Annotated in this window: 55 protein-coding genes (1 of these 55 only partly in view); 42 read left to right on the top strand and 13 right to left on the bottom strand. The window is 74.2% G+C overall.

Features of this window, described 5'->3' with window-relative positions; genetic code table 11:
• The 5 genes from NFX44_RS00275 to NFX44_RS00255 form a co-directional block, all read left to right on the top strand.
• Positions 1-653 carry the 3' portion of an ABC transporter permease gene (locus NFX44_RS00275; protein ID WP_262281422.1) on the top strand. It extends 169 nt beyond the left edge of the window, so only the last 653 of its 822 coding nucleotides appear in the window; the start codon falls outside the window, past its left edge; it ends in the stop codon at positions 651-653.
• A 20-nt stretch (positions 654-673) separates the two neighbouring features.
• Positions 674-1,798: a sensor histidine kinase gene (locus NFX44_RS00270; protein ID WP_262281421.1), complete on the top strand. Its 1,125-nt coding sequence runs from the start codon at positions 674-676 to the stop codon at positions 1,796-1,798.
• Entirely contained in the window at positions 1,795-2,451 is a 657-nt protein-coding gene (locus tag NFX44_RS00265; RefSeq protein WP_262281420.1) for a response regulator transcription factor, read from the top strand. The genes NFX44_RS00270 and NFX44_RS00265 overlap by 4 nt, the downstream gene beginning before the upstream one ends.
• 593 nt (positions 2,452-3,044) lie before the next feature.
• Positions 3,045-4,598, top strand: coding sequence for a signal recognition particle protein (gene ffh / locus NFX44_RS00260; RefSeq protein ID WP_262281419.1), 1,554 nt, complete (start codon positions 3,045-3,047; stop codon positions 4,596-4,598).
• 103 nt (positions 4,599-4,701) lie between these two features.
• Positions 4,702-5,790, top strand: a complete 1,089-nt coding sequence (locus tag NFX44_RS00255) for an amidohydrolase family protein (RefSeq protein WP_262281418.1) — start codon at positions 4,702-4,704, stop codon at positions 5,788-5,790.
• 44 nt (positions 5,791-5,834) lie between these two features.
• Here the strand turns inward: NFX44_RS00255 and NFX44_RS00250 are convergent, their stop codons facing one another.
• Complete coding sequence (locus NFX44_RS00250; RefSeq protein ID WP_262281980.1) at positions 5,835-6,407, bottom strand: TetR/AcrR family transcriptional regulator; 573 nt, start codon at positions 6,405-6,407, stop codon at positions 5,835-5,837.
• Positions 6,408-6,625: 218 nt separating this feature from the next.
• Here NFX44_RS00250 and proS point away from each other — a divergent pair, with 218 nt between their 5' ends.
• The 12 genes from proS (at position 6,626) to NFX44_RS00190 (ending at position 14,934) form a co-directional block, all read left to right on the top strand.
• Positions 6,626-8,032 carry a proline--tRNA ligase gene (proS, locus tag NFX44_RS00245; RefSeq protein ID WP_262281417.1) on the top strand — a complete coding sequence of 469 codons (1,407 nt, stop codon included), beginning with the start codon at positions 6,626-6,628 and terminating at the stop codon, positions 8,030-8,032.
• 49 nt (positions 8,033-8,081) lie between these two features.
• Positions 8,082-8,702, top strand: coding sequence for a DUF402 domain-containing protein (locus NFX44_RS00240; RefSeq protein ID WP_262281416.1), 621 nt, complete (start codon positions 8,082-8,084; stop codon positions 8,700-8,702).
• 242 nt (positions 8,703-8,944) lie between these two features.
• On the top strand, positions 8,945-9,418 hold the full coding sequence (gene rpsP / locus NFX44_RS00235; protein ID WP_262281415.1) for a 30S ribosomal protein S16: 474 nt from the start codon (positions 8,945-8,947) through the stop codon (positions 9,416-9,418).
• Positions 9,393-9,653, top strand: a complete 261-nt coding sequence (locus NFX44_RS00230; protein ID WP_030500803.1) for an RNA-binding protein — start codon at positions 9,393-9,395, stop codon at positions 9,651-9,653. Before rpsP ends, NFX44_RS00230 begins: the two co-directional genes overlap by 26 nt.
• A complete protein-coding gene (gene rimM / locus NFX44_RS00225; protein ID WP_262281414.1) occupies positions 9,653-10,195 on the top strand; it encodes a ribosome maturation factor RimM in 543 nt (180 codons plus the stop codon). The genes NFX44_RS00230 and rimM overlap by 1 nt, the downstream gene beginning before the upstream one ends.
• A gap of 16 nt (positions 10,196-10,211) precedes the next feature.
• Positions 10,212-11,000 carry a tRNA (guanosine(37)-N1)-methyltransferase TrmD gene (gene trmD / locus NFX44_RS00220; protein ID WP_262281413.1) on the top strand — a complete coding sequence of 263 codons (789 nt, stop codon included), beginning with the start codon at positions 10,212-10,214 and terminating at the stop codon, positions 10,998-11,000.
• 143 nt (positions 11,001-11,143) lie between these two features.
• Positions 11,144-11,503 carry a 50S ribosomal protein L19 gene (gene rplS, locus NFX44_RS00215; RefSeq protein WP_262281412.1) on the top strand — a complete coding sequence of 120 codons (360 nt, stop codon included), beginning with the start codon at positions 11,144-11,146 and terminating at the stop codon, positions 11,501-11,503.
• A 193-nt stretch (positions 11,504-11,696) separates the two neighbouring features.
• Positions 11,697-12,575 (top strand): signal peptidase I, encoded by an 879-nt coding sequence (gene lepB / locus NFX44_RS00210; protein WP_262281411.1) that lies wholly within the window; start codon positions 11,697-11,699, stop codon positions 12,573-12,575.
• The gene (gene lepB, locus NFX44_RS00205) at positions 12,572-13,204 is read left to right on the top strand and encodes a signal peptidase I (protein ID WP_262281410.1); all 633 of its coding nucleotides are present in this window, start codon (positions 12,572-12,574) and stop codon (positions 13,202-13,204) included. The genes lepB (NFX44_RS00210) and lepB (NFX44_RS00205) overlap by 4 nt, the downstream gene beginning before the upstream one ends.
• A gap of 88 nt (positions 13,205-13,292) precedes the next feature.
• A complete protein-coding gene (locus NFX44_RS00200) occupies positions 13,293-13,760 on the top strand; it encodes an NUDIX hydrolase (protein WP_262281409.1) in 468 nt (155 codons plus the stop codon).
• Entirely contained in the window at positions 13,754-14,614 is an 861-nt protein-coding gene (locus tag NFX44_RS00195; protein WP_262281408.1) for a ribonuclease HII, read from the top strand. Before NFX44_RS00200 ends, NFX44_RS00195 begins: the two co-directional genes overlap by 7 nt.
• On the top strand, positions 14,611-14,934 hold the full coding sequence (locus tag NFX44_RS00190) for a DUF2469 domain-containing protein (protein ID WP_007075222.1): 324 nt from the start codon (positions 14,611-14,613) through the stop codon (positions 14,932-14,934). The genes NFX44_RS00195 and NFX44_RS00190 overlap by 4 nt, the downstream gene beginning before the upstream one ends.
• 57 nt (positions 14,935-14,991) lie before the next feature.
• Here NFX44_RS00190 and NFX44_RS00185 read toward each other — a convergent pair whose 3' ends face one another.
• Positions 14,992-16,098: a sulfite oxidase gene (locus tag NFX44_RS00185; protein WP_262281407.1), complete on the bottom strand. Its 1,107-nt coding sequence runs from the start codon at positions 16,096-16,098 to the stop codon at positions 14,992-14,994.
• Positions 16,099-16,118: 20 nt separating this feature from the next.
• Complete coding sequence (locus NFX44_RS00180; RefSeq protein ID WP_262281406.1) at positions 16,119-16,769, bottom strand: methyltransferase domain-containing protein; 651 nt, start codon at positions 16,767-16,769, stop codon at positions 16,119-16,121.
• Between the two features lie 196 nt (positions 16,770-16,965).
• On the opposite strand from NFX44_RS00180, the gene NFX44_RS00175 reads away from it, so the two are divergent.
• A complete protein-coding gene (locus NFX44_RS00175) occupies positions 16,966-17,691 on the top strand; it encodes a M23 family metallopeptidase (RefSeq protein WP_262281979.1) in 726 nt (241 codons plus the stop codon).
• On the opposite strand, the gene NFX44_RS00170 is transcribed toward NFX44_RS00175, so the two are convergent.
• Both NFX44_RS00170 and NFX44_RS00165 read right to left on the bottom strand, forming a co-directional pair.
• Positions 17,625-18,803 carry an aminotransferase class V-fold PLP-dependent enzyme gene (locus tag NFX44_RS00170; RefSeq protein ID WP_262281405.1) on the bottom strand — a complete coding sequence of 393 codons (1,179 nt, stop codon included), beginning with the start codon at positions 18,801-18,803 and terminating at the stop codon, positions 17,625-17,627. The two genes, NFX44_RS00175 and NFX44_RS00170, sit on opposite strands and share 67 nt — an antisense overlap.
• 97 nt (positions 18,804-18,900) lie before the next feature.
• On the bottom strand, positions 18,901-19,956 hold the full coding sequence (locus NFX44_RS00165; RefSeq protein WP_262281404.1) for a tyrosine recombinase XerC: 1,056 nt from the start codon (positions 19,954-19,956) through the stop codon (positions 18,901-18,903).
• A 495-nt stretch (positions 19,957-20,451) separates the two neighbouring features.
• On the opposite strand from NFX44_RS00165, the gene NFX44_RS00160 reads away from it, so the two are divergent.
• Complete coding sequence (locus NFX44_RS00160) at positions 20,452-20,793, top strand: hypothetical protein (RefSeq protein ID WP_262281403.1); 342 nt, start codon at positions 20,452-20,454, stop codon at positions 20,791-20,793.
• Positions 20,794-20,817: 24 nt separating this feature from the next.
• On the opposite strand, the gene NFX44_RS00155 is transcribed toward NFX44_RS00160, so the two are convergent.
• From NFX44_RS00155 to NFX44_RS00145, 3 genes are read right to left on the bottom strand one after another with little or no spacing between them, the layout of a single operon-like run.
• Positions 20,818-22,056 (bottom strand): DNA-processing protein DprA, encoded by a 1,239-nt coding sequence (locus NFX44_RS00155; RefSeq protein ID WP_262281402.1) that lies wholly within the window; start codon positions 22,054-22,056, stop codon positions 20,818-20,820.
• On the bottom strand, positions 22,053-23,573 hold the full coding sequence (locus tag NFX44_RS00150; RefSeq protein ID WP_262281401.1) for a YifB family Mg chelatase-like AAA ATPase: 1,521 nt from the start codon (positions 23,571-23,573) through the stop codon (positions 22,053-22,055). Before NFX44_RS00150 ends, NFX44_RS00155 begins: the two co-directional genes overlap by 4 nt.
• Before the next feature lie 2 nt (positions 23,574-23,575).
• Positions 23,576-23,935, bottom strand: a complete 360-nt coding sequence (locus NFX44_RS00145; RefSeq protein WP_262281400.1) for a YraN family protein — start codon at positions 23,933-23,935, stop codon at positions 23,576-23,578.
• Positions 23,936-24,165: 230 nt separating this feature from the next.
• Here NFX44_RS00145 and NFX44_RS00140 point away from each other — a divergent pair, with 230 nt between their 5' ends.
• From NFX44_RS00140 to NFX44_RS00105, 8 genes are all read left to right on the top strand, one after another.
• Positions 24,166-25,179 carry a hypothetical protein gene (locus tag NFX44_RS00140; protein WP_262281399.1) on the top strand — a complete coding sequence of 338 codons (1,014 nt, stop codon included), beginning with the start codon at positions 24,166-24,168 and terminating at the stop codon, positions 25,177-25,179.
• 334 nt (positions 25,180-25,513) lie between these two features.
• On the top strand, positions 25,514-26,398 hold the full coding sequence (gene rpsB, locus NFX44_RS00135; protein WP_262281398.1) for a 30S ribosomal protein S2: 885 nt from the start codon (positions 25,514-25,516) through the stop codon (positions 26,396-26,398).
• A 134-nt stretch (positions 26,399-26,532) separates the two neighbouring features.
• Positions 26,533-27,360, top strand: coding sequence for a translation elongation factor Ts (tsf, locus tag NFX44_RS00130; RefSeq protein WP_107079213.1), 828 nt, complete (start codon positions 26,533-26,535; stop codon positions 27,358-27,360).
• A gap of 164 nt (positions 27,361-27,524) precedes the next feature.
• Positions 27,525-28,292, top strand: a complete 768-nt coding sequence (gene pyrH, locus NFX44_RS00125; protein ID WP_091268664.1) for a UMP kinase — start codon at positions 27,525-27,527, stop codon at positions 28,290-28,292.
• An 87-nt stretch (positions 28,293-28,379) separates the two neighbouring features.
• Positions 28,380-28,937 carry a ribosome recycling factor gene (frr, locus tag NFX44_RS00120; protein ID WP_262281397.1) on the top strand — a complete coding sequence of 186 codons (558 nt, stop codon included), beginning with the start codon at positions 28,380-28,382 and terminating at the stop codon, positions 28,935-28,937.
• Between the two features lie 255 nt (positions 28,938-29,192).
• Positions 29,193-30,596 (top strand): phosphatidate cytidylyltransferase, encoded by a 1,404-nt coding sequence (locus NFX44_RS00115; RefSeq protein WP_262281396.1) that lies wholly within the window; start codon positions 29,193-29,195, stop codon positions 30,594-30,596.
• A gap of 104 nt (positions 30,597-30,700) precedes the next feature.
• Complete coding sequence (rlmN, locus tag NFX44_RS00110) at positions 30,701-31,846, top strand: 23S rRNA (adenine(2503)-C(2))-methyltransferase RlmN (protein WP_262281395.1); 1,146 nt, start codon at positions 30,701-30,703, stop codon at positions 31,844-31,846.
• A 29-nt stretch (positions 31,847-31,875) separates the two neighbouring features.
• Positions 31,876-32,991 carry a DivIVA domain-containing protein gene (locus tag NFX44_RS00105; protein ID WP_262281394.1) on the top strand — a complete coding sequence of 372 codons (1,116 nt, stop codon included), beginning with the start codon at positions 31,876-31,878 and terminating at the stop codon, positions 32,989-32,991.
• 75 nt (positions 32,992-33,066) lie between these two features.
• Here the strand turns inward: NFX44_RS00105 and NFX44_RS00100 are convergent, their stop codons facing one another.
• On the bottom strand, positions 33,067-33,291 hold the full coding sequence (locus tag NFX44_RS00100; RefSeq protein ID WP_262281393.1) for a DUF2631 domain-containing protein: 225 nt from the start codon (positions 33,289-33,291) through the stop codon (positions 33,067-33,069).
• An 89-nt stretch (positions 33,292-33,380) separates the two neighbouring features.
• On the opposite strand from NFX44_RS00100, the gene NFX44_RS00095 reads away from it, so the two are divergent.
• From NFX44_RS00095 to NFX44_RS00085, 3 genes are all read left to right on the top strand, one after another.
• The gene (locus NFX44_RS00095) at positions 33,381-34,238 is read left to right on the top strand and encodes a tetratricopeptide repeat protein (protein ID WP_262281392.1); all 858 of its coding nucleotides are present in this window, start codon (positions 33,381-33,383) and stop codon (positions 34,236-34,238) included.
• Between the two features lie 126 nt (positions 34,239-34,364).
• Positions 34,365-35,945: a Rieske 2Fe-2S domain-containing protein gene (locus NFX44_RS00090; RefSeq protein ID WP_262281391.1), complete on the top strand. Its 1,581-nt coding sequence runs from the start codon at positions 34,365-34,367 to the stop codon at positions 35,943-35,945.
• A gap of 106 nt (positions 35,946-36,051) precedes the next feature.
• Positions 36,052-36,705 carry a TMEM175 family protein gene (locus NFX44_RS00085; RefSeq protein WP_262281978.1) on the top strand — a complete coding sequence of 218 codons (654 nt, stop codon included), beginning with the start codon at positions 36,052-36,054 and terminating at the stop codon, positions 36,703-36,705.
• Here the strand turns inward: NFX44_RS00085 and NFX44_RS00080 are convergent.
• The gene (locus NFX44_RS00080; protein WP_262281390.1) at positions 36,686-38,287 is read right to left on the bottom strand and encodes an NAD(P)/FAD-dependent oxidoreductase; all 1,602 of its coding nucleotides are present in this window, start codon (positions 38,285-38,287) and stop codon (positions 36,686-36,688) included. The genes NFX44_RS00085 and NFX44_RS00080 overlap by 20 nt on opposite strands.
• A 75-nt stretch (positions 38,288-38,362) precedes the next feature.
• Complete coding sequence (locus tag NFX44_RS00075; protein WP_262281389.1) at positions 38,363-39,205, bottom strand: YihY/virulence factor BrkB family protein; 843 nt, start codon at positions 39,203-39,205, stop codon at positions 38,363-38,365.
• A gap of 50 nt (positions 39,206-39,255) precedes the next feature.
• On the opposite strand from NFX44_RS00075, the gene NFX44_RS00070 reads away from it, so the two are divergent.
• The 5 genes from NFX44_RS00070 (at position 39,256) to ispG (ending at position 44,065) form a co-directional block, all read left to right on the top strand.
• Positions 39,256-39,798 (top strand): GNAT family N-acetyltransferase, encoded by a 543-nt coding sequence (locus NFX44_RS00070; RefSeq protein ID WP_262281388.1) that lies wholly within the window; start codon positions 39,256-39,258, stop codon positions 39,796-39,798.
• Positions 39,799-39,833: 35 nt separating this feature from the next.
• Positions 39,834-40,346, top strand: a complete 513-nt coding sequence (locus tag NFX44_RS00065) for a YcxB family protein (RefSeq protein WP_262281387.1) — start codon at positions 39,834-39,836, stop codon at positions 40,344-40,346.
• A 78-nt stretch (positions 40,347-40,424) separates the two neighbouring features.
• Complete coding sequence (gene dxr / locus NFX44_RS00060) at positions 40,425-41,636, top strand: 1-deoxy-D-xylulose-5-phosphate reductoisomerase (RefSeq protein ID WP_262281386.1); 1,212 nt, start codon at positions 40,425-40,427, stop codon at positions 41,634-41,636.
• Positions 41,636-42,883: an RIP metalloprotease gene (locus NFX44_RS00055; RefSeq protein WP_262281385.1), complete on the top strand. Its 1,248-nt coding sequence runs from the start codon at positions 41,636-41,638 to the stop codon at positions 42,881-42,883. Before dxr ends, NFX44_RS00055 begins: the two co-directional genes overlap by 1 nt.
• A 9-nt stretch (positions 42,884-42,892) precedes the next feature.
• Positions 42,893-44,065 carry a flavodoxin-dependent (E)-4-hydroxy-3-methylbut-2-enyl-diphosphate synthase gene (gene ispG, locus NFX44_RS00050; protein ID WP_262281384.1) on the top strand — a complete coding sequence of 391 codons (1,173 nt, stop codon included), beginning with the start codon at positions 42,893-42,895 and terminating at the stop codon, positions 44,063-44,065.
• A gap of 74 nt (positions 44,066-44,139) precedes the next feature.
• Here the strand turns inward: ispG and NFX44_RS00045 are convergent, their stop codons facing one another.
• Positions 44,140-44,823 carry a helix-turn-helix domain-containing protein gene (locus NFX44_RS00045; RefSeq protein ID WP_262281383.1) on the bottom strand — a complete coding sequence of 228 codons (684 nt, stop codon included), beginning with the start codon at positions 44,821-44,823 and terminating at the stop codon, positions 44,140-44,142.
• 127 nt (positions 44,824-44,950) lie between these two features.
• Here NFX44_RS00045 and NFX44_RS00040 point away from each other — a divergent pair, with 127 nt between their 5' ends.
• A complete protein-coding gene (locus NFX44_RS00040; protein ID WP_262281382.1) occupies positions 44,951-45,772 on the top strand; it encodes a class I SAM-dependent methyltransferase in 822 nt (273 codons plus the stop codon).
• 63 nt (positions 45,773-45,835) lie between these two features.
• Here NFX44_RS00040 and NFX44_RS00035 read toward each other — a convergent pair whose 3' ends face one another.
• Positions 45,836-46,420, bottom strand: coding sequence for a PadR family transcriptional regulator (locus NFX44_RS00035; RefSeq protein ID WP_262281381.1), 585 nt, complete (start codon positions 46,418-46,420; stop codon positions 45,836-45,838).
• A gap of 121 nt (positions 46,421-46,541) precedes the next feature.
• On the opposite strand from NFX44_RS00035, the gene NFX44_RS00030 reads away from it, so the two are divergent.
• From NFX44_RS00030 to NFX44_RS00005, 6 genes are all read left to right on the top strand, one after another.
• Positions 46,542-47,768, top strand: coding sequence for an MFS transporter (locus tag NFX44_RS00030; protein ID WP_262281380.1), 1,227 nt, complete (start codon positions 46,542-46,544; stop codon positions 47,766-47,768).
• Between the two features lie 78 nt (positions 47,769-47,846).
• A complete protein-coding gene (locus NFX44_RS00025) occupies positions 47,847-48,686 on the top strand; it encodes a DUF4081 domain-containing GNAT family N-acetyltransferase (protein ID WP_262281379.1) in 840 nt (279 codons plus the stop codon).
• A 121-nt stretch (positions 48,687-48,807) separates the two neighbouring features.
• Positions 48,808-49,500, top strand: a complete 693-nt coding sequence (locus NFX44_RS00020) for an ATP-binding cassette domain-containing protein (RefSeq protein ID WP_262281378.1) — start codon at positions 48,808-48,810, stop codon at positions 49,498-49,500.
• Positions 49,497-51,647, top strand: coding sequence for a YhgE/Pip family protein (locus NFX44_RS00015; RefSeq protein ID WP_262281377.1), 2,151 nt, complete (start codon positions 49,497-49,499; stop codon positions 51,645-51,647). The genes NFX44_RS00020 and NFX44_RS00015 overlap by 4 nt, the downstream gene beginning before the upstream one ends.
• A gap of 10 nt (positions 51,648-51,657) precedes the next feature.
• On the top strand, positions 51,658-52,251 hold the full coding sequence (locus NFX44_RS00010) for a TetR/AcrR family transcriptional regulator (RefSeq protein WP_154225200.1): 594 nt from the start codon (positions 51,658-51,660) through the stop codon (positions 52,249-52,251).
• Between the two features lie 89 nt (positions 52,252-52,340).
• Complete coding sequence (locus NFX44_RS00005) at positions 52,341-55,835, top strand: ABC transporter ATP-binding protein (RefSeq protein WP_262281376.1); 3,495 nt, start codon at positions 52,341-52,343, stop codon at positions 55,833-55,835.
• The last annotated feature ends 166 nt before the right edge of the window (positions 55,836-56,001 follow it).

Here is a 56,001-nt window from a genome sequence, read left to right as displayed (position 1 = left end):
TGCTCCCCGACCAGCTGGTCGGCAACTCCCTCGGCGGCCTCCCCGTCTTCCTCGGCTCGATCCTGCTGATCCTCGGCGTGCTCACGGTCGGCGGCGAGTACGGCTGGGGCACCTGGAAGACGGTGCTGACCCAGGGCCCGACCCGGCTGGAGGTGTACGCGGGCAAGCTGCTCGCCCTCGCCGCCGCCGCGCTGGCCGTGGTGCTGGCCGTCTTCGCGGTCGGCGCGGTCGCCAGCCTGCTCATCGCGTCCGCCGAGGCGCAGCCGGTGACCTGGCCGTCGGTCGGCGACCTGCTCACCGGGATCGGGGCGGGGTGGCTCATCGCGACGATGTGGGCCATGCTCGGTGCCGTGCTGGCCGTCGCGCTGCGCGCCGTGGCGCTGCCGGTCGGGCTGGGCCTGGTGTGGATGCTCGCCGTGCAGAACCTGCTCGCCGCGATCGCCGCGCCACTTGTCGACTGGGTGGCGAAGGCGCAGGAGGGACTGCCCGGGCCGAACGCCGGGTCGCTGGCCGCCGCGCTCGGCGCGCCGGGGGACACGCCCGGAGTGGCGGCCGCCGTCGGCGGCGGGCAGGCGGCCGTGGTGGTGGCCGCGTACCTGGTCGGGTTCGCGGCCGTCGGCGCGGTGCTGCTGCGCCGACGGGACATCGGCTGAGGCGGGGCGGGGGAGGGGACGTGGACCGCGAGCGTGGCGACCGGGGCCGCCGGCTCCTGGACGGCCTCGTCGCCCTGGCCCTGCTGGTGATCGGGCTGGCCGGCACCGCGCCGGCGGGCCACAACCAGGGCATTGAAGCCGGGCCGGGTGCCTACCCACTGGTCGTGGTGGCCGCGCTCGCGGTGGCCGTCCGCCGGATCTGGCCGCTGGCCACCCTGGCGGTGGTCACCGCGGCGAGCACCGCCTACCTGGCCCTCGGCTACCCGTACGGGCCGATCCTGCTGTCGTTCTTCGTGGCGGTCTACACGGTGGCCGCGTACCGGCCGATCCGGCTCGCGGCGGTGGCCAACGGTGTGGCGCTGCTCGTGCTGCTCACGCACGTCTTCGTCGGGGTGCGCCCGCCCGGCGTGGTCGGGCTGATGCCGGCCGCCGCCTGGATCGTGGTGCCGTTCGCGGTGGGCGTCACCGTGCGGCTCGGCCGGGAGAACGCGGCGCGCAGCCGCACCGACGAGGCACGCCGGCTGGCCGACGCCGAGCGGCTGCGGGTGGCCCGGGAGGTGCACGACGTGGTCGGCCACGGGCTCGCCGCGATCCACCTCCAGGCCGAGATCGCCCTGCACCTGCTCGCCCGCAAGCCCGAGCAGGCCGAGGCGGCGCTCACCGCGATCAGCCGCACCAGCAAGGAGGCGCTCGACGAGCTGCGGGTCACGCTGACCGTGGTCCGCCGCGACGAGGCCGCCGACGAGCGCGCCCCCACGCCCGGGCTGGCCCAGCTCCCGCAGTTGCGCGAGCGGCTGGCCGGCGCGGGGCTCCCGGTCACCGTCGAGGTGGACGGTGCGCCGCGCCCGCTCCCGGTCGCGGTGGACCTGGCCGCGTACCGGGTGGTGCAGGAGGCGCTGACCAACGTGCTGCGGCACGCCGGACCGGCCACGGCCACCGTCCGGATCCGGTACGCGCCGACCGAGGTCGCCGTGGAGGTCACCGACACGGGCCGCGGCGCGGCCACCCCGGCGAACGGGCCCGGCTACGGGCTGGCCGGCATGCGGGAGCGGGTCACCGCCCTGGGCGGCGTGTTCGCCGCCGGCCCCGCCTCCGCCGGTGGCTTCCGGGTGTCCGCCACACTGCCCGTGGAGGAGGTCACATGATCCGTGTGCTGCTCGCCGACGACCAGGACCTGGTCCGGATCGGCCTGCGTGCCCTGGTGGAGAGCGAGGACGACCTCACCGTGGTCGGGGAGGCCGCCGACGGGCTCGCCGCCGTCGCGGCGGCCCGCCGGGAACGCCCCGACGTGGTGCTGATGGACGTCCGGATGCCCGGCGTCGACGGCATCGAGGCGACCCGCCGGATCGTCGCCGACCCCGCGCTGGCCGGCACCCGGGTGGTCGTGCTGACCACCTTCGAGCTGGACGAGTACGTCTTCGACGCGCTCCGGCACGGCGCCAGCGGCTTCCTCACCAAGGACACCCGCCCGGCCGAGCTGCTGCGGGCCATCCGGCTGGTCGCCGAGGGGGAGGCGCTGCTCTCCCCGTCGGTGACCCGGCGGGTGGTCCGGGAGTTCGCCACCCGGCCGGCCCGGGTGCCCCGCCCGCACCCCCGGCTCGACGCTCTCACCGACCGGGAACGCGAGGTGGTGGGCCTGGTCGGCGAGGGGCTGAGTAACGTCGAGATCGCCGAGCGGCTGGTCGTCAGCCCGGCGACCGCGCGGACCCACGTCAGCCGCGCCATGGTCAAGCTGGGCGCCCGGGACCGGGCCCAGCTGGTGGTCTTCGCGTACCAGTCGGGCCTGGTCGCCTCCTGACCCACCGGCGCTCGGCCCCGGAGGGAGCGCGGGGGTTCTGGATGTTCCTGTCCGTCGCTACGAACGTGATGTCGTGAACGATTCAGCCCGAGGCGGTGCGGATCGGGCGGCGCCGATCCGGCCCCGCGGGTCGGCCGGCACGAGGCGGACGCCTCCGTGGTGAGTCATCCACGTCATCACGTTCCTAGCGGCGAAGACTGCGGCGACCTCGGCCACCCGGGGCCGCCGTCGCCAGCCGCGACCGACCGTAGAACCGGCACGCCGCCCGATTCCCGCCTCTTCCTGCTGTCGCCTTCCCACTGCTCAAGACCATGGGTCCGGACATTGAGACTCCGGAAGATCTTGGTACGAAATGGCCCTCTGAGGGGCCATTTCGTACCAAGATCTCCGGGCGGGCCGGGCGGTCCGGGCGGGCCGGGTGGCTGCCCGTCGGTGGCGGGCGGTGGGGCGGTTAGGGGCGGCGATTAGGGGCGGCGCGGAGCGGGGCGGGCCGGCGGGAGGCAGTGCGTGGGCAGGACCGTTACCCTTGCGGGTAGCCGGACGTGTTCGTGCCGGCCGACTGTGCTCGCCACACCGACAAACGGGATGTTTGCGTGTTTGACACCTTGAGTGACCGCCTGTCCGGGATCTTCACCAAGCTCCGCGGCAAGGGTCGGCTCACCGACGCCGACATCGACGCCACCGCGCGCGAGATCCGCATGGCGCTGCTGGAGGCCGACGTCGCCCTGCCGGTGGTCAAGGGTTTCATCGCGGCCGTCAAGGAGCGGGCGCGCAGCGCCGAGGTCTCTCAGGCGCTCAACCCGGCCCAGCAGATCATCAAGATCGTCAACGAGGAGCTGATCAACGTCCTCGGCGGCGAGGGGCGGCGGCTCCAGTTCGCCAAGCACCCGCCGACCGTGATCATGCTGGCCGGTCTCCAGGGTTCCGGCAAGACCACCCTCGCCGGCAAGCTGGCCCGCTGGCTCAAGGCGCAGGGCCACCAGCCGCTGCTGGTCGCCGCCGACCTCCAGCGCCCCAACGCCGTCGGGCAGCTCCAGGTGCTCGGTGGCCGGGCCGGCGTCGAGGTGTACGCCCCGGAGCCCGGCAACGGCGTCGGCAACCCGGTGCAGGTCGCGCGCGACTCGATCGAGCACGCCCGGCGGGCCGCCCGGGACATCGTCATCGTCGACACGGCCGGCCGCCTCGGCATCGACGCCGAGATGATGCAGCAGGCCGCCGACATCCGCGACGCGGTCCAGCCCGACGAGGTCATCTTCGTCATCGACGCCATGGTCGGTCAGGACGCGGTCCGCACGGCCGAGGCGTTCCGCGACGGCGTCGGCATCACCGGCGTGGTCCTCTCCAAGCTTGACGGTGACGCCCGCGGTGGCGCCGCCCTGTCGGTCCGGGAGGTCACCGGGCAGCCGATCCTGTTCGCCTCCACCGGCGAGAAGCTGGAGGACTTCGACGTCTTCCACCCCGACCGGATGGCCAGCCGGATCCTCGGCATGGGCGACGTCCTCACTCTGATCGAGCAGGCCGAGGCGGCCTTCGACTCCGATCAGAAGGAGAAGATGACCGCCAAGCTGATGGGCGGCGAGCAGTTCACCCTGGAGGACTTCCTCGACCAGCTCATCGCGGTCCGGCGGATGGGCCCGATCGCCAACGTGCTGGCCATGATGCCCGGCATGGGGCAGATGAAGGACCAGCTCGCCGAGCTGGACGACAAGCACTTCGACCGGGTCACCGCGATCATCCGGTCGATGACGCCGGCCGAGCGCACCACCCCGAAGATCATCAACGGCTCCCGCCGGGCCCGCATCGCCAGCGGCTCCGGCGTCACCGTGATGGACGTCAACCAGCTGCTCAACCGCTTCGCCGAAGCGCAGAAGATGATGAAGCAGATGGGCGGCATGATGGGCCTGCCCGGCGGCGGCCGGCGCAAGGCGACCAAGTCGCCGAAGAACAAGCGCAAGGGCACCAAGGGCGGCGGGCGGCCGCGCACCGGCGCCGGGGTGCCGGGCGGCTTCCCGGGCGGCATGCCGCAGCTCCCGCCGGGCCTCGACCCGGGCGACCTGGCCGGCGGCCAGGGCCTGCCGCCGGGCTTCAAGCTGCCGAAGATCGACTTCAACAAGCTCGGCAAGGGCGGTGACAAGGGCCCGCGTTGACGCGTGTCGGTGACGGCCCCGTCCCCTCCCGGGGGCGGGGCCGTCGGCGTACCGCGGCGGGCTCGTGACGCGCCCGCGGGAGTGATCGGGTAGGACTGTGCACATGGCTCTGCATGTGCGCGGTGTGCTCCTGCCGGACGACGAGGTCCGGGACGTCTGGCTGGTCGGCGACCGGGTCACCTTCGAACCGGTGCCCGGCGCCGAGACGGTCGTCGACGGCGGCTTCGTGCTGCCCGGCCTGACCGACGCCCACTGCCACATCGGCATCGCCCGCGGCGGCGCCCCGATCACCTCCCTCGACCAGGCCCGCGAGTTGGCCCGAACCGACCGGGACGCCGGCGTGCTGGCCATCCGCGACGCCGGCTCGCCGTACCCGTACCCGGAACTCGACGACGAGGCGGACCTGCCGCGCCTGGCCCGCGCCGGCCGGCACGTCGCGCCGCCGAAGCGCTACCTGCGCGACATCGGCGTGGAGGTCGGCGCAGCCGAGGTGGCCGCGACGGTGGCCGCGCAGGCCGCCGCCGGCAACGGCTGGGTCAAGCTGGTCGGCGACTGGATCGACCGCGGGGTCGGTGACCTGGCGCCGGCCTGGGACGCCGACACGATGACCGCCGCGGTCGCCGCGGCGCACGCCGCCGGTGCGCGCGCGGCCGTGCACACCTTCTCCGAGTCGGCCGTGGAGATCATGGTGCGGGCCGGGGTGGACTCGGTGGAGCACGGCACCGGGCTGAGCCTCGACCTCGTCGACCTGATGGCCCGGCAGGGCACCGCGCTGGTGCCCACGATGATCAACATCCGCACCTTCGGTCACATCGCCGAGCAGGCCCGCGCGAAGTTCCCCGGGTACGCCGACCACATGCTCGCCCTGCGTGACCGGTTCCCCGAGGTGGTCCGCGCCGCGCACGAGGCCGGGGTGCCGATCTACGTGGGCACCGACGCGGGCGGCGGCATCGACCACGGGCTGGCCGCCGAGGAGATGCTGCTCCTGCACGAGCAGGCCGGGATGTCCGCCGAGGACGTGCTCGCCGCCGCCTCCTGGCGGGCCCGCGAGTGGCTCGGCTTCCCCGGCCTGGTCGAGGGCGGCCTGGCCGACCTGACCGTCTACCCCGAGGACCCCCGCCGCGACCTGCGGGTGGTCCGCGCCCCGTCGCGCATCATCCTCCGTGGCCGCGTCCTTCCCATCCCTCGCTGATCAGGAGGTCCGGGTCGGCGGCCGGGCCGTCGCGACCGTCCTGATCAACCCGCCGGCCGGGTGGCGGCCGTGTGGAAGAGGTGCAGGGCCAGGGTCGCCAGCTGGTCGGCGGTCTCGTCGACCGGCGACCGGGGGAGCACGATGTGGCTGACCACCAGGCGGACGATCGTGTCGGCGGCGAAGGCCCGGGCCGCGCGGTCGCCCTCCGGCAGGTGCCGGTCGGCCCACTCCAGCAGGGCCGCGGACGACTCGGCCAGCACCAGCTCGGACCGGGTGGTCAGGTAGGGCAGCAGCTCGTCGGAGCCGCCCCGGGCGCTGGTGAGGATCGCCTTGACCAGCGGGTTGTCCGCGGCGGCGGCGAGGGTGTGGCGGATGGCCGCGTACGCCGCGGCCCGCACGTCGGCGCCGTGCGCGTCGAGGGCGGCGCGGACCTCCCCGACGAAGCGGTCCACCTCGCGCCGGGCGAGCGCCTCGGCCAGGCCGGCCTTGCTGCCGAACTCGTTGTAGACGGTCTGCCGGCTCACCCCGGCGGCCTGCGCCACCCCGCCCATGCGGACGCCGTCCCAGCCCGCGGCGATCGTCTGCGCGCGGGCGGCGTCCACGATCGTGTCCCGCAGCCGCGGCGTCGACACCTCCGGCTCGGCGCGTCCCGCGCCGCGCCGTGACCCGTCGCGCGACACCTCCGGCTCGGCGCGTTTCGCGTGGCGCGGCGGCCGGGCGCCGGCATCTGGAAGCTCACCCATCGTCGTCGAAGTCTACGGTCGGTCGGCGCGACACGACGCGCGCCGACTCCCGGGCGCAGCGGCCGCCCGCCCGGCGCATAGGATGTGCGGTCATGGCACGCGTGCTCACTCCCCGTGCGGAGGACTTTCCCCGCTGGTACCAGGACCTGATCGCCAAGGCGAAGCTCGCCGACAACGGCCCGGTGCGGGGCACCATGGTCATCCGACCGGCGGGCTACGCCATCTGGGAGCGGATGCAGGCCGAGATGGACGCCCGGATCAAGGCAGCCGGCGCGGAGAACGCGTACTTCCCGCTCTTCATCCCGGAGAGCTACCTCAAGCGCGAGGCCGAGCACGTCGAGGGCTTCTCGCCGGAGCTGGCCGTCGTCACCCACGGTGGTGGCAAGCAGCTCGCCGAGCCGGTGGTGGTCCGCCCCACCAGCGAGACGGTGATCGGCGAGTTCATGGCCAAGTGGATCGACTCCTACCGGGACCTGCCGCTGCTGCTCAACCAGTGGGCGAACGTGGTCCGCTGGGAGCTGCGCCCCCGGATCTTCCTCCGCACCAGCGAGTTCCTCTGGCAGGAGGGCCACACCGCGCACGCCACCCGGGAGGACGCCCGGGCCTACGCCCGCCGGATCCTGCACGAGGCGTACGAGGACCTGATGGTCAACGTGCTCGGCATCCCCGTGGTGGTCGGCCTGAAGACCGCCCGCGAGCGCTTCGCCGGCGCCACCGCCACCTACACGTGCGAAGGCATGATGGGCGACGGCAAGGCGCTCCAGTTGGGCACGAGCCACGAGCTGGGGCAGAACTTCGCCAAGGCCTTCGACATCAGCTACTCCTCGGCCGAGGGCGGCCGGGAGCACGCCTGGACCACCTCGTGGGGCACCTCCACCCGGATGCTCGGCGGGCTGATCATGTGCCACGGCGACGACAACGGCCTCCGCGTGCCGCCGAAGCTGGCGCCGGTCCAGGCGTACGTGATGGTCGTCAAGGACGGCGAGGGCGTCGGCGAGGCGGCGGCCAAGCTGCGCGACGCGCTGCGCGACGCCGGCGTCCGGGTCGCGCTGGACGACCGGACCGACACGGCGTTCGGCCGCCGCGCGGTCGACGCCGAGCTGCGCGGTTACCCGGTGCGCGTCGAGGTCGGCCCCCGCGACCTGGCTGCCGGCAACGCGGTGGTGGTGCGGCGTACGGACGGCTCGAAGGCCCCGGTCCCGGTCGCCGACGTGGTGGGCGCGGTGCTCGCCGCGCTGGAGGCGGACCAGCAGACGCTGCACGACCAGGCGCTGGCGTTCCGGCAGTCCCGGACCGTCGAGGTCGGCACGCTGGCCGAGGCGCTCGAGGCGGCCGCCACCGGCTGGGCCAAGGTGCCGTGGTCGGAGGTCGGCGTCCAGGGCGAGGCCGAGGCGAACGGCCAGGGCGTCACCGTCCGGTGCCTGCTCCGTGCCGACGGCTCGGTGCCCGACTCCGAGGACGAGCCGGACCTGGTCGCCATCCTCGCCCGCGCCTACTGAGGTGCGTCCGGGCGACCCCGCCGGCCGGTTCGCGCCCGGGCGGTTGATCATGCATCGCAACGTGCGGCACGGCCGGATCGGTTGGGTCCGGTCGTCCCGCGTGGTCCTCGACGACGACCGGGGGCTGCTGCTCTGGGTGGCCCGGAGCAGCCCGGTGGCGCACGAGGTGACCGAGGCGGGGCTGGGGATGCGGGTCGTGCCGTTCGCCGAGTGGATCACCTCGTCCTACCGGCTCGCCCAGGGGCGCTGGAACGGGCCGCCGGTGTTGAAGTTCCTGCCCACCGGCGCCGCCCATTCGGTCTGGTGGTTCCGGGACGACCGGGGCCGGTTCAAGAACTGGTACGTCAACCTGGAGGAGCCCGGCATCCGCTGGGACGACGGCACGGTGGCCGGGGTCGACATGGTCGACCAGGACCTCGACGTGGTGGTCCACCCGGACCTGAGCTGGGAGTGGAAGGACGAGGACGAGTTCGTCGAGCGCCTGGCCTTTCCGCAGCACTACTGGGTGCCGGACGAGAAGGCGGTCCGGGCCGAGGGGGAGCGGGTGATCCGGATCGCCGAGGCCGGCGAGTTCCCCTTCGACGGCACCTGGTGCGACTTCACCCCACCCGCCGACTGGGACGTACCGGACGAACTGCCGCCCGGCTGGGACCGGCCGCCGGTCCGCTGACGCTGTGTCGTTCGTCACCGGCGGGGGCGACCCGGCCGGGCTGTCCGGGTCCGGTGTGAGAGATCCGGGTGGGATCTGGCAGAATGGGTCGCTGGTATCCGGCGCGCGTCCGGCGCCCTCTAACCCGGGCGCGTCGCCAGTTAACCGAGCAGTCTCCGGCCCAACCCCACTGTGCCGGGCGGCGCTCACCCGCCACACCGCCCGTACCGGGCCGGTGAAATCGCAACAGGAGCGAAACAACTGTGGCCGTAAAGATCCGGCTCCTGCGGATGGGCAAGATCCGCAACCCGCAGTACCGCATCGTCGTCGCCGACTCGCGCACCAAGCGTGACGGTCGCGCCATCGAGTTCGTCGGTGTGTACCAGCCGAAGGAGGACCCTTCGGTGATCGAGGTCAAGTCGGAGCGGGTCCAGTACTGGCTGTCGGTCGGCGCGCAGCCGAGCGAGGCCGTGCAGCGCCTGCTGGAGCTGACCGGTGACTGGCAGAAGTTCAAGGGCCTGCCGGCCCCGCCGCCGCTGAAGGTCGCCGCGGAGCGGGCCGACCGCAAGGCGGCGTACGAGGCCGAGGCGAAGGCCGCCGCAGGCGTGGCGGACACCCCGGCCCCGGCCAAGAAGGCCGCCAAGGCCCAGGCGCCGGCCGCCCAGGCCCCGGCCGCTCAGGCCGAGGCGCCGAAGGCCGAGGAGCAGACCGGTGCCGAGTCCGGCGAGCAGGCCTGACATGGCACTGCGTCCGGCCCTGGAGCACCTGGTCAAGGGGATCGTCGACCACCCGGACGACGTCCGGGTGCGCATGGTCGACTCCCGCCGGGGCAAGCGGCTCGAGGTCCGCGTGCACCCGGAGGACCTCGGCACGGTGATCGGGCGGTCCGGCCGGACCGCCAAGGCGCTGCGCCAGGTGATCGGCTCCATCGGTGGGCGCGGGGTACGCGTCGACATCGTCGACTCGTACTGATGCTTCTCATCGTCGGCCGGATCGGCAAGCCGCACGGCATCCGCGGTGAGGTCACCGTGGAGGTGCGGACCGATGAGCCCGAAGCACGTTTCGCGCCGGGGTCGGTGCTCGTCACCGACCCCGGCGCGGTCGCGCCTCCGGCGCCCGGGGCCTACCGGGTGCCGGAGAAGTTGACCATCGAGGCCGCCCGCTGGCACCAGGGACGGCTGCTGGTCGCCTTCGAGGGCGTGCTCGGCCGCGACGTCGCCGAGGCGCTGCGCGGCACCCTGCTCGGCGTGGACAGCGCCGAGGTCGCTCCGCCGGAGGACCCGGAGGAGTTCCTCGACCACCAGCTGGTCGGGCTGGCCGTGGTGACCCCGGCCGGCGAGCGGCTGGGCGAGGTGGCCCGGATCGACCACGCCCCCGCCTCCGACCTGCTGGTGCTGCGGCGCCCCGAGGGCCGCACCGCGCTCATCCCGTTCGTCAAGGCGATCGTCCCCGAGGTCGACGTCGCGGGCGGACGCGTGGTGGTGGAGCTGCCCGCCGGGCTGCTCGACCTCTGACTGGAGCCACCCCCTCATGCGCGTCGACATCGTGTCGATCTTCCCCGAGTACTTCGCCCCGCTGGACCTGTCGCTGATCGGCAAGGCCCGGGCGGGCGGCACGCTGCGGCTGGCCGTACACGATCTGCGGACCTGGACCCACGACGTGCACCGCACGGTCGACGACACCCCCTACGGCGGCGGTCCCGGCATGGTGATGCGGCCGGAGCCGTGGGGCGAGGCCCTCGACGCCCTGGCCCCCGACGAGCTGAGCCCGGACGGGCACACCCTGCCCCGGCTGCTCGTCCCGTCGCCGGCCGGCGTCCCGTTCACCCAGGCCACGGCACACGAGCTGGCCGCCGAGTCGCACCTGCTGTTCGCCTGCGGCCGCTACGAGGGCATCGACCAGCGGGTGCTCGACCACGCGGCGACCCGGATGCGGGTGACCGAGGTCTCGCTGGGCGACTACGTGCTCTTCGGCGGCGAGGTGGCCGTGCTGGTCATCCTGGAGGCGGTCACCCGGCTGCTGCCCGGGGTGCTCGGCAACGCCGGCTCGCTGGACGAGGAGTCGCACGCCCACGGGCTGCTGGAAGCCCCCATGTACACGAAGCCGGCGGAGTGGCGCGGGCACGAGGTGCCCGAGGTGCTCCGCTCCGGCGACCACGGGAGGATCGCCCGCTGGCGGCGCGACGAGGCGCTGCTGCGGACGGCGGCCCGCCGCCCCGACATGATCTCCGCGCTGCCGCCGGAGAGCCTGGACAAGCGGGACCGGGCGGCCCTGGACCGGGGTGGATTTCAGCCCCGGCCGGGTGATGTGGCAAAGTAGAGGGGTTGCCGCTTCCGTCCACGCCGTGGACGGAAGCGAGGACCCTCGACCGGGGTCGGCGTCGCCGGCCACCACCCGGGGGTCAGAATCACCCATCCGCGCATCGACTGACGATGCGCCGTGAGCCTCACGAGGACGCAGCGATGAACATCCTGGACGCCCTTGACGCCCAGTCGAAGCGCGTTGACCTGCCCGACTTCCGCGCCGGTGACACCGTGAAGGTGCACGCGCGGGTCGTCGAGGGCAACCGGTCCCGGGTCCAGATCTTCCAGGGCGTCGTCATCCGCCGCCAGGGTGACGGTCTCCGCGAGACCTTCTCGGTTCGCAAGATCAGCTTCGGCGTGGGTGTGGAGCGCACCTACCCGCTGAACAGCCCGGCCCTCGACCGGATCGAGGTCGTGACCCGCGGCGACGTGCGGCGCGCCAAGCTCTACTACCTGCGTGAGCTGCGGGGCAAGAAGGCCAAGATCAAGGAGCTGCGCGAGAAGCAGCCGGCGAGCTGAATTTCCCCTCGCCACGCCGCCTGACCTGTGCGGATGTCGTATCGACCGGAGCGCATTACCCTGGTCGTACGGGCGCCGGGGGACGGCGCACCGCGCCCACTCGACGCGGTGTCACAGCGGTCCACTACCGCCCGTGGGGTCTCTACAGGAGACTCCCGGGCGGTAGTGTCGTTTCCGCGGACCGGAGAGTGGCATGGTGCAGATGCTTGACGAGGACGGCACCGTCGACCCATGGCGCCGACGGCGGCGCACCCGCCGGCAGATGCCGCTGTGGCAGGAGCTGCCCCTCCTCCTCGTCGTCGCCTTCTGCCTCGCGGTGCTGATCCGCACCTTCCTGCTCCAGGCGTTCTTCATCCCGTCCGGGTCGATGGAGAACACCCTGCTCGTCGGCGACCGGGTGCTGGTCAACAAGGTCGTCTACGACGTCCGCGACCCGGTCCGCGGCGAGGTGGTCGTGTTCCGGGGCACTGACCGGTGGGTCGCCCAGGAGGCCCCCGCGCCGCCGACCAACTTCGCCGGCAAGGTCGGCCGCACGCTCGGTGACCTGGTCGGCGTCAGCCGCCCGGGCGAGAAGGACTTCATCAAGCGGGTCATCGGGGTGCCCGGTGACCGGGTGTGGTGCTGCGACAAGGGCCGGGTCGTGGTCAACGGCGTGCCGCTGGAGGAGCAGGGCTACGTCTCCGAGGACTCGCCGGTCGAGCTGCCGCCGAACCCGAAGGAGTGCCGCTCCCGGCAGTTCACCGAGATCGTCGTGCCGCCGGGGCAGATCTTCGTGATGGGCGACCACCGGCTGGTCTCCCAGGACGCCCGGTGCCAGGGCCCGGTGCCGATCGACAACGTGGTCGGCCGGGCCTTCATGATCGTCTGGCCGTCCCAGCGCTGGACCACGCTGCCGGTCCCGGACACCTTCGACGACCTGCCGCAGCCGAACGCCGCGCCGGCCAGGCCGGCCCCGGTGGATCCCGACCCGGTGGGCGGCGTCGTGCTGATCCTCCCGGTCACGGCCGCGCTCTCCGTTCTCGCGCGTTCGGGGCGACTGCGCCGGGGGCGGGGACGTAGGCTCCACCCGTGATTGACGAGCAGACCGAGAAGCCGCGCAGTTCCTTCTGGAAGGAGCTGCCCATCCTCCTGGGCGTGGCGATCCTGGTCGCAGTGCTGGTTCGTGCCTTCGTGCTGCAGACCTTCTTCATCCCCTCGCCGTCCATGGAGAACACCCTCATGATCGACGATCGGGTGCTGGTCAACAAGCTGGTGTACGACTTCCGCTCGCCGCACCGCGGTGAGGTGATCGTGTTCAAGGCCCCCACCGAGTGGAGCGGCAACCCGCAGGGCGAGGACTTCATCAAGCGCGTGATCGGGGTCGGCGGGGACCACGTGGTCTGCTGCGACCGCACCGGCCCGCAGGAGCGGTTGATCATCAACGGCAAGCCGATCGACGAGCCGTTCATCTTCCCCGGCAACAAGCCCGCCGACCAGGATTTCGACATCACCGTGCCGAAGGACCGGCTCTGGGTGATGGGCGACCACCGGGAGGCCTCGGGGGACTCGCTGGAGCACTGGCAGCAGTCCGGCGAGGACATCACCGAGGCCACCATCCCGGAGGACCAGGTGATCGGGCGGGCCTTCACGATTTTCTGGCCGGTCGGCCGGGCGACCTGGCTCAGCGTGCCGGACCAGTTCGACGGCATCCCCAACCCCTGACTTGTCGGCCCGCCCCGATGACCACGCCCGCCCCCCGGAGAGCCGGAGGGCGTGGGCGTTCGTCGGAGGCGTCTGGCAGGCTTGTGCGGTGACCGTCTACACCCCTCGTCGCGCGGCCCGGGTGCTGCTCGTCGACGCGTCCGACCGGGTGCTGCTGTTCGAGGGCAGTGACCCGGCCCGGCCGGATCACCGCTACTGGTTCACCCCCGGCGGCGGCCTCGACCCGGGGGAGAGCCCGGCCGAGGGCGCGGCGCGGGAGCTGGCCGAGGAGACCGGGCTGCGGCTCGCCCCGGCCGAGCTGGGCGCCCCGGTCTGGACGGAGACGGTCGAGTTCCCTTTCGACGGGGTCTGGTACCGGCAGGAGCAGGAGTTCTTCCTGTACCGGGTGCCGACCTGGGAGGTCGACACGGCCGGCTTCGACGAGGTCGAGCAGGCCAGCGTGCACGGCCACCGCTGGTGGTCGGCCAGTGAGCTGGCCGCCACGACCGAGCGCCACTACCCGCCGGACCTGGCGGACCGGCTCGCCCGGGCGCTCGCCGGGGGCGTCCCGTGCTGACCCCGCCGCGCACTGTGGTGCGCCGTGACGGCGGCCTCTACGCGTTGGAGCGGGCGCTGCAACGGCGCGGCTTCCGGCACGTGGCCGGTGCCGACGAGGCGGGCCGGGGAGCCTGCGCCGGGCCGCTGGTGGCCGCCGCCGCGGTGCTGCCTGAGGGGCGGCGCGGCGAGATCGACGAGCTGGCCGACTCCAAGCTGCTCACCCCGACGGCCCGGGAACGGGTCTACGAGGAGGTCGTGGCGCGGGCCCTGGCGTACGCGGTGGTGATCATCCCCGCCGAGGAGGTCGACGCGCGCGGGCTGCACGTGTGCAACCTGGCCGCCATGCGCCGGGCGCTCGCCTCGTTGACCACGCGCCCGGAATACGTGCTGACCGACGGCTTCGGCGTGGACGGGCTGGACGTGCCCGGTCTGGCGGTCTGGAAGGGGGACCGGGTGGCCGCCTGCGTGGCGGCGGCGAGCGTGCTCGCCAAGGTCACCCGGGACCGGATCATGGTGGAACTGGACGAGCGGCACCCGGGCTACGGCTTCGCCGAGCACAAGGGCTACATCACTCCCGAGCACAGCGCCGCGCTGCGCGAGCGGGGGCCGTGCCGGGAACACCGCTTCTCGTACGTGAACGTGGCCACCGTCTCGGGCCGGGACGGCCGGCCGCCCCGGTCCCGCCGGCCGGCTGCCGGCAGCCCGGACGAGGTGCTCTTCGGCGGCCCGGACGGGGCGTTCGACGACGGTCCGGACGAGCCGATGGAGCGCTCCGACGCGGCAGGGGGTACCGTCGGCGTGGCGTTGGGCGAGCAGCCGCGACCTCCGGCGTCGGTGGGGGAAGATGTGGTCATGGAAGGCGGAGTGCGATGAGCGCGGAAGATCTCGAGAAGTACGAAACCGAGATGGAGCTGCAGCTCTACCGGGAGTACCGCGACATTGTCCGCCAATTCTCCTACGTGGTGGAGACCGAGCGCCGCTTCTACCTGGCGAACCAGGTCGACCTGCACGTGCGTAACTCGGACGGCGAGGTCTACTTCGAGGTCGAGATGCACGATGCCTGGGTGTGGGACATGTACCGCCCCGCCCGTTTCGTCAAGAATGTCCGCGTAATGACGTTCAAGGACGTCAATGTGGAAGAGCTCGAAAAGCCCGACATCTCGCTTCCCGCAGATTCCGGATTCGGCGGCTGACGCCAGCCGTCCCCGCGGCCGGCGGGCCCGAAGGCCCGGCCGACCGCCCGAGGCGGATCACTCCGCCAGCACGACCACCTCGACCCGCTGCACCAGGTTGTTCGCGAACCCGCCCCGGTTCCACGGCTGCTCCACCGGCTGGGTCCGCCCGGAGGCGTCGACCGCCCGGGCGCCCAGCACGTGCCGCCCCGGCGTCGCCCGCCACGACACCTGCCACCGCCGCCACGCCCACTCGCCCCCGGTGGGCTCGTCCAGGGTCGCCGGCACCCACGTCGTGCCGCCGTCGAAGGTCACCTCGACGGCCGTCACCGGCGCGTGCCCCGACCAGGCCCGACCGTCCACCGTGCACGGCCCCGGCCGCAGCACCCGGGTGCGCGACATGAAGTCCGGAAAGCCCGGCGGGCGGACCAGCGCGCGGGGCTCGATCCGGGTCACCGGCACGCCCGGGTCGTCGGCGTCCTGCCGCAGCCGGTACGCCACCGCGTTCTGGTAGCCGTCGAACGGCTCGGTCAGCACCCGGATGTCGCGCAGCCACTTGACGTGCGCCATGCCGTACCAGCCGGGCACGATCAGCCGCAGCGGCGCACCATGCTGCGGCAGCAGGGGAGCACCGTTCATCTCGTACGCCAGCAGCACCTCCTCGCGCAGCGCGTCCGCGACCGGCAGCGCCCGCTGGTAGTCCTGCTCGACGCCGCGTTCCACCCCGTGGTCCGCGCCGGTGAAGACCACGTCCACCGCGTCGGCCGCCAGCCCGGCCTCGCGGAGCAGCGGGGCCAGCGGGGTGCCGGTCCACTCGGCGTTGCCCACCGCCTCCACCAGCCACGGCTGGCTGACCGGGCGGGGGCTCAGCAGCGCCCGGCCGTTCCCCGCGCACTCCAGCGTCACCCGGTGGGTGACCCGGGGCCGCTCCCGCAGCGCCGCCAGGTCGAGGCGGAGCGGACGCGCGACCGCGCCGCCCACGGTCAGCGCGTGCGCCGCCGGGTCGACATCCGGGATGTCGTAGTGGATGAGCAGGTAGTGCAGCCCGGCCGGGGTCACGTCGTAGCGCAGCGCCTCCAGCGGGATGCCGTGGTTGCGCGCGGCCAACTGGAGTTCCTCGGCGCTGATCGCCTCGTCCGGGCCGGCGACCCGGGAGGGCCGGCTCACATCGTCCACGGTGGTCATCTCGCTGCTCCTCGGCCTGGTCAGGGGTGGGTGAGACGGTCGTAGCCGATGAACTCGAACATCGCCGCGCCCCGCTCCAGCGGGCGGGGCCGGCCGCCGAAGCGGTGCACGCCGACGCCGACCCGATCCGCCGGGCTGGTGACCGCGACCGGCGTGAAGCCCTCCTCGGCGAACCAGTCGCAGATGGCGGGCACCAGGTCCGGTTCGCCACGGTGCCGGGTCCAGAAGACCGTGCCGCCGGTGGCGCAGAGCGAGGCGCAGTGCCGCACGGTGGCCCGGATGTCGGCGTCGGTGACGTTCCCGAAGATGCCGCAGACCAGGACGAGGTCCGCCGGCACGAGGTCGGCGTACCGGTCGGTCGACGCGGCGTCCCCGACGACCACCTCCACGCCGGTCAGTCCCGCCTCGGCGGCGGCCCGCCGGGCCACCTCGGCGTTGCGGGGGTCCAGCTCCACGAGGCGGGCCGTCACGTCCCGGCCACGCGGATGGTCGGCGAGCACCGGGATCAGGTCCCGCCCCTGCCCGGCGCAGAGGCTGATCGCCCGCAGCGGACCGGGCGGCGCGCCGTCCAGCGCCTCGGCGATGCGGTCCCGCACCTCGGCGAGCCGCCGCGACAGGGAGGAATCGGGCTGGTCGTAGTCGGTGTGCCAGGCGTACCAGTCCTTCGTCACGCGGCCAGCATAGGCGGCACGCCGGTAGCAGATCCGTCCCGACGGTGGGGGCGTGTCCACAGGCGGGGTGCCGTCCACAGTGGGGTTGCCGTGTGGTCGCGGGGTGGTGCGGGGGCCGGCAGAGTGCCGTGGTGTGTCGAACCTGTCGAACCGGGGCCGCGCGGCCCTCGTGATCGTGCTGCTCGTGGCCTCGACCCTGCCGGTTTCCCGTCCGGCGCCGGCCGGTGCCGGCGTGGTGGCGGTGGCCGGGCCGCCTGCCGTGTCACCGTCCGGTGCCGGTGCCGGTGCCGGTGCCGGTGTGGTGGCGGTGGGCCGGCCGCCTGCGGTGCCGCGGTCCTCCGGCACGGGGGCGGGTGCGGTGGCGCGGCCTGTCGCGGTGCCGTCGCCGGCCCGGTCCGGAGCGCCCGCGGCCGGAGTGCCGGCGGGGCGGTTCCGCTGGCCGCTGGCCGGCACGCCGCGCGTCGCGCGCCGCTTCGACCCGCCGCCCGAGCCCTGGCTGCCCGGGCACCGGGGCGTGGACCTGGCCGCCAGGCCGGGCGTCGGGGTCCGCTCGGCGGGCGCCGGGGTGGTCCTCTTCGCCGGCATGGTGGCCGGACGGCCGGTCGTCACCGTCGGGCACGCCAACGGGCTGCGCACCACCTACGAGCCGGTCCTCCCCGGCCCGGCGGCCGGCGCCCGCGTCGCCGCCGGCGCCGCGATCGGCCTGCTGACCGCGGGGCATCCCGGCTGCGTGGCGGCGGCGTGCCTGCACTGGGGGCTGCGCCGGGGCGAGGAGTACCTGGATCCGCTCGCCCTGCTCGGGCTCGGCCCGGTCCGGCTGCTCCCGCTCGACCCGCCGCCCGCCGGGCCCGCCGGTCAGGCCTGGGCGAGCAGCGTGGGCAGTCGGACGGCCAGCCGGTCGTACTCGTCCGGCGTGTTGTAGACCTGGCCGCACAGGCGCAGGTAACCGCGACCGTTCCAGGCGGCCATCGACACCTCGACCGCGAGCCGGTCCGCGATCCGGGCCCGCAGGTCCCGCGCCGCGTCCATCGTCGTGGCGAGGCCGGGCGGCAGCGGGATCAGCCGCATGGCGACCGTGGGTCCGCCGGGCTCCGGCAGGTCGGCCGGCGCCACCCCGAGCGCGTCCCCGACCACCCGTTGCCCGTACGCGGCCAGCGCCGCGTTGTGCGCCCGTACCCGGTCCAGGCCGAGGCTGCGCAGCGTGAACAGGCCGACCGGGGCGGCCAGCCAGCCGGTGTAGTCGAGGGTCGCCTGCCACTCCACCCGGGTGGGGAAACCGCTGCCCTGCTCCCAGGAGACGACCAGCGGTTGGATCCGCTCCCGCCACCGCTCGGCCACCACGAGCGCGGCGGTGCCGCGCGGCGCGTACGCCCACTTGTGCAGGTTGCCGACCCAGAAGTCGGCGCCGACCGAGGCGACCGTGGTCGGCAGCATGCCCGGGGCGTGCGCGGCGTCGACCAGCACCGGCACCCCGTGCTCCCGGGCCACCCCGACGATGGCCGCGGTCGGGAAGAGCCGGGCCGTCGGCGAGGTGATCTGGTCGACGATCAGCAGCCTGGTCCGACCCGGACGCAGCCCGGCCCGGACGATCTCCACCACCTCCTCGTCGGTGGCGGTCAGCGGCACGGGCAGCGCCCGCGACACCGCCCCGGTCCGGGCGCACTCCCGGTCCACCGAGAAGCCCACCGCGTACCCGTGGTCGGTGGTCACCACCTCGTCGCCGGGGCCCAGCCCGAGGGACTGGAGCACGATGGCGGCGCCCGTGGTGGCGTTGCCGACCAGGGCCGTGCCCTCCGGATCCGCGCCGAGGAAGGTGGCCAGGTGCCGCCGGGTGTGGGCGATCCGGTCCACCAGACCCTGGGTGAAGAAGCGGAGCGGGTTGGCCTCCATCTCGTCGCGCAGGCGCTGCTGGGCGCGCTGCACGGCGATCGGGACGGCGCCGAACGATCCGTGGTTGAGGTGGCTGACCGACGGGTCGAGGGAGAAGAGCAGCCGAGCCCCGGGGATCGGCTCGGGCGGCTGCGGGACCGTCATCGGGCGATCGTAGCCCGCCGTGGATCATCAGCCCGCCGCTTCCGCCCAGCCGCGGGCCCACGCCGTCCGTCGGCCGGCCCGGGTCGCCGCTGCGAGGTCAGGCTCGCGGATGTGCCTGCCGGTACGCCGCCCGCAGCCGCTCCACCGACACGTGGGTGTATATCTGGGTGCTGGCCAGCGAGGAGTGCCCCAGCAGCTCCTGCACGGCGCGCAGGTCCGCGCCGCCCTCCAGCAGGTGGGTGGCGGCCGAGTGCCGCAGCCCGTGCGGGGTCACCCGCGGTAGGCCGGCGGCCTCGGCGTACCCGGCGACGATCCGGCGGGCCGTGGTGGGGTTGAGCCGGCCGCCCCGGGCCCCGAGCAGCAGCGCGCGGTCCGAGCGAGGGGCCGCCAGGGCAGGCCGGCCCTGGGTGAGCCAGGCGTCCAGGGCCCGCTGCGCGGGTACCCCGTAGGGCACGGCCCGTTCGCGCCCGCCCTTGCCGAGCACGCGTACCACCCGGCGGCCCTGGTCGACGTCGGTGACATCCAGGCCGCAGGCCTCGCTGATCCGCACCCCGGTGCCGTAGAGCAGTTCGAGCAGCAGGCGGTCCCGCAGCAGCACCGGATCGGGCTCGCTGCCGGGCGGCGCGTCGCCCCGGTCCCGGGTCGGTGTGGCGTCTCCTTTCCCGGGCCGGGTGTCGTCCCCGTCCCGGGGGCGTCCGGCGTCGGTCGGCGCCGGGGTCCGGCTCCGGTCCGGGGCGTCCATGAGCGCGGCGGCCTGGTCGGCCCGCAGGACGGTGGGCAGCTCGCGGTGCGCCCGGGGACTGGCCAGCGGCGCGGCCACGTCGCCGGCCAGCAGGCCGGCCCGGTGCGCCCAGGCGCTGAACGTGCGGGCGGCGGCGGCCCGCCGGGCCAGCGAGGTCCGGGCCGCGCCCACCGTCCGCTGCTTCGCGAGCCAGCTCCGCAGCACGGTGAGGTCCAGCTCCGACAGGTCGGTGCAACCCATCCGCACCGCGTGGTCGAGCAGCGAGACGAGGTCCGTCACGTACGCCCGCACGGTGTGCGCGGACCGGTTGCGCACCCGGGCCAGGTGGTCGGCGAAGTCGTCCACCGCCTCCCGCATCGGGGCCGGGAGCGCCTCGTGGACCGCCCGCGTGCCCCGCCGCCGGTCCGTCATCGGGGACTCCGGCGGACTCGCCGGCGCCGGGGGCACCCGGGGCGCTCCGGCGCGGTGGACGGGCGGTCAGGGGACACCTGTTCAGGGTACGGGCGCGGGGCGGTGCGGGCCGACCGCCGTCCCGGCGGCCGACCGGCGGGCGGTGCCGGCCGACCGACGCCTCGGTGCGGGAGTACGTCGACGGCCGGCGGGGTCCGGCGGGCGGTCCGATCGGCAGCGCGCCGGAAACCGGGGCGGATGCGGCGCGGCGCGCCGTTCGGGGTGGCTGACCTGGGCCTGGACAGGGGAAACTGTTCCTACGAACAGGACAGTGGCAACGTTCCCGGGTCGCGACGGGCCGACGGCGGCGTTGCCCACGGGTGCCGACACCCCGTCACGGCGGGCGGCCGGGCGCTGAGGGCGTCCGGCGTGGTGGCGGCGCGGAAGGGTGATTCGCGAGACCGATCGGAACGGGCGTCCCCGGGGTGGCGACGCCGGTGGGAGGAGGGACCGAGCGTGGGGGTGGATGCCGTCCTCTACCGGCAGGTCCGGGCCGGGCCCGTTCGCCGCCGGCCGTCGTACGTCTCGACCGAGGTGGTGGCGGACCCGCAGGATGTCCTGCTGGACCTGCTCAAGCGGGTACGGGGCGGCGGCCGCACGCCGCTGCTGGACCGGGTCGACCCGCTCGGCGAGCTGGTGGTGGACGTCGAGGCGGTGCCGCAACTGCTGGCCGAGCTGCGCTGCCTGGCCGAGGTGGCCCGGGTGCCGGCGGAGGTCGACCAGGTCCGCCGGCTGGCCCTTCTGGCCCGGCGCTGCCTGAGCAGCCGCGACGCCGAGATCCGGTTCGAGGGCGACTGAGCGCACGGACCGGCTCGGACCGGGTCAGCCCCGCGAAGCGGCGGACGGACCCGGGCCGACGCCCGTCGGCGCCCGGCCATGCCCGGTCCCGCGCTCCGGAGGCGGCGCGAGGGCGTAGCCGTCGTCGCGGCGCACCACCATGGCCAGTTCCTCCAACATGGAGAGCTTGCGCATCGCGGTACGCAGGTCCACCCCGGCGCGCGCCGCGACGCGCTCCAGGTCGATCGCCTTCCTCCGGGGCAGCGCCTCCAGCACCTGGGCCGCCTCGTCGTCGAGCCGGTCCCGGGGGCGCTCCGGCGCGCGGGCGGGCGGTGCCAGGTCGTACCCGATCCGACCCACCTCCTCCAGCACATGGGCGGTGCCGGTCACGAGCCGGGCGTTCGGCTGCTCCCGGAGGACCTCGTGCGCGCCCACCGACATGGCCGAGGTGACCGGCCCCGGCACCACCATCGCCGGCCGCCCCACGCCGATCGCGCGGTTGAGGGTCTGGGTGGCGCCGCTGCGGGCCGACGCCTCCACCAGCACCGTGCCCACGGTCGCCGCCGCGATCACCCGGTTGCGGATGAGGAACCGGGGCCGCAGCGGTTCCGCCCCGGGCATCCACTCGCTCAGGAGCAGGCCACTCTCGGCGATCCGGTCGAACAGCGCGGCGTTGCCCATCGGGTACGGGCGGTCCAGCCCGCAGGCCAGCACGGCGACCGTGAGCCCGCCGGCGGTCAGCGCGCCGCGGTGCGCGGCGGAGTCGATGCCGAACGCCCCGCCGGAGACCACCGTCCAGCCCCGGTCGGCCAGCCCGTAGCCCAGCTCGGTGGCGACGTGCGTGCCGTACGGGGTAGCCGCCCGGGCGCCCACCACGGCGACCGATCGCGCCAACGCCTCGCCCAGCGGCCACGCCCCGCGTACCCAGAAGCAGAGCGGTGGGGCGGTCTCCAGGTCGACCCGGCGGCCGGTCCCGGACAGCTGGAGCGCCCGCAGGTCCGCCACCCGGGCCGGCCACTCCCCGTCCTCGGGGGTCACCATCCGCGCGCCGAGCCGCTCGGTGCGGCGCAGCGCCTGCTCCGCCACCGCTCGCGCGTCAGCGGCGGCGGAGCGGGCCGCCACGGCGGACCGGAGCGCCGAGTCCGGCGCGCCGCCGTCCAGGAGCAGGTCGAGTGCCGCGACCGGGCCGAGCTGGTCGACCAGCCGGTGCACCGACCAGGTGCCCGGCTCGGCGAGCCAGGTCAACGCCACCCGCGCCAGCAGGCGTTCCTCGGTGCCGCTCATGCGCCCTCTCCCGTCCTCAGTTGGATGGCCTCCGCGATGTCCCCGCCGTCGGGGCGGCCCCGCCCGTCCAGGTCGGCGATGGTCCAGGCGAGCCGGATGACCCGGTCGAAGCCGCGTGCCGACAGAGAGCCCGTGTCGAGCCGCTTCCGCAGCTCCCCGGTGTCCCGCCCGGGCAGGCGCCACGGTGGCCGGCGCAGGTACGGGCCGGGGATCTCGGCGTTGAGCCGCCGGCCGGTCGAGGCCCAGCGGTCGGCGGCGGCCCGGCGCGCTTCGGCGACCCGGGCCGCGACCGTCGCGGACGACTCGTTGGGGGTGCCGGTCTGCATCAGCTCCGCCGCGCGGACCGGGGGCAGCCGCACCTGCACGTCGACCCGGTCGAGCAGGGGGCCGGAGAGCCGGCCCAGATAACGCCGCCGGGCCAGTGGGGTGCACTCGCAGTCGACGTCGCCCGACGGCTTCGCGCAGGGGCACGGGTTGGCGGCCAGCACCAGCTGCGTGCGGGCCGGGTATTCGGTGGAGCCCTGCGATCGGGCGACCTGGACCCGGCCGTTCTCCAGCGGCTGGCGCAACGCCTCCAGCGCCCCCTTGCTGAACTCGGCGGCCTCGTCGAGGAAGAGGACGCCCCGGTGGGCCAGCGACACCGCCCCGGGCCGGGCCAGCCCGGACCCGCCGCCCACCAGCGCCGGCACCGTGGCGGTGTGGTGTGGGGCCTGGAACGGGGGCCGGCGGAGCAGCCGGCCGCCGGGCGGCAGCAGGCCGGCGATCGAGTGCAGGGCGGTGACCTCCAGGGCGGCGTCGTCGTCGAGCTCCGGCAGGAGCGACGGCAGCCGCTCGGCGAGCATGGTCTTGCCGGCGCCCGGTGGGCCGAGCAGCGCCAGGTGGTGCCCGCCGGCCGCCGCCACCTCCAGCGCCCGGCGGCCGAGCCGCTGCCCCGAGACGTCGGCGAGATCCGGCCCGCCGGTCACCGGAGCGGGCGCGTCGGCCGGCGGGGCGAGCAGCGGCGAGCCGTCCCGGACGAAGGCGACCAGCCGGTGCAGGGTGTCGACGGCGCGGACGTGGACGCCGGGGATCACCGCCGCCTCGGCGGCGTTGCCGGCCGGCACCACGACCTGGGTGAACCCGGCCCGTGCCGCGGCGGCCACCATCGGCAGCACGCCGCGTACCGGGCGGACCGTGCCGTCGAGGCCCAGCTCGCCGAGGACCACCGTGGCGTCCAGCGGGACCAGCGGCAGCTCACCCGAGCCGCCGAGCACCGCCACGGCGATGGCCAGGTCGAAGGCGGAGCCGTACTTCGGCAGGGTGGCCGGCAGCAGGTTGAGGGTGATCCGGCGGTTCGGCCATTTCTGGCCCGAGTTGACGATGGCCGCGCGGACCCGGTCCCGGGCCTCGTGCAGCGCGGTGTCGGGCAGGCCCGAGATCACCACGCCGGGCAGGCCGGGGGCCAGGTCGGCCTCCACCTCGACCACGTGCCCGGCCATCCCGACCAGGCCGACGCAGAGCACCTTGGCGTAGCTCATGGTCAGAACGCGCCCCTCAGGTGCTCGACCCGGGCCGGCCCGGCGACCGGGAGCCGGACCGCCAGGACGTCGAAGCGGACCTCCTCGGCGGTGGTGCCCGTCGCGGCGAGCCAGCGCGCCGCCAGCCCGCGCAGCCGGCGCGCCTTGGCCCGCACCACCGCCTCGGCCGGACTGCCGAAGTCCTCCGTACGCCGGGTCTTCACCTCGCAGAAGGCGAGCACCGGCCCCTCCCAGGCGATGATGTCGATCTCCCCCTCGGGGCACCGCCAGTTCCGGGCGACCGGGCGCAGCCCCGCCTCGATCAGGTGCCGGACCGCGCACCGCTCGCCGTACGCCCCGACGGCCTGGTTCCGCTTCGTCATGCCGGCCAGCGTGCGGCGGGCGCACCGGCGGTGGGTCCCGGGCGGGGCGGCCTGTGGACGGCGGGGGACCCTGTGGACGGACGCACGATCATGCTGCCGCTGTGGTAGGCCACGCGGGCCGCCCGGTGCGCGGAGTGCCCGTGATGACCGGCTATGTCGTCCGTGACCAGCGGCGATGCGCCGAGGGGCCCGAATGGCGCGCGTGGTGCCGGTCGCATACCGTGCCGGTCGTGGACGGACGACGGAGCTTTCCCGACGATCAGCAGGGGTCGCACTGGAGCGACCGCGGGTACGAGCCGGACTGGCGCGCCACCGGCGAACCGCGCTACCGCGACGACGACTTCCCGGCGCCGGAGCAGCGCACGGGCGAGGACCGGTACGGCGACCCGGCCCGGTTCGGGTCCGCCGACCCGCTGGGCGACGACACGGGCAGCTGGCGGCCGCACCGGCTGGACGACCCGGTGGAGACCTCCGGCGAGCTGCCGGGGGAGCGCGGCGGCCGGCGGGCGGCCCGCGAGTCCGTCGACCCGCTCGGCGCGGACCGCACCGCCGACCCGCTGCGTCCCGACCCGGTGGGGGGCTACCCGGCCCGCGAGTCCGCCGGTCCGCTCGCCGCCGAACGCACCGCCGACCCGCTGCGTCCCGACCCGGTGGGCGGCTACCCGGCCCGCGACTCCGCCGACCCGTTGCGTTCCGGCCCGGCGGGCGGCTACCCGGTCGTCGAGTCGGCCCGTCCGGCCGGGCCGGCCCCGGCCGGCCCGACGCCGATCATCGTGGGGGACCGGCCCAGCCCCGGCGGGGCGACCCCGTTGATCGTCGGCGAGCGCCCGGGCGGCCCCGTGCCGGAGGCGACGGTCGCGCCGATGCCGCACCCGCTGGAGATGCCGACCGGCCCCATGCCGTCGGTCGCGCCCCGGCTCGACGGCCCGCCGCCCGGCGACGGCGTCTACCGGACCCGCCGCCCGGCCCTCGCGGTGCTGCTCGCGGTAATGGTGCTGGTCCTGGAGGTCCCCGCGCTGCGGGTGCTGCTGCGCGGCCTGGTCGGTGACCCGGTCTCCACCTCGCACGTCGTGGTGGGCACGTTCCTGGTGGTCGGGTTGCCGATCTTCGGCACCGGCCTGTACGGGCTGCGCACCGGCGGGCTGGCGCTCGCCGACGGCAGCCGCGGCTGGCTCCGCCCGCCGACCGCCTACCTGACCGTCGGACTGGTGCTCTTCCTGGCCGCCGCCCTCGCCGCCCGCTGACCGACCCGGGCGGCCGGGCGGGTACCCGGCGTTCCGGCCCGGCGGCCCGGCCTGGCGGCCCGCGGCGGCAGGGCGCGCCGCACGGGAGCCCGCCCGAAAAGGGACCGGATGGGCGTTCCCGAACCCCGGGACCGGGGGGCGGGGAAGGGGCGTACACTGGTCGACTGGCGACCGCCTTGCGCGGTCGACCTCGCGCGCCCTCTCCACGGATCTCGTGGGGCGGCGGCCTCCCTGGTCCCGATTCTGGTCGGGCCCACCATGGCCGGCGACCGGGCGCCAGGCGTCCGGCCGCCGGCCGGACGGGACAACCAGGGACAAACAGGGAGTACCCACCATGGCCGTCGTGACCATGCGTCAGCTGCTGGAGAGCGGTGTCCACTTCGGGCACCAGACCCGGCGCTGGAACCCGAAGATGAAGCGCTTCATCTTCACCGAGCGCAACGGTATCTACATCATCGACCTGCGCCAGACCCTCGACTACATCGAGAAGGCGTACGAGTTCGTGCGCACCACGGTGGCCGGGGGCGGCAGCATCCTCTTCGTCGGCACCAAGAAGCAGGCCCAGGAGGCCATCGCCGAGCAGGCGACCCGGGTCGGCCAGCCGTACGTGAACCACCGCTGGCTCGGCGGCATGCTGACCAACTTCCAGACGGTGTACAAGCGGCTGCAGCGGATGAAGGAGCTGGAGGCCCTGGGTGACCTGAGCGGCACCGCCGCCGGTTACACCAAGAAGGAGACGCTGCAGCTCTCCCGCGAGAAGGTGAAGCTGACCAAGACCCTCGGTGGCCTCCGCGACATGCAGAAGCTCCCGGCCGCGGTCTGGATCGTCGACACCAAGAAGGAGCACATCGCCGTCGACGAGGCCCGCAAGCTGGGCATCCCGGTGATCGCCGTGCTCGACACCAACTGCGACCCGGACGAGGTCGACTTCCCGATCCCGGGCAACGACGACGCGATCCGCTCGGCCGAGCTGCTGACCAAGGTCGTCGCCGCCGCCGTGGCCGACGGTCTGATCGCCCGCTCCGGCCGTGGCCGTGGCGGCGACGAGAAGCCGGAGCCGGGCCAGGTCGGCGCCGACGAGCCGCTGGCCGAGTGGGAGCGCGAGCTGCTCGAGGAGCCGAAGAAGGCCGACGAGCAGCCGGCGGCCGCCGCCGAGCAGCCCGCGACCGCCGAGCAGCCGGCGACCGCCGAGCAGCCCGCGACCGCCACCGCGGAGTGATCTCGCCGTCGCGTCCCCACCGTCCGTTTTCGCGGTCGGTGGGGCGCGACGGGTACGCCGGGCAGAACCGGCCCGGATCCGGGTAACCGGCAGCCAGACATTCGAACGCAGTCTCAAACACCGAAGAGAGAGTCATGTCCAACTTCACCGCCGCGGACGTCAAGAAGCTCCGCGACCTCACCGGCGCCGGCATGATGGACTCCAAGAAGGCGCTGACCGAGGCCGAGGGCGACTTCGACAAGGCCATCGAGATCCTGCGCGTCAAGGGCGCCAAGGACGTCGGCAAGCGGGCCGGTCGCACGGCCGCCAACGGCCTCATCGCCCACGCCGGCCAGGCGCTGCTCGAGCTCAACTGCGAGACCGACTTCGTCGCCAAGAACGACGCCTTCATCGCGCTGGCCCAGCAGCTGGTCGAGCACGGTGTGGCCAGCGGCGCGACCAACGCCGAGGAGCTGCTCGCCAGCACCATCGACGGCAAGAGCGTGGCCGACCTGATCCAGGAGCAGTCCGCCAAGATCGGCGAGAAGCTGGTGCTCAACCGCTTCGCCAAGCTCGACGGCACCACCGCGGTCTACCTGCACCGCAAGAGCCAGGACCTGCCCCCGGCGGTCGGCGTGCTCGTGCAGTACTCGGGCAAGGCTGACGAGGCCGGTGACGCGGACGCCCGCGGCGTGGCCATGCAGATCGCCGCCATGCGGCCGAAGTACCTGACCCGCGACGAGGTCCCGGCCGAGACCGTCGAGTCGGAGCGGCGCATCGCCGAGCAGACCGCCCGCGAGGAGAACAAGCCCGAGGCGGCGCTGCCGAAGATCGTCGAGGGCCGGGTCAACGCCTTCTTCAAGGACTTCGTCCTGCTGGAGCAGGCGTCGGTCGCCGACAACAAGAAGACGGTGAAGCAGCTGCTGGCCGACGCCGGCATCGAGGTGACCCGCTTCGTGCGGTTCGAGGTCGGCCAGGCCTGAGCCGCCGCACGGGCGCTTGACGCGCCCGGGCGCAGGGAAAACTTCGACGAGGAGGCCGCCGGTGTACGTGACAGGCACCGCGGCCTCCTCGTCACATAGGGTCGGCAGCGGCAGGTACGCGGTACGCGGCGCCCACGAGGTGCGCGACGGAAGGGGCGGGTCGGATGACGCAGGTTGTGAGTGACCGGAGCCTGGCGGCGGATGACCCGACCGCCCCGCCGCCCGGTCGGGCCCGCCGGGTGGTGCTGAAGCTCTCCGGCGAGGTCTTCGGCGGCGGCGCGATCGGCGTCGACCCCGACGTCGTGCAGGCCATCGCCCGGCAGATCGCCACCGTGGTGCGCCGCGGCGTGCAGGTCTCGGTGGTGGTCGGTGGCGGCAACTTCTTCCGCGGCGCCGAGCTGCAGAAGCGGGGCATGGACCGGGCCCGCGCCGACTACATGGGCATGCTGGGCACGGTGATGAACTGCCTCGCCCTCCAGGACTTCCTGGAGAAGGAGGGCATCGAGACCCGGGTGCAGAGCGCCATCACCATGGCCCAGGTCGCCGAGCCGTACATCCCGCTGCGGGCGATCCGGCACCTGGAGAAGGGCCGGGTGGTCATCTTCGGCGCGGGCGCCGGGATGCCCTACTTCTCCACCGACACGGTGGCCGCCCAGCGGGCGCTGGAGATTCGCGCCGACGTGGTGCTGATGAGCAAGAACGGTGTGGACGCCGTCTACACCGCGGACCCCCGGATCGACCCGACGGCGAGCAAGCTCGACTCGATCACCTTCTCCGAGGTGCTGCGCCGCAACCTGCGGGTGGCCGACGCCGCGGCGTTCAGCCTCTGCATGGAGAACGGCCTGCCGATGCTGGTCTTCGGCGCCCAGGGCGACGACACGATCGTCCGTGCCGTCGGCGGTGAGAAGATCGGCACGCTGATCACCGCCTGACCGGCGCCGCCGGTCCGGCAGCGGTCCTCCGACAACAGCAGCACCAGCACAGCCCACGACGAGCGACAGAAGGAGGCGAGGAGACCGGTGATCGACGACACCCTCCTCGAGGCAGAGGAGAAGATGGAGCGGGCCATCGAGCACGCCAAGGAGGAGTTCGGCGGGATCCGCACCGGTCGCGCCAACGCCGCCATGTTCTCCCGGATCGTCATCGACTACTACGGCAGCCCGACCCCGCTGCCGCAGATGGCGTCCATCGCCGTGCCGGAGCCGCGCATGGTGATCATCAAGCCGTACGACAACTCGCAGATCAACGCCATGGAAAAGGCGATCCGCGATTCGGATCTCGGGGTCAACCCGAACAACGAGGGCAACCAGCTGCGCATCCTGCTCCCGCAGATGACCGAGGAGCGGCGCCGCGAGATGATCAAGGTCGCCCGGCACAAGGGCGAGGAGGCCAAGGTGGCCGTCCGCAACATCCGCCGCAAGGGCAAGGAAGAGCTGGACCGCCTGGTCAAGGACGGCGAGGTCGGCGAGGACGAGGGCCGGCGTGCGGAGAAGGAGCTGGACGACCTGACCCAGCGCTTCGTCGCCAGCGTCGACGAGCTGGTCAAGCACAAGGAGAACGAGCTGCTCGAGGTCTGAGCGCCCGCGTACCGCCACGGCACCGGTGTGCCGCCGCCCGTCACGGGTGGCGGCCCGGTGCCGTCGTCGTGCCGGCCCACGTCCGCCGTGCGGGCTTCCCGGGTGCAGTAGGCTCGGCACGATTCCCACCCACCCCCGGGTGAACGGCGGGAGTCGGCCGGCCGTCGGGCCGGTCAACCGGAACTGCTCGCGGCTGTAGGGGATGGTCTTGGTCTTGCGTCATGTGGTGGCTCCCGTACCGCCTGCCGGTGCGTGATGTCCCACCCCGACCCCTACGGCAACGCCGAGCCGCGCGGCTGGGACCGCCCGGCCCCGCTGCCCTGGCCGGAAACCGACCTCGAGCCCGGGCCCTGGCGCCGCCCGGATGCCGGCCCGGAGGCGTACGCGCGCCCGCCCGGCCGGCCCGTCGCCGACCCGTACGCCCGACCCGATGACGGCTACGACGCGCCGCGTGGCCGCCGGCCGTACGACGGACCGCCGGCCACCGAGCGCGGCTGGCGTGACGAGCCGGCCCCCCGCGGCCCGGGCCACGCGGGCGCCGGCCGCCGGGACACCGGCCCCGGCGGTTACGGGACCGCGGACCGGGACCTGTGGGACCACGACCGGGGCCGGGGCACCGACCCGAGGGACCGCTACGACGCGACCCCGCGGGGCCGGAGCTACGACCGGCCCGACGAGGAGTACCCGACGGCCCAGATCGCTCCGGTACGCGACGAGCCGACCAGCCACCTGCCGGTGGTGCGCGACGAGCCCGGACCGGAGCCGGAGCCGCCGCCGGCCCGCCGGTCGAAGGGCCGGCGCCGGGCCGGCGCGGACCGCCCGCCGACCGTCCAGCCGAAGGCGTCCCGGGCGGGCCGCAACCTGCCGGCCGCGATCGGCGTCGGGCTGGCCCTCGGCGCGGCCATCGTGGTGCCGCTCTTCTTCTACCTGCCCGCGTTCCTCGCCGTGATCGCCGCCGCGGTGGCGATCGGCTCCTGGGAGATGGCCCGCGCGGTCCGCCGCAGCGGTGCCCACCCGCCGCTGGTGCCGCTGGTCGCCGGTGGCGTGATCACCGTGGGGCTGGCCTGGTTCGCCGGCCCGGACGCGCTCTGCCTCGGCCTGCTGGTCACCGTGCTGGGCACGATGATCTGGCGGCTGGGCGACGGCCCGGGCAACTACCAGCGGGATCTCACCGCGGCCACCCTGATCGCGGTCTACGTGCCCTTCCTCGGCGGCTTCGTGGCGATGCTGGCGGCCGCCCCCGACGACGGTCACCTGCGGGTGCTGGTCACCCTGGTCGCCGTGGTGCTCTCCGACACCGGCGGGTACGCGGCCGGTGTCGCCTTCGGCAAGCACCCGATGGCCCCCACGATCAGCCCGAAGAAGTCCTGGGAGGGCTTCGCCGGCTCGGTGATCGCGGCGGCCGCGGGCAGCGCCCTGCTGCTCTGGCTGCTGCTCGACGTGGCCCCCTGGTGGGGCGCGCTCTTCGGGATGGCGATCTCCGGCGCGGCGGTGCTCGGCGATCTCGCCGAGTCCATGATCAAGCGCGACCTCGGGGTCAAGGACATGAGCAACCTGCTCCCCGGCCACGGCGGCCTGATGGACCGCCTCGACTCGATCCTGTTCGCGGTGCCGACCGCCTACCTGCTGTTGGCGATCTTCGTGCCGATGGCGGGCTGAGGCGTGAATCACGCGGGTGGCGTCGTCCCGGCCGGCCGGCCGGGGTCGATTCGGCACCCACGGACAGGTGCGTCCTCCGTTCGGCGTGTCAGACTGGACGCGCCATGACGAGCCTCCCGCTGATCTCCGTAGACCCCGACGCCCGCGGCCGCCGGCCCGCGATGCCACCCCGTCACCTCGCCGACCTGGACCTGCCGGGCCGGCAGGCGCTCGTCACCGAGCTGGGGGAGCCGGCGTTCCGCGCCAAGCAGGTCTCGAACCACTACTTCGGCCGTCTGGTCCGCGACCCGGCGCAGATGACCGACCTGCCGGCGGCGACCCGTGAGCGGTTGGCGGGCACGCTGCTGCCGACCCTGCTCAACCCGGTGCGCGAGATGGCCTGCGACGACGGCGCCACGCGCAAGGCGCTCTGGCGGCTGCACGACGGCTCGCTGGTGGAGAGCGTGCTGATGGGCTACCCGGACCGGGTCACCGTCTGCATCTCCAGCCAGGCGGGCTGCGGCATGGCCTGCCCGTTCTGCGCCACCGGCCAGGCCGGGCTGACCCGCAACCTCTCCACCGCCGAGATCGTCGACCAGGCCGTCTACCTGGCCGGCGTGGCCGCCTCGGGGGCGGTGGCCGGCTCCCCGCCGCGCCTGTCGCACGTGGTGTTCATGGGCATGGGCGAGCCGCTGGCCAACTACGCGCGGGTGGTGGCGGCGATCCGCCGGCTGGTCGCCCCGGCCCCGGAGGGGCTCGGCCTGTCCCAGCGGCACATCACCGTTTCCACGGTCGGGCTGGTTCCGGCCATCCGCCGACTGGCCAGCGAAGACCTCTCAGTGACCCTTGCGTTGTCGCTGCACGCCCCCGATGATGAGCTGCGCGACGAACTCGTGCCGGTCAACCAGCGCTGGAAGGTGTCCGAGGTGCTGGACGCGGCGTGGGACTACGCGGACACGACGGGGCGTCGCGTGTCCATCGAGTACGCGATGATCAAGGACGTGAACGACCAGCCGTGGAGAGCCGATCTGCTCGGGCGGCTGCTGGCCGGCAAGCTGGCCCACGTGAACCTGATCCCGCTCAACCCGACTCCGGGCAGCCGCTGGGACGCCAGCCCGAAGCCGGTCGAGCGGGAGTTCGTCCGGCGGTTGCGCGACGCCGGGGTGTCCACCACGGTGCGGGACACCCGGGGTCGCGAGATCGACGGGGCGTGTGGGCAGCTCGCCGCCGCCGAGGACAGGGACAGCGACCCACGCGCCGCAACGGCGTGACGGCGTAGCGGTAGAGACCAGGAGACATAGTGGCGAGTCAGGGTCAGCGTTTCCGGCGTAAGGCGCTCCGCCGGGGATACAAGGTCGACGAGGTGGACGCTTTCCTGGACCGGGTGGAGGCGACACTCGCCGGCCAGCCGGTCGGCGCGCCCGTGGCCTCCCAGGAGGTCCACGACGTCGTCTTCCGGGTCCGCTTCAACGGCTACGACGAGTGGCAGGTCGACCTGCACCTGGACCGGGTCGAGCGGCAGCTCGCCGAGCTGGAGGAGCGCGGTGGCGCCCCCGGCGGGCGCGGTGGCGATCCCCGGATGGCCGACCGGCTGGGCCCGCCGATGCGCGACGACCGTGGTCTCTCCCCGGTGCCGCAGCCCCCGATGCCGCCCCGGCCGATGCCCGCGCAGGCCGGCCCGCCCGCCGACCGTTACGGCAACCGCTACGACGAGCCGACCGGCGCCTTCGCCGGCGGGTACGACGGCCCGCGCGGCGGCTACGACGCACCCCGCGGCCCGGGCGGTCCCGGCCCGATGGGTCCGGGCGCCCCGATGGGGCACGGCGGCCCGCCCTCCCGTGGTCTGCCCCCCGGCCCGGGCGGCTACGGCCAGGACGAGCAGCGCTTCGACGGCTTCGAGGCCGGCCGGCACGGCCACGCCGACATGACCGCCGAGTTCCGGATGCCGGAGCGGGACCTGCGTGACCCGCGCGGTCGTGGCCCGGCCGGCCCGCCGCAGCTGCCGCAACAGGGCTACGGCCCGGACCAGGGCTACGGCCCGGACCCGGGTTACGGCGCCCCGGACCAGGGCTACGGCGGCGGCCCCGGCATGCCCGGCCCGCCGATGGCCGGCCCGCCGGTCGGTGGCCCGCCGATGGTGGGCCCGCCGATGGCCGGCCCGCCCGGCAGCGACCTCTACCGGGTGGACCAGATCCGCCGCAGCTTCCAGGTGCGCCGGTTCGGCAGCGGGTACGACCCGGACCAGGTCGACCGGTTCTTCGAGACGCTGCTCGGCGGCATGCAGGGCCGCAACCAGATGCCGGTGAACCCGAAGGATCTGGACACGCTGCGCTTCGGGCTGGTGCCCGGCGGCTACTTCGAGGCCGAGGTCGACGCCGCCCTCAAGGACGTGCAGGACATCCTGCTCGGGCGCTGAGCCCGCCGACGACGACGAAGGGCCCGTCCCCGATCGGGGGCGGGCCCTCGTGCGTACCGGCCGAGTGCGGGCCGGTCAGGACCGCAGGCCGTTGCGGCGCAGCACGGCGTCGCCGATGACGATGGCCAGCAGCAGCGCCGCGAGGCCGAACAGCCAGATGTTCTCGACGTTGCCCTCGTGGTTGCCGCAGAGCGCCATGAGCACCAACACCGCCGCCGACAGCACCGCGCCGATCCGTCCGGACTTGCGGTGCCCCGGCCGGTGCTGGTCGGGCGCGGTTACCGGCTCGCTTCCTGCCACTGTCGGTCCTTCCCTCGCGATCGGATCTCCGGTTAGTCTGGCACGCCCCGTGGCGGCCCCGGTGCGGGGTCCGACCGGATGGGGGACACGTGACCCGCGAGGACGACCGCGAGCTGTACAAGCGGGCCCAGCAGGCGTGGGACGCCGAGGACTGGCCGGTCGCCGGGGAGCTGTGGGAGCGCCTGGCCCGCCGGTACCCGGACATCCCGGCGGCCGAGTCGTGGTGGTACAACGCCGCGCTCGCGCACAAGTTCCTGCGGAACTGGGCGAAGGCGTACGACCTGGGGCGGGAGGCGGCCGGCCGGTCGACGCCCGGTAGCCAGGACCCGGCGTTCTGGAACCTGGGCATCGCGGCGACGATCATGGAGGACTGGTCGACGGCGCGCTACGCCTGGTCGGGGTACGGGCTGGAGGTCCCGGCCGGCGAAGGCGAGATCGAGGCGGACTTCGGCACCACCCCGATCCGTCTGAACGGCGGCGAGGTGGTCTGGGCCCGACGGCTCTGCCCCACCCGGGCCCGGGTGCTGAACGTGCCGACCCCGGAGTCCGGCCGGCGGTTCGGCGAGGTCGTGGTGCACGACGGCGCGCCCAACGGCGAGCGGACGGTGGACGGCCGGACCTACCCGGTCTTCGACGAGCTGCTGCTGTTCCGTCCCTCGGAGCTGCCGACCACCACCGTGCAGGTGGTCGCCGGCACGCCGGAGGACGTCCGCGCGCTGGCCGCGCTGTTCGACGAGCACGGTTACGCGGCGGAGCCGGCCAGCGGCGTCCGGGTCGTCTGCGCCTGCTGCAGCGAGGGAACCGTGCACCAGGACCGCGACCACCAGGTCGCCGGCGGGCAGCGGGTGCACCTCGCGGCGCCGGTGGACCGTGTCGCCGGGCTGATGGATGCCTGGTGCGCGGCGGCCCCGCAGGAGCGGAACTGGACCGGGACGGTCGAGGACTGACCCGTCCCGGGCCGTTGGACCCGCCCGGCCGGGGCGGAAGGCCACTACCGGCGTCGCGGAACGGTGACCACACTGCCTCCGGTAGCGTCGTGACGTACGCCTGATGTCTTTTCGAGGGGGATTGCGGTGCGAGTGACCGGTACGGGCCATGCCAGCATGCGGATCGACACGGCCGCGGGCAGCATCCTGTGCGACCCGTGGGTCAATCCCGCCTACTTCGCCTCCTGGTTCCCCTTCCCGGACAACTCCCAGCTCGACTGGGCGACCCTCGGCCAGTGCGACTACCTGTACGTGTCGCACCTGCACCGGGACCACTTCGACGCCAGGCACCTGCGGGATCACATCTCCAAGGACGCCACCGTCCTGCTCCCCGAGTTCCCCACCTCGGAGATGGAGGACGAGCTGCGGGAGCTGGGCTTCACCAAGTTCCTCAAGGCCCCGAACGAGCAGGTCGTGGAGCTGCCCGGCGGCCTGAAGATCATGATCCAGGCGTTGACCAGCCCGACCGACGGCCCGATCGGCGACTCCTCGCTCTGGGTGGAGTACGACGGGGTCCGGCTGCTCAACCAGAACGACGCCCGGCCGACCGACCTGACCGTCTTCGCCGAGCTGGGCCACGTGCACGCGCACCTGCTCCAGTTCTCCGGCGCGATCTGGTACCCGATGGTCTACGAGCTGCCCCAGGCGGCGAAGGCCGCGTTCGGCAAGCAGAAGCGGGAGCGGCAGTTCGACCGCACCTGGCGCTACATCGACGACCTGAAGGCCGACCACGTCTTCCCGATCGCGGGCCCGCCCTGCTTCCTCGACGACGAGCTGTTCCAGTTCAACGACGTCTTCGGCGACGAGGGGAACATCTTCCCCGACCAGTCGGTGTTTTTGTCCGAGTACGCCAAGGTCGGCGGGACCAACGGCATCGTCCTGCTGCCGGGCAGCGTCGCGGAGGTCACCACCGAGGGCGCGACCACCACCCACCCGGTGCCCGTCGAGGAGTTCTTCGCGAACAAGCGCGCCCACCTGGAGGAGATGCGGGAGCGCAAGCGCCCGATCATCGAGGCCGAGAAGGCGTCCTGGCGGCACCCCGAGGTGGACGTGCTCGGCGAGATGAAGCGCCGGATCGAGCCGCTGCTGGACGAGTCGATCTACCTGGCCAAGGGTGTCGGCGGTCCGGTCCGCTTCGACCTCGTGGGCTACGACGGTGAGAGCGTCGAATCCATCGTGGTGGACTTCCCGGGCAAGGAGGTCCGGCCGTACGCGGACGAGAAGGTCCGCTACCGGTTCCGCACCGAGCGGGCCCTGGTCGAGCACCTGCTGCACATCGGCGAGATCGACTGGGTCAACTCGCTCTTCCTCTCCTGCCGGTTCTCGGCGGCCCGGATCGGCCAGTACAACGAGTTCGTCTACGCGTTCTTCAAGTGCCTCTCGGAGGAGCGCCTCCAGTACGCCGAGGGCTGGTACGACGAGCACGAGCGGGCCGTCGACGCCGAGGACATCACCCTCGACGGCTGGGTGGTGCAGCGCCGCTGCCCGCACCTGAAGGCGGACCTGAGCCGGTTCGGCATCGTGGAGGGCGACCAGCTCACCTGCCAGCTGCACGGGTGGAAGTTCGACATGGCGAGCGGCCGCTGCCTCACCAGCGTCGGCCACAAGATCCGCGCGCACCGCGCCGACGCGGAGACCCCGGCGCCCGCCGGCGAGGCGATCAGCTGAGTTTTCCCCCGCCCGCCGCCCCCGCCGGGTGACCATCAGGTCAGAAGGGGGCGGCGTGGCGGACGGCGCGGGCGGGAGCGGGTACCGGTTCGGGCGCGACCGGGAGATGACCCGGGACGCGTCCCGGGTGGAGACGTTCAGCGACGGCGTCTTCGCGGTCGTGCTGACGGTGATGGCCGTCGAGCTGCTGCAGAACGGCCCGGCCCGCGACCCCGGGCGGGAGCTCCCCGACGCCCTCGTCCACGCCTGGCCGACCTACCTGGCCTACGTGATCACCTTCGGGATCGCCGGCCAGATCTGGCTCGGCCACCACAACATGTGGCGGTACGTGGTCCGGGTCGACCAGGTGCTGCTCATGTTCAACCTGCTCGTGCTGCTCTTCGTGGCGGCGATCCCGTTCACCGCCGACCTGCTGGCGGACAACCTGCGCGGCAGCGCGACCGAGCAGCGGCTGACCGCCGCCCTCTACCTCGGCACCGTGCTGTGCGAGTCGCTCTTCTTCAACCTGAGCTGGTGGTGGGCCCGCCGGCACGGGCTGCTGCACCCCGCCCTGGACCCGCAACTGGCCCGGGCGGTCTCGCGGCGGCTGGTGGTGCGCCCGCTGCTCTACACGTTCGCCTTCGCCTTCGTCTTCGTCGACCCGATCCTCAGCCTGCTCCTCTACCTGCTGCTGCTCGTCGGCCTTTCCCTCGTCCGCCGGCCCGGCGACCTGCCCCGCTCCGCCGAGGCCGGCGGTGCGGTCAGCGACCGAGGTCGTTGAGGATGCGCTGGGCGGCGTTGTGGCCGGCCGCGCCGATCACGCTGCCGGCCGGGTGGCAGCCGGCGCTGCCCGCGTAGACGCCGTCGATCCCCGTGGCGTAGGGCATCCGGTCGGTGAACGAGACCGTGTTGTCGACGTGGTGGATGTGGCCGCCGGTGATGCCGAAGTGCGCCTCGATGCCGGGCGGGGGCAGCGGCACGGCGTCCGCGATCAGGTCGGCGGTGCCCGGCGCGTACCGCTCGCAGATCTCGACGAGCCGATCGACGTAACCGGGCAGCGCGGCGTCCCAGGTGGTGCCGGCCAGCTCGTAGGGGACCGACTGGACGAAGAGGGCCGACGAGTGGTGCCCGGCACCGTCGGAGAGCGTCGGGTCGACGGTGGTGTGCAGGTACCACTCGATGGTCGGCTCCTCGGGCAGCCGCCCGGCCTGGACGTCCGCCCACATGCCGCGCAGCGCGGCCATCGGCGCCTCGCCACCGGCGCCGACCAGCGAGGCCGAGCCGGGGAGCAGGTGGATGGTGGACCCGAACGGGCTCGGCGCGTCCGCCGGCAGGCAGGAGAAGCGGGGCAGGCCGGTGAGCGCCAGGTTGAGCTTGAGCGTGGTGCCGGGCCGGCGGACCGCCGCCATCCGCGCGCCCAGCTCCGCCGGGAGCGCGCCGTCGGGCAGCAGGTCCATCAGCCGGTACGGGTCGCAGGCGCCGAGTACCACGGAGGCGGCCACCTCCCGCCCGTCGGCCAGCACCACCCCGCCCGCCGCGCCGCCGTCGAGGGTGACGGCGGTGACCGGCGCGCCGGTGACGATGCGGGCGCCGGCCGCCCGCGCGGCGTCGGCGAAGGTCCGGGAGACGGTGCCCATCCCACCCTGGGCGATCATCCAGGTGCCGTCGGAGCCGGGCAGCCGGCACATGTTGTGCACCAGGAAGTTGTGTCCGGTGCCGGGGTCGTCCGGGCCGGCGTTGAGCCCGGAGAGGCCGTCGGTGACCGCGTACATGCTGACCAGCAGCTCGGAGCGGAAGTCGAAGCGGGCCAGGTAGTCGGCGACCGAGCCGCGGACCAGGTCGACGAAGACCTGCCGGAGGGCGGGCCGGACGTACCGTTCGGCGGTGTCCTCCACCGGCAGCGGCTCGGCCAGCCAGGCCGGCGCCAGGTCCTCCCGGAGCTGGGCCAGCTCGGCCTGGAGCGCGTCGTCGGCGGCCACGTCCTCGGGCGAGAAGAACTCGGCGAGCTGCCGGCGGGTGCTCGCCGTGTCACTGCCGAAGAGCAGGTACGGCGAGCCGAGCCCGCCCGGGGTGGGCAGGAAGTAGTGCGGGTCGCGGCGCAGCACCGGGATCGTCACGTCGAGGGTGGCGAGCAGTTCCGGCGGCATCAACCCGAGCAGGTACGACCCGGTGGAGTGCCGCAGCCCGGGCACCTTGGGGAACGGGTTCTCGGTGCGGGTGGCCCCGCCGATCACCTCGGCCGCCTCCAGCACCAGCACGTCGAGGCCGGCGCGGGCCAGCAGGATCGCCGAGACCAGCCCGTTGTGCCCGGAGCCGACCACGACGACGTCGGCGCGGGACGGCAGCTCACTCGCATCGCTCATGCCCGGGCAGCCTAGTGGCGCGGAGCCCCGCCCGGGGAGGGGTCGGCGGAGCGTACGCGGAACCGGGGCCGGCGGTCAGGCGCGGGCGGCCGCCCGGGCGGCCCGCCAGCGCGAGAGTGCCAGGGTGGCCGAGTAGCCGGCCAGCACGATCACGTGGAACAGGTAGAGCCAGAGGAGCACGGCGACCCCGCCGCCGATCTCGTCGAACCCGCCGAACGGCGCTCCGAGGTCCAGCGGCAGCGAGCAGAACAGCACGAAGCCGTGCAGGAACCCGGACAGGTTCGCCGCGGTGAACGATCCCAGGCCCAGCGTGGCGAGCCAGTCCGGGGCGGCCGGTCCGACCACCCGGAACAGCCAGACCAGCACCGGCGTGAGCACCAGCCAGGTGGCCAGGAAGGAGAGCACCACGCCCAGCGCCCCCAGCCAGCCGCCCTGACGGACCAGGTGGGTGGTGAGCGGCAGCGCCAGCAGCACCGCCAGCAGCAGCGCCGGGGCGGGGGCCAGCAGCGGAAGCAGCAGCAGCCGGCCCCGCCAGCCGACCAGGTTCCCGGCCTGGCCGCGGGGGATGGCGACGGAGACGAACGCCCGGCGCAGCCCCTCGCCGTAGAGCGACGCCGGCAGCAGCGAGGCCAGCGCCAGCAGCGGGGTCAACCCCAACCCGGCCTCCACCAGCGCGGCCACCGCCCGGTCGGCGCCGATGTCGGTGGGCAGCGTGTTGATGGCGTACGAGGTGAGCCGGCGTACCCGGTCGTCCCCGGCCACCAGCCCGGTCAGCCAGATCGCCAGCAGCGCCACCGGCACCACGGCGATCGCCCCGTAGAACGTGATCGCGGCAGCGTGCAGCGAGAGGTCCCGCCCGCGTACCGGCTGGAACGCCACGCCGGTGATCCGCTTCGCCCACCGCCATCCCGCACCCATCGCCACCTCGTTCCCCGTGGGACGCCTCGGCACGCATTACGATCCGGCGTGTGACCACCTCGACCGAGCGGCTGGTGGTCCGGGACTGGACGGATTCCCCGGACGACCTGGCCCGGATCTACGACATCTACTCCCGGGACGAGGTGATGCGCTGGCTGGGCGGCGGGGCGGGGCGGATGACCGACCCGGCCGAGGCCCGCGAGCGCCTGCACTCCTGGCGCGAGCGCTACGCGCCGTACGCCGGCCGCTGGGGGATCTGGGCCATCGAGCCGCGCGGGACCGGTCGGGCGGTCGGCAGCGTCCTGCTCAAGCCGCTGCCCGGGCGGGACGGGGTCACGCCCACCGACGACATCGAGGTCGGCTGGCACCTGCACCCCGACGCGCAGGGGCACGGCTACGCCACCGAGGCGGCCCGGGCCGTGCTGGAGCGCGAGTTCGCCGCCGGCACCCGCCAGGTCCACGCGGTGGTGATGGCCGGCAACGAGCCGTCGATGGCGGTGGCCCGGCGACTCGGCATGACCCACGTCGGCACCCGCACCGACTGGTACGGCGGCGCCGAACTGGAAACCTTCGTCCTCACCCGCCCGGTGTAGCCGTCCGGCGGGCCTCGGCCGTATCGTCTCCGCTCGTGTTGATCACCTTCACGGCGCAGCCGAACCGGAAGCTGTTCGGCGTCGCGCTGCGCCGGGCCTTCCGCCGGACCCTGATCGTGTACTGGCTCGGCGCCGGCGTGATGGCGCTGCTGGCCCTCCTGGCGTGGTCCGGGGGAGACATCGCCGGGGTGGTGGTCGCGAGTGCCGCCGCCGTCGCGCTCGCGCTGGTCGCCTGGTGGGCCGGCCACCGGACGGTCCGCATCAACTGGAAGCTCTACGGCCGGCCCATCGTCTGGACCGTCGGCGACGAGGGGGTGCGCTACGACGGTGAGCTGATGGACTGCCTGGTCCGCTGGCCCGCCGTGGAACGGGTCGAGCCCGTCCCGTACCACCTGATCTTCCGGATCGGCCGGCACCAGGCGCTCCCCGCCCGGGTCGACGGGCTGGACCCGGAGCAGCGCGACGAACTGCTCGCCTTCCTGCACGCCCGGGGCCTGCTCGGCCAGCCGGCGCAGGAGGCCGCCCGTCGCCTCGCCCCCGCCCGCTAGCGCGGTGTCGACGGCAACTGGGCGCGGAGGAGTGAGGCTCCCAGCGGGCGCTCAGGAGGCCTGGGGAAGAATGGGCGGGTGACGTCTCCCCGCGCCCTCGTCCTGCTCGGCTCGACCGGCTCGATCGGCACCCAGGCCATCGACATCGTCCGGCGCAACCCGGACCGGTTCCGGGTGGTGGCCCTCGGCGCCGGCGGCGGCAACGTGGAACTGCTCGCCGCGCAGGCGCTGGGGCTGGGCGTGGAGGCGGTCGGGGTGGCCCGGGCGTCCGCCGCGCAGGATCTTCAGCTCGCGTTCTACGCCGAGGCGAGCCGGCGCGGCTGGGCGACCGGCGACTTCAAGCTGCCCAAGATCGTGGCCGGGCCGGACGCGATGACCGAGCTGGCGCAGTGGCCGTGCGACGTCGTGCTCAACGGCGTGGTCGGCTCGCTGGGTCTGCCGCCGACGCTGGCTGCGCTGCGCGCCGGGCGTACCCTCGCCCTGGCCAACAAGGAGTCGCTGGTGGCGGGCGGCCCGCTGGTCAAGGCGGCCCTGACGCGGCCGGGGCAGCTCGTCCCGGTCGATTCCGAGCACACGGCGATGGCCCAGTGCCTGCGCTCCGGCACCCGTCCGGAGGTCCGCCGGCTGATCGTCACCGCCAGCGGCGGCCCGTTCCGGGGCCGCCGGCGCGACGAGTTGCTCGAGGTCACGCCGGAGCAGGCGCTGGCGCACCCGACCTGGAACATGGGGCCGGTCATCACGATCAACTCCGCCACCATGGTCAACAAGGCGCTGGAGGTGATCGAGGCGCACGAGCTGTTCGACGTGCCCTACGCCGACATCGAGGTGATGGTCCACCCCACCTCCGTGATCCACTCGATGGTCGAGTTCGTGGACGGCTCCACGATCGCCCAGGCCAGCCCGCCGGACATGCGGCTGCCCATCGCGGTCGCGCTCGGCTGGCCGGACCGGGTGCCGGGGGCCGCCGCCGCGGTCGACTGGACGAAGGCGCACAGCTGGGAGTTCTTCCCGCTCGACGACGCCGCGTTCCCGGCGGTCGCGCTGGCCAAGGCGGCCGGCGAGGCCGGGCGGTGCCGGCCGGCGATCTACAACGCGGCGAACGAGGAGTGCGTGGCGGCCTTCGTGGCGGGCCGGCTGCCCTTCCTCGGCATCGTCGACACCCTGGAACGGGTGTTGGAGGACGCTCCGGACTTCGACGAACCAGGTACCGTCGAGGACGTGCTCGCCGCCGAGTCGTGGGCACGGGGGCACGCCCAGGCGATCATCGCCGGGTCGCTGGAAGGAGCTTGATGAGTTACCTGCTCGGGGTGGCGCTGTTCGCCCTGGCGATCCTCATCTCGGTGAGCCTGCACGAGGCGGGGCACATGCTCACCGCCAAGGCGTTCGGGATGAAGGTCACCCGCTTCTTCGTCGGCTTCGGGCCGACGCTCTGGTCGTTCAAGCGCGGCGAGACCGAGTACGGCGTCAAGGGCATCCCGCTCGGCGGCTTCTGCAAGATCGTCGGGATGACCCCGCAGGACGACGACGTCGAACCGGGCGACGAGAAGCGCGCCATGTGGCGCTACCCGGTATGGAAGCGGACGATCGTGATGTCCGCGGGCTCCATCACCCACTTCGCCCTGGCCCTGGTGACCCTCTGGATCCTCGCGGTCTCCGCCGGCCTGCCCAACCCGGAGTTCCCGAGCACGGAGGACGGCTTCAAGGCCGAGCCGGCCGTGATCGCCCTGGCCCCGTGCGTGGTGGTGGAGAACGCCGGCCGGGCCTGCCAGACCGGCGACCCGGCCAGTCCGGCCGCGAAGGCCCAGCTCCAGGACGGCGACCGGATCACCGCGGTCAACGGCCGGCCGGTCTCCACCTGGGGCGACATGCTGGACGTGGTCCGCGCCACGAAGCCCGGCGCGGCCACCGTCGACTACGTCCGCGACGGCCGCCCGGCCACCGCCACGGTCGACCTGGCCGCCGTGCAGCGCCCGCCGCTGGGCGACCCGAAGGGCGCCACCTCGGCGGTGTCCGCCCTCGGCGTCGCGCTCCAGCCGAGCACCCCCACCCGGGTCCAGTACGGTCCGGTCGCCGCGTTCGGCGCCACCGCCGACTTCACGGGCAACATGGCGGTGCAGACCCTGCACGCCATGCAGCGGATCCCGCAGAAGGTCCCCGCCCTGTGGAGCGCCGTCACCGGCGGCGAGCGGGACGTGGACACCCCGATCAGCGTGGTCGGCGCCAGCCGGCTGGGCGGGGAGGCCGTGGAGAACAACGCCTGGCTGGTGTTCTTCATGCTCTTCGTCTCGCTGAACTTCTTCATCGGCGTGTTCAACCTGCTGCCGCTGCTGCCGGTGGACGGCGGGCACATCGCCATCGCCTGGTTCGAGCGGGCCCGCTCCTGGCTCTACGCCCGCCTCGGCCGGGCCGACCCGGGCCGTGTCGACTACCTCAAGCTCATGCCCCTCACGTACGCGGTGATCCTCATCGGTGGCGTGTTCACGCTGCTGACCATCACCGCGGACGTGGTCAACCCGATCACGCTCTTCCCAAGGTGAGTGCCTGAAGTGACCGCTGTCAGTCTCGGTATGCCCCCCGTACCGCCGCCGCCGCTCGCCCCGCGCCGGGCCAGCCGCCAGATCATGGTCGGTTCGGTGCCGGTCGGTGGGGGCGCGCCGGTCTCGGTGCAGTCCATGACCACCACCCTGACCGCCGACGTGAACGCCACCCTCCAGCAGATCGCCGAGCTGACCGCGTCCGGCTGCCAGATCGTCCGGGTGGCCGTGCCGTCCCAGGACGACGTCGAGGCGCTGCCCGCGATCGCCCGGAAGTCGCAGATCCCGGTGATCGCCGACATCCACTTCCAGCCGAAGTACGTCTTCGCGGCGATCGACGCCGGCTGCGCCGCGGTCCGGGTGAACCCGGGCAACATCCGGCAGTTCGACGACAAGGTCAAGGAGATCGCCAAGGCGGCCGGCGACGCGGGCGTGCCGATCCGGATCGGCGTGAACGCCGGCTCGCTGGACAAGCGCCTCCTGGCCAAGTACGGCAAGGCCACCGCCGAGGCGCTTGTCGAGTCGGCGCTCTGGGAGTGCTCGCTGTTCGAGGAGCACGGCTTCCGGGACATCAAGATCTCGGTGAAGCACAACGACCCGGTGGTGATGATCCGGGCGTACCGGCAGCTCGCCGAGAAGTGCGACTACCCGCTGCACCTGGGCGTGACCGAGGCGGGCCCGGCGTTCCAGGGCACCATCAAGTCCGCGGTGGCGTTCGGCGCGCTGCTGGCCGAGGGGATCGGCGACACCATCCGGGTCTCGCTCTCCGCCCCGCCGGTCGAGGAGATCAAGGTCGGCGCCGCGATCCTGGAGTCGCTGGGCCTGCGCGAGCGGGGCCTGGAGATCGTCTCCTGCCCGTCCTGCGGCCGCGCCCAGGTCGACGTCTACAAGCTGGCCGAGGAGGTCACCGCCGGCCTGGAAGGGCTGCCCGTGCCGCTGCGCGTGGCCGTCATGGGCTGCGTGGTGAACGGCCCGGGCGAGGCCCGCGAGGCCGACCTCGGTGTCGCCTCCGGCAACGGCAAGGGTCAGATCTTCGTCAAGGGCCAGGTGGTCAAGACGGTGCCCGAGGGCCAGATCGTGGAGACGCTGATCGAGGAGGCACTGCGGATCGCCGACGAGATGGGCGCCGAGATCCCCGAGGAGCTGCGCGGCCTGGTGCCGGGCGCCACGGTGACCGTGCACTGACCGCCGCACCGCCGCACCGCCGCACCGCCGTCGACGTGCGGCCGTCCCCACCGGGGGCGGCCGCACGCGCCGTCTCAGGCCCGCACCGGCCGGGGCACGGCGGCGAACTCGGAGAGGGTGAACCACCGGGGCAGGGCCCGGCGCAGCGCCTCCGGCCCGGCCACCTCGACGGCGCCGCCGCGCAGCGCCGCCGGCCAGTCCAGGTCGCCCAGCCACACCTGGACGAGGGCGCGCAGGCTCGCGGTCACCGTCACGGTCACGTCGTGCCCGGGGTCCACGTCGCAGACGTCGGCCTCCCCGGTGGCGATGACCAGCCACCAGTCGCGCAGCGCCGCGGGCACGTCCCGGAAGCGGAAGTGCACGACCGTACGTCCGGCCGGCACCGCCTCGTGGTCGACGTGCCGGTGCATGTCCCACAGCAGGAGCTTCGGGTCCAGGTCGGGGTCGCCCAGCTCGCCGATCCAGCGCACCCCCCAGGCGCCGAGCGCCTTGAGCACCGGCCGCAGCTCGCGCCCGGCCTGGGTCGGGACGTAGCGCACGTCGGCGCCGTCGACGTGCCGCTCGACCACGCCGGCGCGGACGAGCTGGTGCAGCCGCCGGGACAGCAGGGTGGGCGACATCCGGGGCAGGCCGCGGCGCAGGTCGTTGAAGCGCTCGGATCCGCTCACCAGTTCCCGGACGACGAGCAGCGTCCAGCGCTCGTCGAGCAGCTCCATGGCCTTCGCGACGGGGCAGAACTGGTGGTAGGAGGCCCCCATGGGCGGCACGCTACGCCGCCGGGAAGGGCCCGGCCAGGAACCTGTCGGGAGCGGTACAGATCTCGTACTGGGTGGCCGCTCCTCCGCTGCCTAGCGTCCCGGTCAGGACGAGACGGAGGAGCGGGACATGATCGACGAGGTGGAGCAGGACCGGGCCGTGAAGGCCGGGCACCGGCGGATGTGGGCTCTCGGCAGCTACGCCACGGTGGCCGCGGAGGTCATCCCCGAGCTGGGGGCGGCCCTGGTGAAGGCGGCCGGGGTGGGGCCCGGTGACCGGGTGCTGGACGTGGCGGCCGGCACCGGTAACGCGGCCGTCCCGGCGGCCCTGGCCGGGGCCCAGGTGGTGGCCAGCGACCTCACCCCGGAGCTGCTGGAGATCGGGCGGGCGCTGGCCGCGGAGCGTGGCGCGGAGCTGGACTGGCAGGAGGCCGACGCCGAGGCGCTCCCGTACGCGGACGGGGAGTTCGACCGGGTGCTGTCCTGTGTGGGGGTGATGTTCGCGCCCCGGCACCGGGCCGCCGCCGACGAACTGGTCCGGGTCTGCCGGCCGGGTGGCACGATCGGCCTGGTCAGCTGGACTCCCGAGGGTTTCATCGGGCAGTTGTTCGCCACCATGAGGCCGTACGCGCCCCCGCCGCCGCCCGGTGCGCAGCCGCCGCCGCTGTGGGGCGACGAGGAGCACGTGCGCGCCCTGCTCGGTGACCGGGTCACCGATCTCGTGCTGCGCCGCGAGGTGGTCACCGTGGACCGGTTCGCCGCTCCCGGGGACTTCCGTGACTACTTCAAGGCCCACTACGGGCCGACGATCGCGGTGTACCGGGCCGTCGCCGAGGACCCCGAGCGGGTCGCCGCGCTCGACCGCGACCTCGCGGACCTGGCCCGGCGGCACACCGAGGCCGGGGTGATGCGCTGGGAGTACCTGCTGGTCACGGCCCGGCGGCGCGGCTGACGGCGGCGCCGGCCGGGGTGGCGGTCCCGTGACCACCCCGGCCGGCGAACCGTCTGCGGCGACTCACTCGGATTCGGCGAGGATCGCGTACAGCTTGCGCCGGGTCTCGTCGAGCACCTGGGCGGCGCGCGCCCGCTGGTCGTCGGTGCCGGTCATCATGACCTGCCGCAGGGCGTTCATGGCCTGCGCTCCGGCGTCGCGGATGTCGTGCCAGCTGTTCACCGTCTGCTCGGCGAATTCACCCCAGGGCGGGGTCTGCGCCGCCTCGGCGGCCTCGGCCTGCCCCTGTTCGGTGAGGGCGAACCGCTTCCGCCCGCCGTCGGAGTCGGCGGCCGCCGCGACGACGCCCTCGTCCTCCAGCAGTTGCAGGGTCGGGTAGATCGAGCCGGGGCTGGGGCGCCAGGCCCCGCCGGTCCGGGAGTCGATCTCCTGGATCATCTCGTAGCCGTGCATCGGCCGCTCGGTGAGCAGCGCCAGCACGGCGCCGCGCACGTTGGGCCGGCGGCCGCGCCCGCGGCCCCGCCCACCCCGGCCGTGGCCGTGCGGTCCGGGCGGGAACGGCGGCGGTCCCGGGGGTACGGGCGGGAAGCCGAAGCCCCGCATCCGCATCTCGTCGTGCACGGCGTGCATCCGTCGGTGGAAACCCATCGGGGCTCTCCTTCTGTCGTCCTATCACTGATGCATCAACGATATATCGGCAATGCATCGCCGACAAGAGCAATCTGGGACGGGGCCCCAAACCGTACGTACGTCTTGCTAGGGTCGGAGTGTGCGCCTGCTTCCCGAACCGGGCCCGTCCCGGACCCTCGCCCTCTCCACCCTCATCAACACCGTCGGCCGGGGCACCTGGCTCACCGCCAGCGCGCTCTTCCTCACCCGCTCGGTCGGGCTCACGGTGGCCCAGGTCGGCCTCGCTCTCACGATCACCGCGCTGGTGAGCCTGGTGACCAGCACGCCGATGGGCTACCTGGCCGACCGGCTCGGCCCACGCGGCCTCCAGATGACCGCGCTGCTCGCCTCCGCCGGCTTCACCGCCGCCCTGGTGGCCGTCCGCTCCTTCGCCGGGTTCCTGGTGGTCGGGATGCTGATGGCGGTCGCCGACTCGGCGACCCGGGGCGCCCGGGGCGCGCTGATCGCCGGCGCGGTGCCGCCGGACCAGCGGGTACGCACCCGGGCCTACCTGCGGGCGGTCACCAACGTCGGGATCTCGGTCGGCACGGTGCTGGCCGGCTTCGCCCTGGCCGCCGACACGCGGACCGCGTACGTGTCGCTGATCCTGCTCGACTGCGCCACCTACCTGCTGGCCGCGGCGGTGCTGCTCCGGCTGCCGCCCGTGCCGCCGGTGCCGGCGCCCACCCACGGGCCGCGGCTCATCGCCCTGCGGGACCGCCCGTTCCTCGCCTTCACGGTGCTCGACGGGCTCATGTCGATGCACTTCAGCCTGATCAACATCGCCCTGCCGCTCTGGATCGCCGGGCACACCACCGCGCCGCGCTGGCTGATCTCCGCCTGCCTGCTGGTCAACACCGTGGTGGTGGTGCTCTTCCAGGTCCGCGCCTCGCGGGGCACCGAGGACCTCGCCGGGGCCGGCCGGGCGGCCCGCCGGGCCGGCGCGGTGATCGCGGTCGCCTGCGCGCTCTTCGCGGCCGGCGGCGGCGTGCCGGTCGCGGTGGCGGTCCCGCTGCTGCTCGGCGGCGCGCTGGTGCACGTGGTGGGGGAGCTGTGGCACGCCGCGGCCGGCTGGGGCATCTCCTTCGGGCTCGCCCCCGCCCACGCCCAGGGCCAGTACCAGGGCGCGTACGGGATGGGCATGCAGCTCGGCTCGATGGTCGCCCCGGTGGTGGTGACCACCCTGGCGGTCGGCTGGGGCGTACCGGGGTGGCTGCTGCTCGGTGGGCTGTTCCTGGTGCTCGGGGCACTGGTGCCGCCGGTGGTGCGCTGGGCCGCCCGGACCCGGCCCGCCGTGCCGGACGCGGAACCGGTTCCGGTCGGCTGAGCCGCCGCTCACCACCGATCGTCCGGCGTCTTCAGGTCGGCCCGCGCAGGGCCGGGTGCATCTGGCAGGCTGGTATCCGTGCTCACGCTTCCGGTACGCCAACTCGGGGAGTCGGAGCGCCGTGCGGTCGAACGGCTGCTGGACCTCGACCCGTACGCGGGCGCGCAGGTCGCCGAGCGGGTGGCGGCGCGAGGGCTGGCCTGGTGGCGGGCCGAGGGCCGGATCCTGGGCTACGGCTCGCGCCGCAACCTGGAGTCCATCTGCTGGCTGGGCGGCAACCTGACCCCGGTGCTCGCCTCGGAGTCGGCGGTGGCCGCCTTCGCCGACCAGTTGAGCACCGAGGAGCGGCTCTGCTCGTCGATCGTGGGCCGGGCCGACGCCGTGCTCGGGCTGTGGGACCGCCTCTCCGCCCACTGGGGGCCGGCCCGGGACGTACGCCCCAACCAGCCCCTGCTGGCCACGGAGGCGCTGCCCGCCGTGACGCCCGACCCGGAGGTGCGCCGGGTGCGCGGCGGTGAGGTCGACCGGCTCTTCCCGGCGGCGGTGGCCATGTACACCGAGGAGGTCGGGGTGTCGCCGCTGGCCGAGGACGGCGGGCGCGGCTACCGGCGGCGGGTGAGCGACCTGGTCCGCGCGGGCCGGGCCTACGCCCGGTTCGTGGACGGCAAGGTGGTGTTCAAGGCGGAGCTGGCCGTGGTCACCCGGCGCACCGCGCAGGTGCAGGGGGTCTGGGTCGCGCCGGAGTGGCGGGGCCGGGGCATCGCGACCGCGGCCATGGCGGCCGTGATGCGCGACGCGCTGGAGCGGGTGGCTCCCTCGGTGAGCCTCTACGTGAACGACTTCAACCTGCCCGCCCGCCGGGTCTACGAGCGCTGCGGCTTCCGCCCGGTCGGCACGCTCGCCACCGTTCTGTTCTGAGGGCGACCCGGGCCGCATGGCCGGGATCACGTCGCTCCACCTTGCGCCGAACCGGACAGTCGACGCTATGCTGACCTTGTTTTTGTACTGACCGGTCAGTTTAGAAGTCGGGAACGGTGCGATGAAGATCGTCGAAGCCAGCGGGCTGGGGCTGCGCACCCGCCGCGGCTGGGTCTACCGCGAGGTCGACCTCACGGCCGAGGCCGGGGAGCTGCACGCCGTCACCGGTCCGCCGGGCAGCGGGCGCACCTCGCTGCTGCTCGCCCTGGCCGGGCGCTTCCCGCACACCCACGGCGAGCTGCGCCGCCGCGGTCCGGCCGCGCTCGGGCAGGTCGCCGGGGTGCACGAGCCCGACCCCACGCTGACCGTCGCCGAGCACATCCAGGAACGGCTGCTGCTGCTCGGGCCGGTGCCGCGCCGCCGCCGGCAGCTCGTGCCGGTCGCCGCCGTGCGGGCCCGGCGGGCCTACCGGCGCGACACCCTCGCCGCCGCCCTCGCCGGCGCCGGCTTCACCGACGCCCCGCTCGACCCCGACCGGTACGGCCGCGACCTCACCCCCGTCGAGCGGCAGGTGCTCGGCCTCGTGCTGGCCAGCCTCAGCGGCCCGAGCCTGATCGTCGCCGACGACGTGGACGCCGGCGCCGACGCGCCCGAGCGCGCGTGGATCTGGGCGGCGCTGGCCCGCCTCGCCGACCAGGGGTACGCCGTGGTCGCCAGCGCCCGCGCCGTCGAGCCGGGCGTGACCGCCGTCGCGCACCGGATCGGCGACCCGACCCTGCCCGGCCCGGCCCTGACCTCCGAGGTGACCGCATGAGTGTCGTACGACTCGCGCTGTTCGAGCTGCGCCGGATGACCCGGGGGCGGCTGCCGCGCGCCGCGCTCGCCGTCCTCACCGTCATCCCGCTGCTCTACGGCGCCCTCTACCTCTACGCCTTCTGGGACCCGTACGGGAACCTCGACCGGATCCCGGTGGCCCTGGTCAACGCCGACCGGCCCGCGAAGGCGAGCGACGGCAGCGAGGTGCACGCCGGCCGCGACCTCACCGACGAACTGCTCGACCGGAAGGTCTTCGGCTGGACGGTCACCGACCAGGCGGACGCCACCGACGGGCTCCGCGACGGCCGCTACCACCTGGTCTTCTCCATCCCGGCCGACTTCTCCGCCACCCTGGCCGCCAGCCCCGAACCCGACCGGCCGGCCCGGCGGGGCGAGCTGAAGGTGGTCAACGACGACGCCACCAACTACCTCTCCGGGCTGCTCGCCCGCTCCGCCTTCAGCGAGATCCGGGCCGCCGCCGCCGAGAGCACCGCGGCGTCGTACTTCGACAGGATGCTCATCGGCTTCACCGACGCCAAGGCCGAGACCGGCCGGGCCGCCGACGGCGCCGACCAGATCCACGACGGCCTCGGCACCTCGCAGCAGGGCGCCGGGCAGCTCGCCGACGGGCTGGGCGCCGCCGAGGACGGCGCCGGGCAGCTCGCCGGCGGGCTGAACACCTCCGTGCAGGGGGCGACCAAGCTGGCCACCGGCCTGGACCAGCTCTACACCGGGGCCGCGCAGATCGCCGACGGCGCCAACCGGGCGGCCACCGAGACCCGCGCCGCCGCCAAGCAGGTCGACGCGGCGGCGGACCGGTACGAGCCGCTGCTCCGCAGGAACGCCACCGACATCCAGCGGGCCGCCACGCTGGTCGCCGAGGGCGCGCAGGCGCTCGCCGACGGCCTCGACGCGCTGCCCGCCCGGGCCGACGAGGTGGTCGGCCAGGCGGAGAAGGTGCGCGACCGGCTCGACGCGCTGGTGAAGGAGCACCCGGAACTGGCCGACGACCCGAACCTGGTCGCCGCCCGGAAGGCCGCCGACCAGGCGGTGACCGCGGCCCGGGCGATGGTCTCCGCGCTGGACAAGACCGACCTCGCCGCGCTGAAGAAGCAGATGACCGAGGTCGCGCAGACCGCCCGGGAGGTGGCCGCCGCCGCGCCGCACCTGGCCGACGACGTCGCCACGGCCCGCGCCAAGGTCGACCAGCTCGCCACCGGGCTCACCACCCTGGCCCAGGGCAGCGCGAAGCTCCGCGACGGGCTCGGCGCCGCCGCCGACGGCGCCGACCAGCTCCGGGGCGGCCTCTACCGGCTCGCCACCGGGGCTCGTCAGCTCGACGGCGGCCTGGCCCAGCTCAGCACCGGCAGCAACCGCCTCGCCGACGGGCTGACCAAACTGGAGGGCGGCGCCGGTGACCTGGCCGACGGGCTCGCCGCCGGTGAGAAGAAACTGCCCGGGTACGACGACGCGGGCAGCCGCGCCGACGTCCTCGGCGACCCGGTCGGGCTGATCCGCCACTCCGACCACCCGGCCGGCTCGTACGGGGTGGGCTTCGCCCCGTACTTCCTGGCCCTGGCGCTGTGGGTCGGCGCGATGATCACGTACATGCTGCTGCGGCCGGTGAACCGGCGGCACGTGATGTCCGGCGCGCCCGGCTGGCGGGTCGTGCTCGCCGGCTGGCTGCCCGCCGCGGCGATCGGGCTGGCCCAGGTCGCGGTGCTCTACACGGTGGTCACCCTGGCGCTGGGCCTCGACCCGCGGCACGGGCCGGCGACCTTCGGGCTGCTCGCGCTCACCTCGCTTGCGTTCACCGCGATCATGCAGCTGCTCGGCGTCGCGCTCGGCCCGGCCGGCCGGCTCGCCGCGCTGGCGCTGCTCATGCTCCAGCTCACCTCCTCCGGCGGCACCTACCCGGTGCAGACCTCGCCCGGCTTCTTCCAGGCCATCCACCCGTGGCTGCCCATGACGTACGTGGTGGGCGGCCTGCGGCACACGATCAACGGCGGGCCGGCCGGGCCGGTGGTCACCGGGGCGCTGGTGCTGCTCGCGTTCGGTGCGGGCGCCCTGGCCCTCACCGTCGGCGCGGCCAGCCGGTCCCGCCGCCTCACCCCGGCCAGACTGCACCCCGAACTGACCATGTGAGGATGGGCGGGTGACGGACGGACGGACCCGCCGGCGGGAGGACACCCGGCAGCGCCTCTTCGTGGCGGCGGTCGAGCTCATCGCCGAACAGGGCTTCTCGGCCACCACGGTCGACGACATCGCGACCCGGGCCGGGGTGGCCAAGGGGACCGTCTACTACAACTTCGAATCCAAGACGGTCCTCTTCGAGGAGCTGCTGCGGCACGGCATCGGCCTGCTCACCGCCGAGTTCCGGGCCGCCGTCGCCGGGCTGCCGCCCCGCGAGGCGCTGGCCGCGCTGGTCCGCGCCGAGCTGGACTACATCCGCCGCTACCGGGCCTTCGCCCAGCTCCTGCTGTCGGAGATGTGGCGCACCAACCGGGAGTGGCAGCAGACCCTGCGGCTGCTGCGCGGCGAGGCCATCGAGGTGATCGCGGAGACCGTACGCGCCGGGGTGGCCAGCGGCGACCTCCCCGCCGACCTGGACGTGCGCACGGCCAGCTCGGCGCTGTTCGGCGTCGGGCTTGTGGTGGCCGTGGACTGGCTGGTCTTCCAGCCCGACCGGCCGATCGAGGACGTGCAGGAGGCGCTGCTCGGCATCGTCCGCCGGGTCGCCCAGACGTGACACCGCGGCGGTAAATCGTTTGAACGGTCCGGCCGTCCGGGTGAGGCTGGGGGCACCGCCCCCACCGACCCGAGTCCGGAGGACTTTCCATGCGCCTGCTCCGCGACCTCTGGGCCACCGCACCGCGTCGGATGGCGGTCGTCCTGCTGTTGATCCTGCTCGGCGCCGGCGGCCAGGCCGCCGCCTCGGCGCTGGCCGGGCCGGTGCTGGTGCACCGCTCGTCCGGCTGGTTCACCGCGCTGGCCGTGGCGCTGGTCGCCGCCGTGGTCACCGACCTGCTCATCGGCCTGCTGATGGCCGGCCTCACCGCCGACTGGTCCGCCGACGTCCGCCGCCGGCTCTGCCGGGTCGCGCTCGGGCAGGACCTGCCCACCCTGGAGACCACCCCGGTCGGCGAGCTGCTCGACCGGATCGACAACGACGTCTACCAGGTCGCCGCCGAGATGCGGAACACCGGCGTACGGCTCGTGCAGGGCGTCGCCGTCTGCCTGCTCGCCACGGTCAGCGCGCTGGTCGTCTGGTGGCCGGCCGGCGTCGGGATGATCCTGCTCACCGCGCTGCTCGGCGTGGCGCTGCGCGGTCCCACCGCCCGGATCGCCCCGGCCCGGATGGTCGAGGAGGAGGCCTGGTCCGACCTGGCCGCCGTCATGGAGGAGGCGGTGCACGGCCAGGACGACGTGCGCACCAGCCTGGCCCGCCCGTACGTGCTGCGCCTCTACGCGCGGCGCGCCGCCGAGGTGATCTCCCGGGGCGGCCGGGTCTTCCGGCTGTCCGCCCGGGTCACGGCGCTGGCCGCCGGCGGCGTCCGGGTCGGCATCGCCGCCGTGGTCCTGGCCGGGGCGTGGGCGCTGTCCACCGGCCGGGTGGACGCCGCCCGGCTCACCGCGATCTGGCTGCTCGCCCTGGCCTTCGGCGCGACGGTCGAGCACATCGCCCGCTGGGTGCCGCACCTGCAGCAGGCGCTCGGCGCGTGGGCGCGGGTGCAACTGCTCGCCGACTCCCGGCAGGAGCCGACCGGCGGCGCCGCCCCGGTCGACGGTGACCTGACCGTCCGCGGGCTCACCTTCCGCTACCCGGCCACCGGCGAGGACCGCGGCCCGGCGCTGCGCGACGTCAACCTCACGTTCGCCCGCGGCCGGTCCTACGCCCTGGTCGGCCGCACCGGATCCGGCAAGTCGACGCTCGCCAAGGTGCTCACCCGGGCCGTGGACGTGCCCCGCGGCACCGTCCTCCTCGGCGACACCGACCTGGTCGACCTGGACATCGAGGCTCTGCGCCGGTGGATCGCCGTGGTGCCGCAGCGCACCGAGATCCTGGCCGGCACGCTCGCCGAGAACGTCGCGCTCTTCGACCCGGACCTGCTCGACGACGCCACCCGGGCGCTGGCTGAGCTGGGGCTGGCCGGCTGGATCGCCGAACTCCCCGACGGCGTCCACACTCGGCTCGGCGAGGGCGGGCACGTGCTCTCCGCCGGGCAGGAACAGCTCGTCGCGTTCGCCCGCATCCTGGTCCGCGACCCGCACGTGGTGATCCTCGACGAGGCCACCGCCCGGCTCGACCCGGTCACCGAGAACCGGGTACGCCAGGCCACCGAACGGCTGCTCACCGACCGGATCGGCATCGTCATCGCGCACCGGCTCTCCTCGGTGCGCCGCTGCGACGAGGTCGTGGTGATGGCCGACGGCGCGGTGCTGGAGGCCGGCCCGCTGCGCGAGTCGGCCCGCTTCGCCGAGCTGCTGGCCACCAGCCACGCCAGCGCCTACGCGGGCGCCGGTGCCCGCCGCGGCGGGGTGGAGCTGCTGGACGGCCCCGACGGGTGGCCCGACGAGCCGGCCGAGACGACCGTCCCGACCACCGCGCCCCGCCAGGTCGCGGTGCCGCACACCGACCCGCCGCCGCTGCCCGCCCCACCGCCCGCGCGGACCCTGCGGGAGATCCTGCGGCTCGGCACCAACGACCCGCGGTACGGCCTGCTCTCCATCTGCGTGTTCGTCGTGATGACCCTGCTCGGGCTGGACGGCTCGGTGCTGCCCTGGCTCTGGGCCGAGGTGGTCGGCGGGGGCGACCCGTGGCTTCCGGCGCTGGGCATCGTCGCCGCGCTGCTGGTGGTGCTGCCGCTGCCGTACCTCACCAACCTCTGGTTCCCGCAGTGGTGGATCCGGCAGATGCTGCGGATCAGCGCGCGGCTGGTGCACGGGCAGACCGGGGCGCGCCGGGTCAGCGGGCACACCCCGGCCGAGGTCGTCGCCCAGGGCGGCGACACCGACCGGGTGGTGCAGCTCGCCGACAACCTCATGGACCAGTTCATCTCGCTGGCCATCGTGATCACCATGACCCTGGTGACCGGCAGTGTCGTACCCGCGCTGTTCTTCGTCGGGACCATGGTGGTGTCCGGGCTGGCGGCGACCCTGTTCGGACCCCGGCTGGAACGCACGGCCGGCGGCACCGTCAAGGCCCGCGCCGCCTTCGCCACCGCCCTGGTCTCCTCGCTGTCCGCCGCCCGCACGGTGAAGCTCGCCGGCGCCACCCGCCCGGTGCTGCACCACCTCGCGAAGCTGGACACCGTGCGCAGCGACCGGCAGCGGCGGGAGATCGCCATGCAGGTGTGGGCCCGGTCCACCCCGTCGATCGCCAGCGGCCTGCTGCCGATCGGGGCGTGGGCGCTCTACCTGACCGGCGGGCTCTCCGCCGGTGCGACCCTGGTCGCCGTCTCCACCCTCGGCGCGGCCCGCTGGTTCGCCTGGACCACCGCGTCGCTGGTGTCGCACTACCCGTCGGCGCGGGTGTGGACCAGGCGGACCGTCGCGATGACCGGGGTGGCCACCTACTCGGCGTCCGTGCCCGGGCTGGACCTGGCCGCCGGCACCGCCCCGGCGCCGGAACCGCCGCCGCGGCACCCGCTGCGCCGGCTGGAGCTGGCCGGCTTCGGCGCGCTGCACTCCGACGGCACCCTCGCCGTCCGCGACGTCGACCTGACCGTCGAGCGCGGGCAGCTCGTGCTGGTGGTCGGGCCGGTCGGTGCGGGAAAGTCGTCGCTGCTGCGGGCCCTCGCGGGCATCGTCCATCACACCGGCACGCTGCGCTGGAACGGCGAGCCGGTCACCGAGCCGGAGCTGTTCCTCCGCCCCAACCAGGTCGGCTACGTGGGGCAGCTGCCCCGGGTGCTCTCCGGCACGGTGGCCGACAACATCGCGCTCGGGCATCAGGTGGACGCCGCCGGCGCGGTGTCGACCGCCCAGCTCGACCACGACCTGGCGGCGGCCGGGGGCGGGCTCGGGCTGCTCATCGGGCACAAGGGCACCCGGCTGTCCGGCGGGCAGCTCCAGCGGCTGGCGCTGGCCCGGGCGCTCGCGCCGCGTACCGAACTGCTCGTCGCCGACGACGTCTCGTCCGCGCTGGACGTGACGACGGAGCTGGCGCTCTGGGCGGCGCTGCGCGAGCACGGGGTGACCGTGGTCGGCTCGACCGCGAAGCGGGCGGCGCTGGTACGCGCGGACCACGTGGTGGTGCTTGTCGACGGCACGGTGGCGGCCCAGGGACCGTGGCAGGACCTGGAGTCCCGCTGGGGCCACCTGGCCGGCTGATCGGACTGGCCCGCCTCGGGCGCCCACCGCCGGTCGGCGTGGTGGGCGCCACCTCCACCCCGCGCGCCCGCGGCGGCCTCGACGATCATGAAGTTAGCGGCGACAAATCGGGCGGATATCGCCACTAACTTCATGATCAACCCGGTGGGCGGCGCGGGGGGGGGGT

Source organism: Micromonospora sp. MA102 (genome assembly GCF_025460765.1).
Lineage (GTDB): Bacteria > Actinomycetota > Actinomycetes > Mycobacteriales > Micromonosporaceae > Micromonospora > Micromonospora halotolerans.
Note: the sequence above shows the minus strand (reverse complement) of the source record. Positions and strands in the feature narration are given on the sequence as shown.

Excerpts from the sequence above, each read along its gene's own strand:
- NFX44_RS00265 (WP_262281420.1), top strand. The coding sequence starts at position 1,795 with ATGATCCGTGTGCTGCTCGCCGACGACCAGGACCTGGTCCGGATCGGC.
- NFX44_RS00255 (WP_262281418.1), top strand. The coding sequence starts at position 4,702 with ATGGCTCTGCATGTGCGCGGTGTGCTCCTGCCGGACGACGAGGTCCGG.
- proS (WP_262281417.1), top strand. The coding sequence starts at position 6,626 with ATGGCACGCGTGCTCACTCCCCGTGCGGAGGACTTTCCCCGCTGGTAC.
- NFX44_RS00240 (WP_262281416.1), top strand. The coding sequence starts at position 8,082 with ATGCATCGCAACGTGCGGCACGGCCGGATCGGTTGGGTCCGGTCGTCC.
- rimM (WP_262281414.1), top strand. The coding sequence starts at position 9,653 with ATGCTTCTCATCGTCGGCCGGATCGGCAAGCCGCACGGCATCCGCGGT.
- trmD (WP_262281413.1), top strand. The coding sequence starts at position 10,212 with ATGCGCGTCGACATCGTGTCGATCTTCCCCGAGTACTTCGCCCCGCTG.
- rplS (WP_262281412.1), top strand. The coding sequence starts at position 11,144 with ATGAACATCCTGGACGCCCTTGACGCCCAGTCGAAGCGCGTTGACCTG.
- lepB (WP_262281411.1), top strand. The coding sequence starts at position 11,697 with ATGGTGCAGATGCTTGACGAGGACGGCACCGTCGACCCATGGCGCCGA.
- NFX44_RS00190 (WP_007075222.1), top strand. The coding sequence starts at position 14,611 with ATGAGCGCGGAAGATCTCGAGAAGTACGAAACCGAGATGGAGCTGCAG.
- NFX44_RS00185 (WP_262281407.1), bottom strand. The coding sequence starts at position 16,098 with ATGACCACCGTGGACGATGTGAGCCGGCCCTCCCGGGTCGCCGGCCCG.
- NFX44_RS00170 (WP_262281405.1), bottom strand. The coding sequence starts at position 18,803 with ATGACGGTCCCGCAGCCGCCCGAGCCGATCCCCGGGGCTCGGCTGCTC.
- NFX44_RS00165 (WP_262281404.1), bottom strand. The coding sequence starts at position 19,956 with ATGACGGACCGGCGGCGGGGCACGCGGGCGGTCCACGAGGCGCTCCCG.
- NFX44_RS00155 (WP_262281402.1), bottom strand. The coding sequence starts at position 22,056 with ATGAGCGGCACCGAGGAACGCCTGCTGGCGCGGGTGGCGTTGACCTGG.
- NFX44_RS00150 (WP_262281401.1), bottom strand. The coding sequence starts at position 23,573 with ATGAGCTACGCCAAGGTGCTCTGCGTCGGCCTGGTCGGGATGGCCGGG.
- NFX44_RS00145 (WP_262281400.1), bottom strand. The coding sequence starts at position 23,935 with ATGACGAAGCGGAACCAGGCCGTCGGGGCGTACGGCGAGCGGTGCGCG.
- rpsB (WP_262281398.1), top strand. The coding sequence starts at position 25,514 with ATGGCCGTCGTGACCATGCGTCAGCTGCTGGAGAGCGGTGTCCACTTC.
- tsf (WP_107079213.1), top strand. The coding sequence starts at position 26,533 with ATGTCCAACTTCACCGCCGCGGACGTCAAGAAGCTCCGCGACCTCACC.
- pyrH (WP_091268664.1), top strand. The coding sequence starts at position 27,525 with ATGACGCAGGTTGTGAGTGACCGGAGCCTGGCGGCGGATGACCCGACC.
- NFX44_RS00115 (WP_262281396.1), top strand. The coding sequence starts at position 29,193 with ATGTCCCACCCCGACCCCTACGGCAACGCCGAGCCGCGCGGCTGGGAC.
- rlmN (WP_262281395.1), top strand. The coding sequence starts at position 30,701 with ATGACGAGCCTCCCGCTGATCTCCGTAGACCCCGACGCCCGCGGCCGC.
- NFX44_RS00085 (WP_262281978.1), top strand. The coding sequence starts at position 36,052 with ATGACCCGGGACGCGTCCCGGGTGGAGACGTTCAGCGACGGCGTCTTC.
- NFX44_RS00080 (WP_262281390.1), bottom strand. The coding sequence starts at position 38,287 with ATGAGCGATGCGAGTGAGCTGCCGTCCCGCGCCGACGTCGTCGTGGTC.
- NFX44_RS00075 (WP_262281389.1), bottom strand. The coding sequence starts at position 39,205 with ATGGGTGCGGGATGGCGGTGGGCGAAGCGGATCACCGGCGTGGCGTTC.
- NFX44_RS00055 (WP_262281385.1), top strand. The coding sequence starts at position 41,636 with ATGAGTTACCTGCTCGGGGTGGCGCTGTTCGCCCTGGCGATCCTCATC.
- NFX44_RS00045 (WP_262281383.1), bottom strand. The coding sequence starts at position 44,823 with ATGGGGGCCTCCTACCACCAGTTCTGCCCCGTCGCGAAGGCCATGGAG.
- NFX44_RS00040 (WP_262281382.1), top strand. The coding sequence starts at position 44,951 with ATGATCGACGAGGTGGAGCAGGACCGGGCCGTGAAGGCCGGGCACCGG.
- NFX44_RS00035 (WP_262281381.1), bottom strand. The coding sequence starts at position 46,420 with ATGGGTTTCCACCGACGGATGCACGCCGTGCACGACGAGATGCGGATG.
- NFX44_RS00020 (WP_262281378.1), top strand. The coding sequence starts at position 48,808 with ATGAAGATCGTCGAAGCCAGCGGGCTGGGGCTGCGCACCCGCCGCGGC.
- NFX44_RS00015 (WP_262281377.1), top strand. The coding sequence starts at position 49,497 with ATGAGTGTCGTACGACTCGCGCTGTTCGAGCTGCGCCGGATGACCCGG.
- NFX44_RS00005 (WP_262281376.1), top strand. The coding sequence starts at position 52,341 with ATGCGCCTGCTCCGCGACCTCTGGGCCACCGCACCGCGTCGGATGGCG.